Origin of the sequence: Gimesia chilikensis, from assembly GCF_007744075.1 — a bacterium.
In the GTDB taxonomy this organism is placed as follows: domain Bacteria; phylum Planctomycetota; class Planctomycetia; order Planctomycetales; family Planctomycetaceae; genus Gimesia; species Gimesia chilikensis_A.
The window spans coordinates 5,983,702-6,041,372 of sequence record NZ_CP036266.1; the positions used below are offsets into that span (position 1 = coordinate 5,983,702).

Here is a 57,671-nt window from a genome sequence, read left to right on the forward strand (position 1 = left end):
CCGCAGTCACCTGGAATTCGTCACCAACTACCCGGCGACAGCAGCTGAACTCAGGCAGGCCTTGATCGACACCTGGCAGGCAGACCAGGGAGAACCCGTGCTGCCCGTCGCACGTGTCCAACAGCTGGTCACGGAAAAATACGCGACGGAGAAATGGAATCTCCGCCGCTGAGATCATGTTCCGTTAAGTCAAAGCGCCCTGCATGGGCTGTTCGCTGTCTTCCGGGTTTGGCTCCGCAAAATGATCTTCGATCACTCGCATCTCTTTCCAGCGTCCCGCCTGGAACCGAATCAGGTAACCGATTCCCATGATCGAGATATAGGAAGTACAGGCCACCCAGCTGCCAAACAGCTTTTCGTCGGCGTCCGCATACATCCAGATCAGGAACGTGGGAATTACCATCACCGCCCAGCCGGTCAACAGCGAGAAGAACATACAGAAACGCGTATCGCCGGCACCACGGATGGCCGATCCAAAGACGACCACCAGGGCATCGAAGAACGAGAACAGAGCCGCAAAGCGCAGTAAAATCACCGCCGCCTGTTTGACCTTGAGAAAGTCTTCCGTGATGATATCCGGTTCATAGGGGCGTAGTAACAGATCAGGAAAGCCGATGTAAATCACTGCAAACAGCAGCATATACGCCGCTGAGGCCGCAAACGCTTTCCAGGTGGTTCTGACCGCCAGCTGCGGACGTCCTTCACCAATCCGCTTGCCCACCAGGGTCATCACCGCAGTCCCGACCCCCATCATAGGCACAAAGGCCAGCGAGTTCAGGTTAAAGGCAATCGTGGTTGCTGCCAGCTCGATCTTCCCAATCCGCCCCACCAGTACGATGAACAGCGTGAAGCCGATGATGTCGATGAAATACAGCAGCCCGTTGGGAAACCCGTAACGGATCAGACGCACAAACAGTTCCCGATTAAACTGCCAGTGATTGAACAGTCCATACAGACGGGCCTCATGCTTGGCCAGAATGATAAACAGATACAGCAACAGTGTCACCACATTCGCAGCTACCGTAGCAATCGCGGCACCGCGGATTCCCAGTGCCGGTATCGGTCCGACTCCGAAAATCAGCCAGTAATCCAAGAGCATATTTACGAGTACGCTCACCAGGTTGACCCACATGACCACCATGGTCTGACTGCGTCCCGTGTAGAAACAGGAGAGCACCGTCGACAACAGCGCGGGCCCCGATCCCAGACACAGAATCGAAAAGTACTCTGCTTCCAGGGTCTGAACTTCGGGCGTATGACCGATCCAGTGAAAGAAGGTTCCCGCGAAAGGAACGCCTAACAGCAGCAGACCGCCCCAGATCAGCGCCAGGTACACGCCCTGCCAGACCGATTCGGAAACACGCTGCCTCTGATTTGCTCCCTCGTACTGTGCCACGAATGTATTCACATACATGGCTTTGCCCATCGCGATCGACATGATCGTCCATTGGATCATGCCTGCAGGCAACGCCGCAGCCACCGCATCCGTCGACCACCAGGTCAGAAAGATCCGGTCCACCACATGCATGATCGACAGCGACCCGCAGCTCAGCACCAGGGGCACTGCCACATTGGTCAGTTCGCGCAGGCTCCCCGGCGTCACAGTGGAGGTGTGCTGGTTGAGGGCAGAATCTTCCATCCGGAACAATCCGATCACGATAAAGAGAGCGCTGACTTACAATCGAGAGGATTGTAGTGAAGAGAAACAGAATCGGCGAAGCCGGTCCATCAGCATATCACAAATTTCATAAACTGACCTCTCCACGACACGCTCGTTGCTGCAGAAGTTCGCAATTCAAAGGAAACACAGCGTCGCCTCCCGGGAAAAACCAGGCCGATTATGTGTTCATTTTCCCAGCATTTGCAATTTCATCTGGACCTGATTGGCGATTCCTAGTTTAATTCGCGATCTATACGGGCCAGTTCCGGATTTCAGCCGAGTGATTTATATCATTTCGACAGTCACCCACGAGCATAACCCATAGATATGAATAGACTTACAAACAACATACCGATCTCGAATTCCAGAGTATCTACCGTGAACAGCTTTACCAGAATTCTGCATTACGTCTGGCCTTTCCGCCGTCGACTGATTACCGCATTCTTTTTTGCCGTCCTGGTCGCCATTCTCTGGGGGGCGAATCTGTCCGTCACCTTCCTGGTGGTCAAGGTACTCCTGCAGGGTGAACGCATCGATCAGTACGTGCAGGCGCAAATCGTTGAGACCGAGGACACGATCAAGGACAAGGAACGGGTCCTCAAAGAAATCTCCGGTAAACTGCAGGCGTATCAGATCGATCACTCAGTTGAAGACCTCTCCACAGCCGAGGCCGATGCCACCAAGTTTGCCGATGCCCCGGTGAAACTGCTCAGCGAACATTCACGACAGCAGGAGGACATGAGCATCGCCTCCCGCAAACTGTTTGCGCTGAAGTGGATTGAATCCAACATCCTCCCCTGGGTCCCCGACGACCAGTTCGATACGTTTGCGCTGATCCTGGGACTGCTTCTGGTCACAACGTTTATTAAAGGCCTCTGTATCTTTACGCAGGATGTCATCGTGGGAGGCATCGTCGAACTGGCCACGATGTCGATTCGCAAGGAGTGTTTCCGCAAAGCATTGGACCTGGACTACCAGAGCCTCTCGGATGAAGGGACCGCCTCCCTGATGTCCCGCTTCACGTTTGATATGCAGCAACTCTCCCAGGGCCTGACACTCATGGGGGGGAAAATTATCCGTGAACCCCTCAAAGCGCTGGCCTGTGTCGTATTCGCTTTCATGGTCAACTGGCGTCTGACGCTCCTTTCATTCGTCTTCGCTCCGCTGATCGCCATCGTCTTCTATAAAATTGGTAAAACACTGAAGCATGCCAGCCAGCGAATGATGGAAAGCATGTCCCGCATCTACAAAACACTGGAAGAATCCTTCGAAAGCTCGAAGGTCATTATCGCCTTCAACGGTGCACGCAAACACCGCAGTCGCTTCCATCACGAAAATAAGGAGTACTTCAAAAAGGCACTCCGCATCGTCCGGATCGACTCTCTCACCAGCCCCACCACCGAAATGCTGGGGTTGATGGCGATCTTTATCGCCCTGATTCCCGGTTCCTATCTCGTCCTGCGGGGTAAAACGGAAATCTGGGGCATTCAACTTGCGTCTGCCCCGATGGACATCGCCACCCTGTCGATGATGTACGCCCTGCTGGCCGGCATCACCGACCCGGCACGAAAAATGTCTTCGGTCTATTCAAAACTGAAACGTACCGCTGCTGCCGCCGAACGCATCTTTACGGTCATGGATCGCGAATCGCTCGTTAAAGAAACGACCGATCCCGAGCCGTTCCCGCAGAAAGTGGAATCGGTTCGCTTCAATAAAATCGATTTCACTTATGCTCAGAGGAAAGAGTCCACCCGCAATAACGAACCGATCCTGGACGGCGTCAACCTGGAAGTGGCCGCAGGAGAAGTTGTGCTGGTAGTGGGTGAAAACGGTTCCGGTAAATCCACACTCGTGAACCTGCTCCCCCGGTTCTATGATCCGGATAAAGGTAATATCTTTATCAATGAAGTCGATATCCGCGACATGCGTCTGAGAGACCTGCGCAACCATATCGGCGTCGTCTCACAGGAAACCATGCTCTTCGACGATACGATTCTGGAAAACATCCGCTACGGACGCCCGTCCGCCAGCCGCCACGAAATTGAAGTCGTCGCCAAAAAAGCACACGTCTCCCAGTTTGCAGAACAGTTGCCTGATGGACTGCACTATGGCGTCGGCGAGAAAGGGCACGAGCTTTCCGGCGGACAGCGCCAGCGAATCGCCCTGGCACGAGCCTTCCTGCGTGATCCGAATATTCTGATCCTGGACGAAGCCACCTCGGCCATCGATTCGCAGAGTGAAATCCTGATCCATAAGGCACTCAAGGAATTTGCTCCCGGACGGACCGTATTCATCATCACGCACTCAGTCGGACAGAGCCTGCTCGAATTTGCGACCCGCGTCGTCGTTATGGATTCGGGGAAAGTCGTTGCCACCGGCCCCCACAGTACCCTGGTCGACACCTGTCCGCAGTACCAGAACCTGCTCAGCGCCCAGGTCAGACAGCGCACAGCCTGACAGGTTTCAGGCTGCAGAACGCAGGTTCCATGTGGTATTCCCCTCGAAGTCAGATTAAAAACTCGACGCATCAGGCGGGAATCGATATCATATCTACTTGAGTGAGTCGTTCCTGCCCGTCTATTTTTTCTTATCTGCTCAATCCGGGAATTAATATCATGAGATCAATGATCGTCACTGCACTGCTCGTCCTGCTGGCTGTCGTCCTCTTAGGTGCCGGCATCACACTGTCATCAGAGAAACCGGTCAGAGCAATGCGTCCCGGCATCGAAAGCGAAGCAGCAGATCCTGCAGAGCGAGATTTCTTCCTGGCTCAGTCCGATGAGAGAGAACGGGATCGACGTCCCGAACATCCGCCTCATCCGCGGGACCGTCATCCGCGAGAACATCATCCGGAACACGAGCGGCATCGGGCCCATGCGGAAGCAGAACATCGAAACATTGAACGGGAGATGGACGAACATCGTCACCGGATTCAAAACATGCACGTGGCAGCCGAGCACCTCGAACAGGCGGGTATGCACGATCTGGCTCATCGAATCCATCAGGAAGCCAGGGAAAACGAACAGCACCTCCGCGAACGCCTCGAACGACATCAGCATGCCGAACATCGGTCACCCCATGCCGGCCCTGAGGTGCATGAACTGCTCAAGCAGCTTCGCAATGAAGTCCACGAACTCAAACGCGAAGTCCGTGAGCTCCGAGAAACGGTCGCCAGTCAGGCCAAATAATACGTCAAACGGCTAATTTCCGGCTGAGAACATCTGAGAAACACGAATTGATTCGTGTACTGCCAGTCAGTAGAATAATGCAGACCTGTACCCATGCGTTCTGTCTACATTCTACTGATTGAAAGTCCGGATCTCTAAGATGGCCTCCCCTGCATCGATTTCCTGCCCCCATTGCGCAGCGAGTTTCAATATCAAGTCCCAGGCTGCTTTCGGGAAAAAAGTCAAATGCCCGAAATGCGAGACGCCATTTGTCATTGAAAAACCGGCCCGGAAATCGTCCAGTCCACGCAAGCAGCACAGTCGTCGCTTACCGCAGGCTGATGAGTTTGGTTTTGAAGATGAGTCAGACGAACCCCTGTTCCTGGAAGAGGATGAAACTGACTGGGAAGACGACCTGAGTGACGGTCCTGCTGTCAGACCTGCGAAACAACCCCGGCAGAAACCAAAACCGACCCGTAAAAAGTCGAAATCGCAGCAGAGCTTTCTGGGCGCGTTGCGCAAATATGGGTTCTCCCCGTTTGTCGTCTTTCCCCTGGCCATACTGCTCTGTCTGTACGGCTTCTTTTTTGTGACAGGTAATACTGTCAGTACAACGATTGTGATGTTCATCGTCGTTTTCTTCGCCATGGGGTGCACGGCCGTCGGCGGCATCGGACTGCTGATTCTGGCAGCGGAGGAGAGCTTTGGTGAATTTCTGCTCTGTTTCTTCGTGCCCCTGTATTCGCTCTTTTATGCCATCACCCGTTTTGAACGGACCAAAGGACCCTTTGCCGCAATCTTCAGCGGAGTAGTCGTCTACCTGGTTGTGGGACTGACCCTGATGATCGGGAAAGAAACGCAATCCGGTCCCTTCGCGAAAGATGGTCCGGGTGGACGCGCACAGAACAACGTCGCTCAGGTCGATCCGGATGCGGATGTTGACCTCGAGGACCTGAAGGAATTTCACATCCAGCTGCATACTCCCCTGCCTCTGGAATGGGCGGAACCCGGAAATACCTCGGCCAACGTTTTTCAGGAACGACCTTCTGCCTCCATCGGCAGGATGTTTGAAGTGACCAGTTCCCCTGATCCCGATCAGCCAGATGCGCCTGCCAGCCGGATGAAGTTTCGTGTTTTCCTCCCCCCGAAAGGACAAGGAGAGAAATTCCCCTGCGTGATTGTTCCCCCGGCCGGCTCTACCCTGCTGACAGGCATGGAAATCGACGATACCGTTAACACGCAGAACCCGGAACATGAACCTTACGTCAAAGCCGGCTTCGCTGTGATCACCTTTTCCATCGACGGCGACCTCGGTGAAGGAGATCAGACCAGCAACGCTGAGTTCATCAAGGCACATGAGGCCTTTCGTAGAAGTAAAGCCGGCATGTTGAACTATGCCCAGGCCCTCTCGCTGGCCAAGTCAACTATTCCGGAAATTGACACCAGCAACATCTTTCTGGCCGGCCACAGTTCAGCCGCCACCCTCTCGCTGCTGTTTGCGGAACACAGTCATCAGCACTTCTGGGACCCCGATACAATCAAAGGCTGCCTCGCCTATGCCCCCTCTGTCGATCCCCAGAAGTTTTTTGCAAACCATCTCGGTGAAATCAAACCGTTGATTCCCGATGTCGAAGAATTCATCCGCCTCAGTTCTCCCAAAGAACATGCTCAGACCATCCAGTGCCCCGTTTTTCTCTTCCATGCACGCGGAGATCAGGTGACCTCCTTCGTGGCGTCCCGACAGTTCGCAGAACAGTTGAAAGCACAGGGAGTCGATGTGAAGTTCGTGTCGAGTAACGGCAGCGACCATTACCAGACCATGGTCGATGAAGGAGTTCCCCAGGGAATCAAGTGGATTCAGGCTCAACTGAAAGCACAACCTTCACAACCCGCAGAGGACGGTTCTACCGGACTCGATCCACAACTGGCTGCGATGAAACAGGAGGCCCAGTCGCGGATGGAGAAGACCAGCCAGCTAAAACGAAACAACAACTCAAGCAGTTCGGCGTCCGCGCATCTGGAAAAGATGCGCGCGTCGCTGGAGAAGATGAGAGTCGCCCGAGATGGAGAAACTCGGAGATACCGGTTTCAAATCGCTGGTTTTACTCCCGAATTTGAACAAAAGCTGAAAAAACAAGCGCCCTTTTTTCTGAATTCGCTTGAGTCCTCATTCGACGTTGCCATCCTCGGGACGAAAGGCGACAACGTCATCATCAATTTTTACGAGATGACAATTACCTTCGATTATGCGGGTGAACTACCACAGGATCTCAGGGAAAAGATTGCCAACGAGAAATCGACTAAAGTGATGCTTTTATCTGACGCGCCCCTCAAAAACATACCAATCAATCATGAGTCAGCTGAAGACGATCAGAATATTGATCTCATGACTTTCCGTATTAAAAGAATCAGCAGCATACGTTTTCCTGGTAATACTTTTGATCCCATCGTGGCCCAGCGTCTGGCTGAAAGATCACTCAGAGGGATTAAAGAATATATCCACGACTCTCTGGTGATCAATTATGACGACAAGTGGGCGGCAATTAAATATAAAGCTAACGACGGTAAATTCGGGTTAGGCATGAAGCTGAATGGCAGTTTGCACAGTGCGGGCATCCATGTCGACGAAGAATGGATCAAACTGACAGAAGAGGATCTGGCGCTCATTCAAAATACAGGTAAATCTCCCACAGAATCAATGCCGTCTTCACCAGGCAAAACGCCCCCCGCTGCCACGGCAAAGCAGAAATATATCATCCACTACGGCGTTTACGGCGGTGACAACGTTACCGACTCAGCACGCCGCTTACTGAAAGGGTTTGTCTGGGTCGATCAGGAAACGGTGCACTTCAATCCCGATAAGAAAGAGATCACCTTCGAAAATCGCAGCGCTGTCGACCAGGGAGCGCTGGACCGTGCACTCAAACGGAATAAATTCTATCAGGTCATGCTTACCCGGGAAGCGATCCCCACTTCTCCCGCAGAGAATACCTCAGACAAGGCCGGTGCAGGGACCGAATAATCCGTCAAGCTGCGTCCTACGACGCACCTGTGATTTCACTGATATCAATCAGATGCAACTGACGCCCCTGGTCCTTATAAGGACTGTCGATACAGACATAACGGGAATTGGGGCTGTAACGGGGATGCGTGTCGACCCGCCACTCACCGGTGTAGAGTTTTGGTGAATGGAAGTGCCCCAGATCGATTCGCTTCCCGGAAGCGACATGATACAGGTGCGGCGTCTGCATCCGCTCTTTGCCTTTGGGATACGTATCATTCAGAATCCACTCATTCCCCGGCAGGTAAGTCAGATGTCCTCCATTGTCCAGCACGCCTTTACCCACTTCTTTGAGTTCGGCACCCGATTCATCTTTGACCAGGAAATCTCCCCATGACGGGCTGTCAGCAGTCGCCTTGGACTGGGCCAGGATGTGTTCGGGATCACGCCAGATGAAATGCGAGACGAACCCGTTATCGATCACCACCCGCACATCGCTGCCATCCGGACGGGCTGTGACCAGCCGAGAGAGGCGTTTGCCATTCGGATACTGCCAGCGATGCAGCGTGATGAACCGGGATCCGTCCGGGCTGAACAACAGGTGGTTAAAGTAATGCTTGATATCTTTCTGATTTTTGGGGATGGTGCCCGTCTGGGATATTTCCTCCAGTGATAGAATCAGCGTGGATTTACCGGTCTCCAGATCCACCCGGAAGATCCCGGAGTCCTTGGGAGCCAGATCCTTGAAATTGGGATCGGAAAAACCGGGATATCCATAGCCGGGTCGCACATCCTGAATCCGCCGGAAATCGGGCGTGACCGCAGTCTTCCCATCCGGACTGACCGAATAGATGGGAGAAGGAATGGTGCGTCCCTTTCCAGATTTAACATCCAGAATCCGACTGACGAACTGACCGTCCTGCCGATCGTTCCAGATGATTTCCGAAGCAGAACCAGGCAGCCACTGCAGCATACATCCCTGTTGCCAGTTCCAGGCGGATGATTCTCCCAGTTCGATCCAGCGATCGCCGTCTTCCAGGTCGACCATGCCGATTTTGATCACATCATCGGCCCGGGGCGAACGATGTTCGAAAGCCACTTCCATACCCAGCACGTAGCGGCTGGTGGGATCAAACTGCAGCTTGTCGTAATAGCCGAACCAGTGATGCCGGGGGCCTTTGGTAATCACCCGCATCGGAGGGAACTTCTGTTCTGCACCGGTCTTCTGTTCGGCTCCGAATGAGAGGCTCCCCAGAGCCGAAGCACCCACACCACACATGACCCGAGATACAAATTCACGACGACTGCAGGAATAGTTCGACATCGGTTTTCTCTCTGTTTTGAGTACCGCGGTTTGGGTAATTGACGCAGTAAAATGATCTTAATTTAATCATTCCAGACTAGAGGACTGATCGGAGAAAAGCAACTGCAAAGGCTTCCCTGAAAACAGCTTCGAATTAGTTGCACTTCAAACGGGGAGTAACTTCTTTTAAACTCGATACCACCCTATAATGTGGTGACACTTCACAGCACTTGAACCAGGCAGGCTCCCATCGCTCCACGAGGACAGGAGAACCACATCAGTAGAGTGTTCCTCGACCAACACGACCGGATTTTCGATATCCTGAATCTCAGAATTCACGACCTACAGGTTCTGTTAATTATATGAATAGCCCCGTCATCTATGACAACCCGGAAATTCTTCTGGATCAGAAATATACCGTCAGTGATCCCGAAGTCAGAGACATCCTGGCCAGCATCGGATTTAGCGATCAGGAACGTGCGCTGATTCGACTGCGGGAGCTGTGCACAACGCCCCAGATTCGTAAAGAATTAACACAGATTCTGCCAACCCTGCTCCAGGCACTGACCGATGCAGCCACTCCGGATGGCTCCCTGATCAACTTCGAACGGTTTATGAACAGCGTTTCGGAACCCGAAACGATGCTCGAGTTTCTCACACAGAATCCACGAGCCGTCGAAATCCTGGTCCGGCTCTTCGTCGGCAGTCAGTTCCTCACGGAAATTCTCCTCAAGAACCCCGACTACCTCGAACGGTTGACCCGCTATAACCGGATTGCCGAATTCAAAAGTCAGCAGCAGTTCTTCTCAGAAGCCATGGCCATCATGCGGCAGGAGACCGGCAGTGTCGCCGAAAAATTCGATGCCGTTCGTCGTTTCCAGCGCTGGGAACTGCTCCGCATCGGTGCCTGTGACACCTTCGGCCTGATGGACCTTAAAAACATCACTGTCCAGCTTTCGCTACTGGCTGACGGTCTGGTGCAATCCTGTTTGACCGTTCTCTCAGAAGACATGGATCTTCCCCTGGATGACTTCGCCGTCCTGGCCTTCGGTAAACTGGGTGGTGAAGAACTGAACTACAGTTCGGACATCGACCTCGTCTTCATCTCCGGACAGGACTCCACCAAGTACTGGCAGCTCGGCCAGAAACTCATCAAGTCACTGATGGAATCGACGGCTGAAGGCTTCCTGTACCGCGTTGATATGCGTCTCCGTCCCTGGGGACGCTCCGGGGCGCTGGTGACCACGGTCGACGCGTACGTCGATTACTTCGCCAAACATGGTCGCCTCTGGGAAAAGCAGGCGATGCTGAAAGCCCGCGTGATCGCCGGCAATCAGAAACTGGGCATGGAGTTCTTCCGCCGCATCGAACCGCAGATCTTCAACTGCGATTCAGAAGAAGTCCGCAAAAATGTGCTGGAGATGAAACAACGGATTGAAGAGACCCTGAAGAAAAAAGGCAAGGAATGGGGCGAAGTCAAATCCGGCAAAGGCTCTATCCGTGATGTGGAGTTCACGACTCAGTACCTGCAGATGGCCAACGGTGCGAAATACCCCTCGATCCGCAGCATCAATACGCTGGACGGGCTTGTGCGACTCGTCGATCACGGCCTCATCCAGGCTGATGAATACCGTCACCTGACCAGCGGCTATGTCTTCTTCCGAAAAATTGAACACGCGCTGCAGCTGATGCACTATAACCAGGAGCATCACATGCCCACCGATGAGCGGGAACTGGCTTACCTCGCCCGGCGGCTTGATTTCCAGGACGGCAAACAGCTGGTGCAGTATTATGAACAGCACCGCAAAGCGGTTCGCAGCATCTACAGAAAATACATCTACGATCCCGCTGAAAACAAAACAGGAAAGCACTCCACGCATTCCGAGCAGGACAGCAATCCCATCGGAATGATGGCGGCCTCTTATACCAAAGTCTTTAATGAAGAAGAGACCGAGCAGCACAGCCAGATGGCACGCAAGCTGAGTGAGACCAACATCGTCGAGCTCGAAACAGAAAAACGCCCAAACGATCAATTGCGACTGACCATGGTCGGCTTCGACCAGACCGGCGACCTGTCTCTGATTTGCGGTCTGCTCTTTGTTTACGGATTCGACATTGAGAAAGGGCACCTGTTTACCAACCAGAAGGTCAAACCGGCTCCCGCTTCCGGGCGGTCGACCAAACCGAGTGAGAAGTCTAAAAACACCCGCAAGTTTGTCATCGTGCTCGATGTTAAAGCCTCCGGCCCTGCCGTGGAACCGAATATCTGGACCGACTACCGCAACGACCTTTCCCAGTTGCTGCACAAGGTCGAATCGGGGAATCCCCAGGAAGCGGTGGGAGAACTTGCTAAACGCGTCGCCGCCGGCCTGCACGATCTCGCACAAGCCAGCCAGGTGCTGTACCCGGTTGAAATTGAAGTCGACAACGAGACCGACAGTCGGCACACCATTCTCCGCATCCAGTCTGAAGATACCACCGGCTTCCTGTATGAGTTGACCAACGCCCTCTCGATGAGCGGCATCGATATCGCCCGTATGGTGATCGATTCAGAAGGAACCCGCGTCAGTGATGTGCTGTATGTCACCGATGACAAAGGGGAAAAAATCAGTGCGGAAGCCCAACAACAGGGACTGCGTGCCGCGATCGTCTTGATTAAACACTTCACTCACCTGCTCCCCCGCTCTCCCAATCCGGAATCGGCACTGCTGCACTTCCGCGAGTTCCTGGAGCATCTTTTCAAGCAACCCAACTGGGTCGAAGAAATTTCCTCACTGGAGCGTACCAGCGTGCTCAGTGCCCTGGCCCGTCTGCTGGGTGTCAGTGACTTCCTCTGGGAAGACTTCCTCCGACTGCAGCATTCCAATCTGTTCCCCGTTGTTGCCAACGTGGAAGAATTGAAAAACCGGATTCACCTGGACGAACTCCAGGCTGAACTCGCCGAAGAGCTCGCTGAGGCATCGACTCCCGAAGAACAGCAGGAACGGCTCAACGCCTTCAAAGACCGGGCCATGCTGCGTACCGACATGCGGCATATCCTGGGGCACATCTCTGAGTTCGGTCAGTTCTCAGACGAATTAACCGATGTCGCAGAGGTCGTAGTGGAAGGCGCCTACGAAGTCTGTCATCAGCAGCTACAGGAACGCTACGGCGAGCCACAACTGGAATCGGGCGGCCCCTGTCATCTTTCGATCTGTGCACTCGGAAAATGTGGCGGACGCGAACTCGGCTTCGCCTCGGACATTGAGCTGATGTTTATTTACGAAGGTTCCGGCCAGACAGATGGCCCCGAAGTCATCACGAATAATGAATACTATCTGAAGCTGGTCGAAAAATTCACCAAGATGATCAAAACCCGCAGCGAAGGTATTTTTCAAATCGATCTGCGGTTGCGACCCTACGGGCAGGCGGGCAGCCTGGCTGTCTCAGCTGAAGCATTCCAGAGCTACTTCTCTTATGAGGGCGCTGCCTGGCCTTATGAACGCCAGGCGCTGGTCAAACTCCGTCCGATCTCTGGTGATGTGGAATTTGGCAACCAGATCGTCCGCGTCAGGGATCAAATTATCTACTCCGGCAAACCATTCGACGTCGCTGCCATGCTCGCCATGCGGGAAAAGCAGATTCAGCAGCTCGTCAAAGGGGGAACCATCAACGCCAAGCTCGGAGACGGTGGACTCGTCGATTGTGAATACCTGATCCAGGGGATGCAAATCACTTACGGACACCGCAACCCCGGACTGCGAACCACAAACACTCTCGAAGGCATTGAGTCCCTTAAAAAACTGGGGCTGATCAGTCCCGACGACTTCTACAAACTTCGCGACGCCTACATCTTTCTCCGCAGGCTCATTGATGCTCTGCGCATGGTGCGCGGCAACGCCAGGGACCTGACGGTTCCCCCTCAGGATCAGGAAGAGTTCGAATTCCTTGCCCGGCGGCTCGGCTATGGTTCGCATACCGATAAGCTCCAGGAAGAAATCTCTTCCACCATGGACTGCGTCCGCGATTTCAGTCGCCTGCTCGCCCCCATCAAAGCAATGACTATCCGCACCAACGGGTAAATTCAGGCGCAGATTTTCGATTCGCTGCTCAAGTTGACAGGCAGGATCTGCCGGTACGTTCCCATTTCTGGGGTCACTCTGAGGGCGCTTATATCATAATGATTACAGCCCGAAAATCGCCCCGACACGCCGAGATGCCCCTAAAGTCAGTTACAGAGGCCACTTACAACCCAATCGGTTTAATTGGCACAATCGATGCTTCTTAACATTTCTCAGACGCGGTCGCAAATTCAAAAACAACCGTAATCTCTTTTAAGGAATGGAAAGATGAAAAAGTTCATGATCGTTTGCGTTGCTTTGGCAGGTGGATTCGCAATGCTCGGGAGTGCCTCCACAGCGGAAGCGGGGGGAGTTAATTTCAGCCTGAATCTGGGTAACGGATACGGCTACAGTAATTACGGTGGATACAGCGGCCGATATCGCTCATACAACGCACGCCCCTATTATCACGGCCGACGTCACTCTTACTGGCATGATACCAGTCATTACGACTATCATCCCGGTGGATTCTACCGTCATCGAAATCATTACCACTACCAGCCCGGTCACTACGACTATCATCAGTCAGGACACTGGGATCATCACTAATCCCATATCTCCTGTTCTTTAAAAGTGGCGCGAGAAACCCGGGCAGATCGAACCCTCGATCTGCCCGGGTAATCGTTTGATGACATCGCTTATTTAGCGGGAACATTCCACCAGGCATTGGTCTGCTTCAACAGCTGTTGAACCAGTTCGGGATGCGCAGCCGCAGCATTGTGCTGCTCAAACGGATCCTGCGCCAGGTTATATAACTCGGGCTTTTCTTCACTCAGCCGGGGTCCGGGGAAGATCGCTTTCCATTCCCCTTCGATGCACCAGCGATATTTCAGACTCGTGACGGGATCATCAATGTCGACCATATCATGCTCGAAGATCTCGCCGAAAATCGCTTTGCGGTCAGTCTTGCCACCGTTCTGAATTACCTGCAGCAGATTGATCCCTTCCATGGCTTTGGTCGGTTTTAACCCGACGGCATCCAGAATTGTCGGTGCCAGATCGATGCTGCTCACCAGCGTATCATACTCTGCCGGCTTAATTTTCCCCGGCCAGCGAAGCAGAATGGGGGTCCGGAGACCGCCATCATAGGGACTCCGCTTCGATTTGGGAGCATAACGGAAACGACGTTTCATTTTCTTGCGTTCCGCTTCGGATTCAGGCACATACTGAATCCAGCCGTTGTCCGTCACGTAAACAACAATTGTGTTGTCCGACAGCTGTTTCTGATCCAGATAGTTCAGCAGTTGTCCACAGGTCTCGTCGAACCACTCCACCATCGCGTAATAATAGGACAGTTCTACTGGAGTTTCCGGATTAAGGTATTTCTTCAGGATCCGCTGAGGTGGATTGTGAGGAGTGTGGGGCAGGAAGGGCGCATACCACAGAAAGAAAGGCTCGTCTTTGCATTCATCAATGAACTCATAAACGGGTTTCATCCCTTCCCGACCGATCTTCAAGCCCAGGTCACCATGACGACCTCCCCGTTTGGGGTCGCCATGTGTCATCGCCGAAGTGAAACCGGCCAGGCTGGGATTGCCTTCCCACCATTTGCCACACTGATAGCTCTTGTATCCCAGTTTGTCCAGCATTTGAGGCAGGCAGTCTACAGCGCGAACATGTTTCAGCAGCTTCTGGCGATCCATGCCCTTGGGGGGATCATTCCCGGTAATCATATTCTGATGCGGGTACAGACCGGTAATCATCGTCATCAGACTGGGGCGACACAGGCTGGTCGGAACATAACCACGCTTGAAGACAGCGCTCTCCGCCGCCAGCTTATCCAGATTCGGGGTTTTAATCTTTTCATGCCCCATGAAACCATAATCGTTCCAGGCCTGATCATCGGAAATGATCATCACAATATTCGGACGGGACGCGGCTTCAGCCAGTACATTCCGTGGAGCAGCGTAAGCCCCCCAGACCACCAGTACCACCAGCAACAGGTTTTTACACAGCTTCACGATGAACTCCTTTTGATACGAGCGCGATCAATGGCCTCTATTCGAATGAACGCCGCCAGGGGGAAGAATCAGGCGGGAGAATTATTCGAAAAAAATTCTTTAAAATCCCCAACGCTGAATCTTATAATGACGTAAGGAACTGCAGAAGACATACACACAGATCCCAACCAAGTTCAACCCATCCTACCAACTACTTCACTAAGATCAACACCTAAAACAACTTACAACCTTACTCACTCCTGATCCCCGGTATCCCACTGAAGACCTGATTCATTCAGGATAAAAACGTTTTTGCCGGAGATCAAAAGATTGATAAATCAGAATTTTTCAAATGAGACATTCTTGATTCGATTTACTTGAGTGCGTTGACAGCGTGGAAAATGAGTATTCTAATGTAGTTACACAATTTGTTGTGATTTGAAAAACTCGAACTTCTTGTGATACGGGGCAACCACTGACCGAGGTTTCTGGCTGGCTCAAGTCGGGAGCTTCTTAAGTTAACTGTCACTTACTTTTTAGAAGAATATGAGGAATTTTATGCGGAAAATGATGAACGTAAAAGTAGCGTTGATGTTTGGCCTGGCGATCGCCGGACTGACTCTGATCTGTGGTGAAAAGCAGGTTGAAGCTCGTCCTAACTTCAAGAAAATCTGGGCAGAAACATACCCCAACTCCAAAATGCTGATCGACAAAAAATGCGGTATCTGTCACCCTGGCAAGACCAAGAAAGAAAAGAGTGCCTACGGTCAGGCCGTTGGTAAAGGTCTGTCAAAGCGGAAAGAAACCGACAAAGACAAGATCGTCAAAGCACTGAAAGATGCTGAAAAGATGCCCAGCCCCACCGAAGGTAAAACTTTTGGTGACTACATCGAAAAAGACGAACTGCCTCCCGTTGGAGATGTTAAAGAGTAATTGACTCCATGGAGTTGCTGACCTCAGTTTTTCCAACATTGAGTCGGGACTACTGAAGTTAAGATATCAAAAGCAGGGTAGTGACAATGGTCATTGCCCTGCTTTTTTTATCCATTCGCTGGCGTGCTCATTCAGATGAAAGTCAATCACCAGGGGCAGATGATCGGAAGCCTGGCGTGAAAGTTGAGACCGTGCCAGCCTGGCCTGCTTAACACCGATCTCACCGCGAATAAACGCTTTATCCAGCGTCCCCACAGGCATATACGCAGGAAACGACCGAAAGCGGGACGGCGGACTCGTTACTTCCTGATATTCAAATTCAGAGAACTTCCCGTTCGCCAAAGTATTTCGCCAGTCGTTCGTGTCACCCACGATCAGCGAAGGATGATCATTGCCTTCCCGGAATAACCGATGCGTCAGCAGATGATTGATCTGCCAGTGACGCTCTTTTTCAGCCAGTCCCAGGTGGAAGTTCACCAGTTGAAAGGGCCCCTCAGGAGAGTCGATCAACACAATCTGGGCACCGCGCGCTTTCCGCCACTTATTGGTCAGCGAAATCTGATGCTGTGACAGGAACGCCCAGCGGGAAAGGATCAGATTGCCGTAGCCCCCTGTCTTCAGCTTGACATTCAGCTGATACAGCGATTCCGGCATATTGAAGTAATCGGCGAAGATCTTCGGCTGGTTATTGAAGCGGGAACGTTTCACATTCCGGTCGACCTCGTGCAGGCAGATGATATCCGGATTTTCCTGCTCGATAACACCGATCACCCGTTCCAGTTGATACCGACGGTCACGTCCGCCGATCCCTTTATGAATGTTATAGCTCAACAGTCGCATGTTTGATTTGATTTTACTTGCCAGTGAGTAATGCGGGCGCAACCGGGATCACTCCCAGGTCTGTCGTACCGGGTTTAATTTTAAGCTTGAAGCGTCCCCGTTTCCAATCATCCCGGGCAGCCAGATATCCTGCTTTTTCATGCCAGAGCTGGAACTCCCATTCGCCCACAGGCAGATTCTGAATCTGGAATCGCCCCGAATCATCGGAAGTTGCAAAGTAAGGATGATCCAGAGCCACCAGCCAGCCTTCCTGCCAGGGATGAATGCTGCAGCTCATCCGTAGCGGGAGCTTCTCACCATGCTCAAACTGATGGTCGAGTTTTTCTCCGGGGGGCAAGAGTTGATTCAGGCTCATATTACGATAAGCCTTCACCTGAAAGCCGTGCGCACACAGATCTTTATTGACGGCCTGCAGCTTCTGGCGTTTTACCCACAGCCCCGCCACATGCGGCTGAAAAATGCAACCTTTGTTTTGAATGGTGACCGAGGCAGGCAGCTTGTCGTAGGATGAATGGATCTGTGCTTCCTGCATACGGGATTCCCGCAGGTAGATAAATACATTCGCCAGCCCTCCGTCTTTCCCGGTGACCAGACTCTGATCGACAATCAGCTCGTCGAATTTACCACAGATCTCCTGATCCCGGTTGATATCGAGTTTCGCAGGTGTCTGTCGCTCGCCGGTAAACTTGAACTGCCCGGTTAAGTTCCCCCATTCTGCTGCCTGCACCTGTTTCACAACGCTTGAGGCGAGACTCAACCCCAGCAGGCAGCCTGCAATGACCAGTTTCGTACGATTCAAGATCTACATCTCCTCTCAAGCGGATGGGTCTTACAGTACCCCGAACGCGGCACCGGCGTACAGGGAACTCACACTTCATATCTTACCGCCCTGCCCCCCTGGAGGAAAGATGCGCCGGCGGACTACTCCAGAAATAAAAAATGCCCCTCTGCAACAGTAATCTGCTGCAAAGGGGCATATCTCAAAGTTTCATTTCATTCCCAGAGGAACGATTTAAAACTGTTTTTTATAACAGAGGACCTTCCCAGTTGGTGAAGGCATCATCCATCATGTCCTCGTCCAGTTGAGCATCACCGACCAGATCCAGATCATCGTCAGCATGAGCGAAGACCAGTTCCCGATCATCGATGTCCTGGAATTCATTCTCGAAGTACTCTGAATCATACAGATCATCAACCAGACTGCCGTCCAGAGTCTTCCGATCTACCAGCAGGTCCTGATCGTAGAGTGAAGGCTGAATTGCATCGTAGGAGACGGTCTGCGAAAGACCACTCTCTTCGGTGCTTTCTTCCTTCACCGGAGCGATCACAACTGGTGCAGCCAGGCTGACGGTTGATTCCGCAGCGAAGGTCTGAGCAGCTTCCGGACTCTGAATCAGCATCGGTTCGACAGGCTCTGAAGTCGGTGTACCGTTAGTACCGAAGATCGGGCTGGAAGATCCGCTGCCGGAACCACCGGATGCATTTGCATACGATTCAAGCAGCATCTTGACGTCCAGATCAGAGATTGCTTTACGGACACCCGGATCGAGCGTGTCATTCATCAGATCATCACCAACGGCAGGATCTTCGATGTGCAGACCTGTTGGATCCAGTTCGACGGTGAAGTCAGAACCGACGAATGTCAGACCGCCCAGACCATCGTCATTGACCAGGTTATTGAATCCGCTGTAGTAGCGGGTGAACCCGAGAACATGTCCGATTTCGTGCAGCAGTACGGTAAACAGGTCGTAGCTGCCACCCGTGGGTGCATCGGTAACATCGACGTGCCAGCCTAAGCCGTTGGCATCGTTGTCAATCACGACCCGACCGGCAACCGGAACACCGTCAACGTTGTATTCAGTTGTCTGGCCAGAACCCAGCTGGGCAGTACCGAAGTCCTGAACGATGATCTGAACTTCCAGAGGCTCATCCAGTCCCAGTGCTGCTTCCCAGGTATTTACGGCTGCTTCCACAACTTCGTCGATGGTGTCATCACCACTGTTGACTTCCAGTTGGGTTCCGATCCACTTCTGACCGAAGTTGGTCGGGAAGATCACTTCCGAGTTTCCACCCTTCCGCTTGTTGTAGTTCGATGCCAGGTAAGTCAGGTCACGATAGTCGACCCGACCACTCTTATCGAAGTCCAACGCTGCGGCAAAGCTGGAAGAGGCGTTGATCACACTCTGGTTGTAAGCAGAGGTGAAGAAGACCAGGTCCTTGAAATCGATCGAACCACTGTTGTTGATATCATAGATTACCGGATACAGATCAGTTTCAGGCAGAGCCCCGACAGTCACAACAGCTTCACCAACTCCAGCAATGCTGATTTCGGTGTTCTGGATATCCAGTCCCAGTGACAGCGGCTCCAGAGTCAGATCGGTGGGATCTACTTCAACCTCGTCACCTGCCAGAGACTCGAACTTGATTCGAGCCAGCAGAGCGTAACCGGAACCACCAACGTTTGCCTGGTTTGTGCTACCGCCCAGGTTGCGAACAACGCCGGCTTCATCGTCAATAATCACAGTCCGGTTGAAGTTGAAGTTTGAACCGAATTCGACTGAAGTCGCTGAGAAGTAAGCAGTGTTATAAGCGATGTTCGTCAGCACATCGGAAATTCCGAAACCGCTGGCAGTATCGACCCAGACTTCAACCCAGAATGAATCCCATTCATCGAGCCAGTCAGCATTGCCCGGCAGGGCAAAGGTATGTCCATTACTGGAGACCGTAGTCCGGTCTTTGACAACCGAAATCTGAATGTTGGTCTGTTCGTCAACGACGCTTGAATCACCGCCTGAACCAAACAGCGGAGCTGCTGGTGGATCTTTCAGTTCGACGGCACCGATGTCGGTAATCGCGACAGAATCATTGTCGCCATCGACCGGACGGGGTTCGCCACGCTGATCGACCAGTGGGGCACCGTTATTCCGACCGGCGTCAATCGCCGCACTGCCGAACAGCAGTGTGTGAGTCCGGGTAGGACCACCATTATCCAGCAGGATTCCCAGCTTAGGATCAACGGGTGAAAGCAGTGAACCGATAATGTTTCCATTCACAGCATCGGTCAGTCCGGTGGCTCCTCCAATATCGCCGACCAGGTTATTGAAGCTGGTGGCAGAGTCGTAGACACCGCCCAGATCGGGATTCCCCTGTGCTCCACTGTTACCAGCGACGATTGTGTTGACCAGGGTCACAAAACCGCCGGCACTGCTGGAAATACCACCACCGGTCTGGTCAGCCGTATTATCGGTCAGCGTGTTGTTAACGACTGTCAGAGTTCCCTCGTTCAGGATCGCACCACCACGTGAACCGGAATGGTTGGCCGAGAAGGTCGTGTTGGTTGAAATAACAGTCCCTTCATTAAAGATCGCACCACCACGGCTGCCGGACTCGTTCAAGTAGAACAGAGACTGTGATACATCGAATGTGGCACCTGAGGCAACATAGACAGCCCCCGCACGAGCATCAGATGTGTTAGCTTCGAAGGTTGTGCGAGACACAGTTGCCGTATTCGTATACTGATAGATCGCACCACCCTGGAATCCAGCATGGTTGTTGATGAACAAGGCATCGGAGATATCCAGGCTGGAGGCACTCACGATTGCACCACCCAGGAAGTCCGAGTTGTTGTCACGGAAGATAATCTGATTCAGTGTGGTCGGCCCCTGAGCCAGGAGTGCACCACCATCATCGGCATCACCGTTTCGCAGTTCCATATTGGACAGGTTCAGAGTGACACCACCCGAAGTTTCGAAGATGCGATCCAGCTGATGGGCATCAATGATCGTGGTTCCCGATCCCTGACCGAAGATATTTACTGATTCAGAAATATCGAAGTCACCGGTGGCATTATTGTTTTCACCAGCCCCTGCGATTGAGATATCGTAAATTCCAGGCAGCAGGATAATGTTATCCACTCCCGGCGAGGCATTGGCAGTATTGATGGCTTCACGCAGTGAAGTCAGACCATCACCAGGATCGACGATATCGTCTGTCGTGTCGACTACGATCCCGTCATCAACAATGGTACCAACTCCAACTCCATCCAGAACATTCGCGTTCATCGGAGGATTGAAGGTATCATCGATTTCTACAGTAAAGTATTCATTGGGCTCGGTCAGAGCATCGTTATTCACAACGACGTCGAATGTCACTTCAGTCATCCCAGCTGGAATCACCAGTCCGTTGATGGCATTGGCCACATAGTCACTGCCAGCCAGAGCTGTACCATCGACAGTTGTAATATCGAAAGTAACATCTGCACTGGTCGCCTGCGATACTGTCACTGTAAATGTGAATGTGGTCGTTGGTCCTCCGTCGTAGTCTTCCGTCAGAGTAACATCACTGATCGACAGCAGGGCAAAGTCATCATTTTCGATGGTTCCGATACCGGTCGCATCGGCGATGGTAGCATTGCCGCTGGCATTCGACAGATTCACACTGAAGGTTTCATCTGATTCGATCGTGCTATCACCATTTACGACAACCGTCACCGTTACCTCGGTGTTATATGGACCAGAAACGTCGCTAGCATCAAAAGTGATTGTCTGTGGCAGGAGCTGGACATAGTCCGAATCGGCCAGAGTTGCAGAGATGTCAGCCGTCGACAGATCAACGGTCACAACTTCTGCGACAGGAGTTGTCAGTGAAACGGTAAAGGTAAAGTTGGTTGTCGTTCCGACAGGTCCTTCTTCCAAGGACACATCGTTGATGGAGATTTCAGCATCATCATTCAAAATGGTTCCCAAACCTTGATCTTTAGCGATCGCCGCCCCATCCGCATTAAACAGGTTGACGTAGAAACTTTCAAAGTCTTCTACATCCGTATCACCATTGACGATCACCCGGACTACCTGGGTAGTTTCTCCAGCAGAGAAGGTCACCCGACCGGTTGTGAAGGCATAGTCGATACCGGCGACTGCGGTGCCGTTGGACGTCTCGAAGTCGACAGTCACTTCGTCTACATTCGCATTCGACAGTGAGACCACAAATTCGAACTCAGTCGTACCGGCATTCGTTTCAATCTGGCTGACATCAGTGATGCTGATCGTCGGTGTGACGATTTCGAAAGCACCGATATCACTGGTTGTGTCTGTCGGACGCAGAGCCCCCCGCTGATCGATAGTCACACCGTCAGTGTTATCACCGGCATCAATGGCCAGGCTGCCTGGCAGCAGAGCGTGGGTAAAAGTGGGGCCGCCATTGTCCTGCAGCGGACTCAGGAACGGATCGATGTGTTGTGCGTTCGAACCGACAATATCATTGTTGAATCCGTTGATAAAGCCGACTGCAGTACCGCGGGTACCAATCAGGTTATGTCCCTCAGAGGTGAAGGAACCTTCAACGTCGTCTCCGCTCACCAGCGAATCGTTTCCGGCGATGATCGTGTTTTTGACTTCGACGGAAGCGGTTGCAGAAACAGAGTAGATACCACCGCCTGAACCTTCAGTCGTGTTGTTGTAGATAGTGGTATTGTTGATGGTTAGCTCACCAGTGTTGTGAATACCACCGCCTTCTTTACCGGCTTCGTTTCCGGAGATGGTCACGTTAGACAGTTCAATCGTATCTTCGTTCAGCAGACCACCACCACGGGTTCCGGCAAAGTTGTTGGAAATCGTGCTGTTGGAAATCGACACGCTACCGGCTGCTACTGACGGGGTCTGGCCAGTCACAGAAATCGTGTACTGCCCCAGGCTGCCGTAATCAGAATAACCAGTTCCCAGGACGTCACCTTCACCTGTACCTTCGATGGACAGGTAGTAAGTACCAGCTCCCAGTCCGGAGAAGGAGGCATTCAGAGCACCAATGGGGTTACTCGTTGCAATCTGAGTTCCGCTGGAATCGTACAGGATGGCAAGAATGTCCAGGTTCGGGCTCTCGAAGAATGGATCGATGGTAACATCGCCACCCGTGGTTGAGAACTCGAAGTAGTCCACATCGGTATTTCGCTCAATGATACCGGAAGCCGAACCATCTGTGATGGTCGATGCAAAGCCAATTGTGCTGGCATGATCATCGGCACGGTAACCAAATCCGTTCTGGGTTGTGATGATACTCAGATCGTCTTCGGTGTTGTTAGCATCGGTGTACTCACCCTGGCTCCACTGAACCAGATTCTGGTAATACCCAACGCCCATAATCGGAGCCCAGCCAGTTGTACCACTGCCGTGACCATCGTAGTACTCGAGCAGTGAAGTACCATCGTGGAATAAGCCCAGCGTGTGTCCGACTTCGTGGCTGACGGCTTCGGAAACACCGATCAGACCAGTATTGAATACATAAGTTGGTGTGTCGACGTTGTCGTTGAACGAACCAACATAGGCGACGCCTCCGGCATTGCTGTACCAGGTGTTCGCACCAATTACCACACGGATACCCCAGCGGGAGTCTGAAGCATCAGTTCTGATCAGGTCGCTGACAGGTGGCTCCGCAGTTGTAACATTGATGTTGAACGGAGCAAAGTCTTCGACAACCCGCAGCCAGGTTCGCTGAATCACTTCGATTTCAGCCAGGCTGAATGTACTGGTATCGCCATCAGTATCGTAAGCGGGTGTTACAACGGTACCGAAGTCGGTATTCCACTGTGTGCCCGTTGTCGTGTGGCCATTGAAATCGAGGTAAATCGTATGGTTGGCACCTGGCAGCGAACTCAGATTAAATGTATCGCTGACAGGGAATGGAGGAGCTTCGCTCAAGACAGCAATTTCTGAATCACCGTAATCGTACTTAGGAAGCACGTCGATGTCGTACCCGGAATTGTAAACCGGATAATCGTAGTCAGTGTCTGTGTCTTCTGCCACGTACTCATTTGAGACTGCAGGTACGACATTCGGTACGTTACCACCTTCACCATTCCCAACCGCAGCCTGATCTGAAACGAAGACACCACCACCGGCGACCGTTGCAGTATTACTGTCGATCGTCGTATCGGTGACTTCCAGGGTTCCCCCTGTAGAGTTGTAGATACCACCACCGTTTTCAGCATCGTTATAAGAAATCTCACTCAGAGCGATGCTTAAGACACCAGGATCATTGTTGAAGATGGCACCACCATCGGCGATGGCTGTGTTATTGTGGAAGAAGCTGTCCGTCATGATCACGGTACCGCTGTTGAACAGTGCACCACCGCGGTTCGCGAGGCTGTTCTTAATCTCCACATCTTCCAGAGTCAGATTACCGAAGTTCAGGATGGCACCACCGTCTTCGACGCGGGTGACATCACCATTCACGAGTGTGACCCCGCGAATCGAAACGTTGACACCTGCGAAGATCTCGAAGATTCGATCCAGGTAATCTGCATCAATCACAGTTTTACCGGAACCAGCACCAATGATGGTCAGGTCATCGGTAATATCAAGGTCACCCCAGTAGGCGTTGTCTTCACCCTGACCAAACAGCGAGAGTGTATAGACTCCGGTTCCCAACAGAATCGTGTCAGCACCAGCACGAGAGTTGGATTCAATAATGGCTGCCCGCAGAGTACTCTGTCCGTTGACATCGACGCTCACGCCATCACCGGGGTTCGCATCGACCGAGTCTCCGAAGCCGGTTACGATGTAACCAGACTCGAAAGCTCCGATATCCACAATGAGTGAACCATTGCCGTCCCCGTCAAACAGACGGGCGAAGCCCCGCTGGTCGTCGGTGGGAGCGTAGAAGTTATTACCTGCATCGCGGGCCAGACTTCCGCCGAGCAACTCGTGAGTGAAGGTGGCACCACCGTTATCCTGCAGTGCTCCCAGTCCCGGGCTGACCGGAGTCGCGAAGGTACCCACAATGTCACCGTTAACCCCATCGGTGAAGCCGGTTGAAATACCGCCGACACCAATCAGGTTGTTACCGCGTGAATCAAAGTCGCCGGTCACATCCGGACCAGGTGAAGTTGTCGAATTACCGGCAACGATGGTATTCGCCACAGTCACATAACCATCGAGGGCATTAAAGATACCACCACCGGCGATCGAGGAGTTATTGAAGATCGTCGCGTTGGTGACTTCGATACTACCTTCATCACTGTTGAAGATACCGCCACCATTGTTACCAGCTTCGTTGCCTGAAATCGTGGCATTCACGACGCTGGACGCTTCGAAAGAGTTGTTATACAGACCACCGCCATCACCGACAGCAATGTTGTTGGAGATGGTGCTGTCGAACAGATTCAGTTGGGCAACATCATCGTTAAAGATACCGGCCCCATTCAGAGCACGGTTTCCGTCAACAGTTGTCCGTTGAACGTTAATAATGGCACTGGAGGTATTATAGATACCACCACCGTCGCTGCTGGCAGTGTTCTGCAGGACATCTGACAGGTCCAGATTGATGACCCCCAGTTCCTGGTTGTAGATACCAGCACCGGAAACGGCGACGTTGTTGATGAAGGAGCTCTCGCTGATCGAAACAGTTCCTTCTTCCTGATCGTTATAGAGACCACCACCAAACTGCTGGGCTTCACTGTCACGAACGGTTGTACCGCTCAGGATCAGGGAGACACCAAAGTTGGCAATCGCACCACCATCACGATCGGCTGAGTTATCGTCAAAGAAACCGTTCGTGATTGTCACTTCGCCAGCGGTCGCATTGTACAGACCACCCCCGTCAAGGTGAGCCGTGTTCGTCAGGATAGAAACGTCCGTCAGAGTTGCGATCCCGCCGTCGTTATAGATACCGCCACCACCCAGAGTGGTCGTGTTTCCGGAAACGGTTGTCCGGGATACGGTCAGGGATGCTGCTTCTTCATTGAAGATACCACCACCCTGATTCGCGGTGTTGCTGTTTACCTTACTGTCAACAATCGTCAGGCTGGCCAGGTCGTTGTTATAGATACCACCACCGTCCAGTGTCGCCGTGTTACCGGAGATGTCACTGCGGGTAATACCGATTGTGGCCTGCAGGTCATTATAAAGACCGGCACCATCGCCACTGGCTGTGTTACCAGTTATTGCAGAATCGACAATCGTAACCTGCGACTGGTCGTTATTGTAGATACCACCACCGTCAACGGCGCTGTTACCCGAGACCTGACTGTTGGAGAGATTCAAAGTCCCCTGCTGTCCCAGTTCTCCGTTCAGGATACCACCACCGTTGAGTTCAGCGGTGTTACCTTCGACCGAAGTATTCACAAGCGAGACGGTACCGATGTTACGAATACCACCACCACTGGATCCGAGAGCATTACCGCCGGTCACAGTCAATCCCTGCAATGTCAGATCGGCACCGGTGAAGACATCGAATACACGATCGTCCAGCCCGGCAGCATCAATAATGGTCTGTCCGCTGCCAGCTCCCAGGATGGTCAATGAACCACTGGTATCGGTCACGTCCAGGTCACCAGTAAAGGCATTGTTTTCACCAGCACCTGTCAGCGTCAGAGCGTAGGTTCCTGATCCCAGAATGATCAGTGAGTCACCTGCCAGAGCGTTGGCTTCCATGATCGCGGCACGCAGGGTGATATTTCCGTCCGCATCCGCGGCGATACCATCGCCAAGGTTGGCATCAACAGTATCCAGGTCGCTGTTGACGAAGAAGGTTCCGAATTCAACAGCACCGATGTCAACCGCTGATCCCAGAACCCGCTGTGAACCGCGCTGTTCCAAGGCATCAACATCTGTATTGATACCTGCATTGATGGCAACACTTCCCAGCAACAGGGCGTGGGTCAGAGTCGGTCCACCGTTATCGGCCAGATTGGAATCCAGCACGAGCGTCGGATCAATGACACCCTGGATGTCCAAGGCTCCCAGTCCGGTCGCAGTTCCGACCACACCGACCAGGTTTCCACCCAGGCTGTTAAAGGCCCCCTGCAGGTCAGCATCACTGGCAGCGGTGTTGTCCAGAATCAGATCGTTCTGCAGAATTGTCGTTCCGGAGTTAGAGATCGCACCACCGAAGGTCCCCGCATCGTTCTGAGTCATCGTGTTATTCACGGCACTCAGAGTGGCAGTGTTACGAATCGCACCACCGCTACGGTCAGCCTGGTTGCCTGAGAATGTGCTGTTGGAGAGTTCGACATCACCACCAGCCGCATTGAAGAGGGCACCACCATCACGTTCTGTAGTATTTCCATATAGGGTGCTGCGAGAAATCTGCAGCGAACCAGTATTGCGGATACCACCACCGCTACCGCCGGCACTGTTATTTGAAATTGTACTGTCGACGATGATCATCACCCCGGTATTGTTGATACCACCGGCACTGTCTTCAGAGACGTTTCCGGTTACTTCAACATTTGACAGAGTTGTAGTACCACTGTTGCGGATACCCGCACCGTCGGCACTACCGGTCAATGCACCGTTCGTGATTGTCAGATTTTCCAGGTTCAGCGTGACGCCGGCAAACACCTGGAAGATACGATCCAGGGCTCCCGCATCGATCACGGTAACACCAACTCCCTGACCGCGAATGGTCAGGTTGTCCCGGATGTCAAGGTCACCTGTCGCAGACAGATCTTCGTCAAAACCAGCGATGCTCAGCACGTAAGTTCCTGCTGCCAGGTCGATGATATTCGAGCCAGCCAGGGCATTTGCTTCCTGAATCGCTGCACGCAGTGTCTGGGTACCTGTGGTACCATCACCCACGATCCCGTCACCAGCGACGGAATCAACACCATCCGTAAAGACGGGGGTTCCACCTGTCAGATCAATAGTATCGCTGGCAATCCACGATTCCGATGCGTTATCCAACATAGGATCGAGTGTAGTGAAGCTGCGGATATTGGAACCTTCAGCAACCAGGGTCAGTGTGTAATTACCATAAATTCCAGTCACCGAGCTGAGGTCAATCTGGTACTGGCTGCCGCTCAATGGAGTGACGGTCAGTCCGGCCAGTGAGACTTCCTGGCCATCCAGTTTGAGGCTGAAATCGGAGATGTCAACACCGGTAACTGCTTCATCGAAGGTGACTGTCACGACCCCGGCATTGGTAACCAGAATCGGCGGAAGATCTTCAATGGTTGCGACCGGGCCAATACCGCCGGTACGCCAGCTGTCGGAAGCAACAGCGGTAAATATATTTCCAGCCAGGTCTTCAATCGTACCATCGGCCAGCAGATTCAGAACATAATCTCCATCTTGCGTGGTCACGGTGCTTAGATCGATCTGGTAGGTCGACCCGTTAAGCGGTGTCACAGACAGAGAAGCTAATGAAATTGGAACCTGACCGTTTCCATCGTCGAGTAACAGTTCAAAGTCGCTGATATCAACGCCGGTTACATCTTCTGAGAAGTTGATTGTCACGACGCCTACCGCAGAGCCGGAAGGACGTGGATCCGGAGTAATGTCCTGGATACCAGCCGTCGGAGCGATGACTTCAACACCTTTCTGCCAGGTCTCGGAAGCAGGTCCGGAAGCTTCGTTACCGGCAATATCCTGAACGGCAGATCCTTCAGAGTGATACGTCAGGGTGTAGATACCGTTGTCATCAGCCAGCGATCCCAGCACGATATTGTACTGTGAAGCGGTCACGGGAACCAAAGTCGCTGAAGTGGTCGAGAGATCGATTACATTGCCATCGGGATCAGTCAGTGTGAAATCGGACAAGGCCAGTCCCGTTACATCTTCTGAGAAATTCAGAGTGACAGTAAAGCCAGGAGCAGGTCCGGAAGGAACCGGATCAGTGACGTTCACAAACTGAGCGATCGGAGACAGCGTATCGTTCACCCACATATCCACAGCATCAGCAGCCAGGGCGTTGCCAGCCATGTCGGTAATCGAAGATCCTGTAGCGTTCAACGTCAGCTCGTAATCACCAGACAGGCTGGTCACTTTGCTGATATCCAGAATGAACTGACTGCCTGTGACCTGAGTCAGTGTCGCAGGAGTAGAAGCCAGGTTAATCGGCGTTCCCCCGTCGATGGTGACTGTGAAATCGCTGAGATCAACACCCTGCACATCTTCGGAGAAGTTGATCACAACTTCACCAGCCGCTTCACTCCGCGGATCAGGCGAAACATCGACGATGTCAGCCGTTGGTGCAGTAGTGTCAACGGTGAAGCGTTCAACATCACCAAACTGCAGGAAGTTGGTGGGCGATGCACCAAACAGAGGTGAGAACGGATCGATGTATTTCGCATCGGAAATGGAGCCATTATTAACCAGCCGTAACTGATATTCCCCTTCAAGTCCGGTAACCGAGCTGAGGTCCAGTTCAAAAGTACGGGCATTGATCTGGGTGAGCATACCCGCATTCAAAGCGACAGCGATGTTATCTCGTAACAGCACAAAGTCAGAAATATCGACGCCATTGACATCTTCTGTAAACGAGATCGTCAAAGGATCGGTGATTGCACCAGTGGTCGGATCTGGCACAGCGACAGAGATATCCGCCGTCAGGAAGGTACTGGTAACAGGAGCCAGGAAGGTATTATCATCAGGTGTCCAGCTGTCCCAGCCAAAGCTCAGTTCCCCGAAGATGTTTGCTCCAGGGTAGAGCGCCTGGAATGTAAAATCATCACCCTGCTGGAAGCCGTTACCCACTCCATCATAGCCCTGGGCGATGCGGAATGTGCTGACGCCCATACCATCGTAGAGGAACGCTCCGGTATTGTTATTTGACCAGGTACCTCCGCTCAGGATCGCCCCTAACTCAGCGCCTTCGGTGCTTCTCAATGTGAAGTTCAACGAGTCAATCACATCGATCACAAACACGCCGTTCAAGGGGTTGAGGAATGTATAACCCACGCCAGCTTCAAAAGTGATCGCATCGGTAATTTCGACGGTCGCACCACTGGTCAGACCGTGAGGTAACGCAGTTGTTACCTGGATTGGACCACCGGGTGTCGAAACATAAGCATCAGCGACATTTCCGACTGCCGTTGGTGCTTCGTTGGGAGCACTGAATGGGGCAAGATTTGTACGTGATGCAACTCGCTGTGCATTACGCCGGCGGGTTGCGGAAGTAAAAGGACCATCCGGGTTAGGAGCCGGCGTTCCGTTACGAAGACGCGACTTGAACACCGATTCCGCATTGTCGTAATAAGCACCGTCATTAACAACATTTAGACCATTACCGGTATTGTCTTCGAACACCAGGTTCAAACGAGCCAGTGGGTCGCGACGGTAGGAGTTGAGAACACGGAAAGCAGGGTTGGCGTTGATATCCCAGTTATCGACGGTTGTCGGAGGATCGACTGTCGAGGTGAATGATTCAACGTAGAAATCTTCACCAAAGTTACCTTCAAATTCGTTGCTGGTGACCGAGACATTCGAACGACCGTTACCAAAATCGCTGCTACCTTCCGCCCCGACACTGGCAGTTGATCCGGGTGTCTGGCTGGTGTAGCTGGTGCTGGATGCCATGGTACCGATTCGCAGTACCAGACCAGTTGTGGTGAAGTTACTGTTAACACCGTTGTCCTGAATGTAGTTGCGATCGATCTGCAGCACCATGTCTGCATGCGAGTTGGTGACGCTTCCCGTCGCGTCCAGGGTTGCGGTACTGGCAGCATCCTGATCCTGCCCGCGTGAAGCGGTCGTAATCACATAGAAACCTTCCAGGGCATTTGAAACAACATAGTTCGCCCCGGCTTCCGTTCCATCACCAAAGATGAAGTCGGAATTCGCCATTTCTTCTGTCTGCAGGTCAACACCACGACCGCCGTTGTTATCGATGAAGTTACCGATGGCGGTAACACTGGTCGTGGCACCACCAATGCCCACACTGGTGGTGGAGTTCAGTTCGCTGAAGTTGATGACGTTCGCACTCAGAACTTCCAGACCGTCGGCCGTGTTTTCGGTGATGATATTGTTTCGGATGAAGACGACCTGATTATTCGAATTGATATCAATCCCTTTACCGTCGTTGAAGGCAATCAGGTTCTCATCGATTGAGGAAGACAGCCCTTCACCGGTGATTTCAATACCGCCGGTCGAGTTTGAAAGAATTGAGTTATTGGCAATCTTCACATTACCATCGATCCGGTCGAAGTGAGCCGCGATCTGAATACCGTCGTTACCGTTGTTCGCAATCATGTTACCGCGATCAGCGCCGGTTACAGGATCAACCCCGTCCAGACCGATGAACAACATGTTCCGATTACCAATTCGACCGGAAATACGCACACCATGCGAAGCGTTTTCACTGATAGTGTTCTGGATCCAGGTACCGGAAACATCACGGCGGTCAGTTCCGAAGTAGCTGGTGGTACGCGTGGTCGATTCAATACCGTTAATACCGTTCAGTGTTACCTGGTTGTTGATGATATCCGCAAAGATCGTCGCATCCGCCTCGGCGTGCAGACTGATCCCGTCCCGAGCGTTGGTATTGATTACGTTATCTTTGATCTCAAAATCGGTCGTCGTCAGGTTTCCGTTTTGAGCCAGGATATCGATACCGTCACTGTTTCCGGTGATAGTATTGCTGTAAATCATCACAGCCCGTTCTTCGCCCACGATCGGATCAATCACAGCACGACCGACGCGAGCATCGTCTTCTCGGTGGAAGTTGATACCATCGGTCGAGTTGTTGGCGATGACGTTATTGGAAATCTGAGTCCGATCAATGATCGTAGATTCTTCGATGTGAATACCAATACCATGACCAGCGTTGCCCAGTCCACCTGTTCCGGCAGCATTGGTACCCAGGTAGTTGCCGTCGATCACCAGATCACGCAACTGATTGAAGGCTTCGAAACTCACGTCGGTACCATACAGGTCGATATAGATGGCATCACCCGTGTAAGGCGTTGTCACATTCGTATCATTGCGGGTACCGGTAATTGTGTTATTGGTGATGCTGACATCGCCGGTTGCAGTATCTTCCATATTGACCGCGATCGCTGCACCACGGTTGTCGCCCATCGTATTGCCGTCAACAGACAGGCTGAAATCGACACTCTTCAGACTCGTAAAGTCAGAAGCAGTCAGGTTAATACCCTGGGTATTATTGGAGCTGATTGTATTTCCGACGATATCACCATAGAAGGATGTGTACATCGCCAGATCGATTTCAATACCGGCTCCCGAGTTACCTGTAATCAAGTTGCCACGAATACCGCGTTGATAACCGCCGACATTAGTCGTTTTGGTTGTAATCGCAGGTGAAGTTCCGCCAGTGAGTCCGCTGCCATCGGCCAGAATCAGTGGCACATTGACAGACGCCAGAATACCGACATATTCAATTTCAAAACCGGTCAAGGCATCGCCACGGACCATCACATCACCAGGGTTGATATTCCCCAGTGCTTCCAGTGCTGTGATAATCACATCAGCGGTCGCATTGTAAGCAATGGAACCAGTTGTCTCGCCGTCAAAGGTGAGGGTAAATGTTCCCCCCGTTGGTGCACCGCTGATCGATACTTCCTGAACCTCGTTGTCTGAAGTCCCTTCGGTAATGGTCGTCACAGTCGGAGCAACCAGCAGCAACCCGCTGGGATCGACAGTAATCAGGGAACCAGCAGGATTCGCACGGAGGTCACCTGTAAATTCAACGAAGAATCCGCTTGCGGAAACGGAACCGGTCACGATTACATTACCGACGCCAATGGTATCCAGGCTTTCCAGGGCCGCCTGAACTTCGGCTGCAGTGGCATCAAAATCTACCACGACCGGACCATTGGTGCTGGCACCGAAGTCAAGTTCAATGGTTCCGCCCCCGGGGACACTGGGGAAGGCAATATTCTGAATTTCGTTCACGCCAAAACCGTTAGTCACAGTAGAAGGCGTTACATTCACAAACGGTTCCAGAGGACCAGAGAGTACATCGCCCGCGATGATAAATGGGGCGGTGAGATCAAAAGTACCAACCTGAGTTGAAGGCTCGATGTCTTGTGTAAACACATTCGCGATCAGTAGCGGAACGTCAAGATTACCGAAGTCTCCAGTGAAGGTGATTAAGAACCCGCTGCTGTAGTTTCCGGTTACCGTGAAGTCGTTACCGGTCGTCGCTGAGGGCAGGCCTTCCAGAGCAGCATCGATGCTGGCTGCTGTGACTGCAGGATCGGAGTCAAATGAGATCGGTGCAGTGAGTTCACCCAGGAAGGAAAGCGTGAAGGCAGCTCCCAGAGGCGGATTCGTAATAAACACACCGGCATTCGGACCAATCGTTTCAAACGTAAAGGGGAATGAACCGGTCACGTCTTCAATTCGCAGGATCTGCTGCTCGTTATTACTAACTCCCCCTTGAGCAACCTGGCTGATTACAACTTCATACCGCAGTCCAGACGCATCCACAATAATCTGTGGGATGTCTACATCTGCCAGCAAGCCGGAATCCAGGAAGATGACATCAAAGCCACTTCCATTCACAACAACCTGAACGGCATTTGTTCCATATCCCTGGTTGTTGGCGATTGTGTTCAACGCGTTCTGAATGCTTGTGGCAGCTGCTGCTGTTGGCAGTGCCGATGTATAAGGCAGATTCACCTGCTGCCCCAGGAATGTCAGGTCAAAAGAACCGAAGGTAGGTGACGTGGGGAAATTCAATTCCAGGTGCTGAATTTCGTTGAAAGCAATTTCAAAGCCACTGGCAAAATCGCCTGTCACAATGAAAGTACCCTGGGCACCGGTACTGCTTGATGCGGAAGGCAGTGCTTCCAGTGCAGCGTCAATGTTGGCTGCCATCACCAGCGGATCTGCGTCAACGACAATGTCTCCAGTGGTCTCTCCCTGCAGAGTCAGGGTGAAAGTACTTCCTGGTGTGGGATTCTGAGGGTTACCAAAGACGTCAGTAAAGGTAATTGTCTGAGTGCTGGGCTTATTTGGGTTCAGCTCGGTCGGACCAAACACCACATTGACAAACAGACGTAAACCGGAAGAATCGATTGTAATCTGAGGAATGTTCAGATCGTGCAGAGAACCGGTATCCAGGAACTGGATATCGAAACCATTACCATTCACGACTACGTCGATCGGAGTTCCGGCAAAGCCAAGGTTATTGGCAACCAGATTCAAAGCTGCAGCAATGTTATCAGCAGCAGTAGGACTGGCTGGATCAGCATCACTGAATGGCAGGATAATCGGCTGTCCCAGGAAGTTGATCTGGTAGTAACCGAAGGAAGGAACACCAGTCACTTCAAAGTGCTGCAGTTCGTTTACATTGGAAAGTGTATCCTGAGTCACTGAAACCACGGGTGGGTTACTGGTGAAACCGGTGGTATCGACGGTCAGCGGATTGATGTTCTGACCACCAACCGCATTGACGAATTCGACTTCGTAGCCATCCTGGAAGTTACCGTTGACCAGGATGTCATCAAATTTGATGTCGGTGAAGGCAGCCACCATGGCAGCTTTGACCTGGGCTGCTGTTGCTGTGTGGAGGATTCCAGCCGTAGTTTCAGTCACACCATTTCCACCGGTATAGGAAATGGTGTAGCTTCCCCCTGATGGTTCGCCGACAAAGGTAATCAGCTGAACTTCGTTCCGTGCAGAAGAGAAGTCGATTCTGTCAGTCGATCCCGGAATGCCGTCATAGGCGGGTACACCAGGTGCTCCGTCGCCGGTTGGTACCGGGTTGGTGGTGGAGGGAGTAAAGAAGATCCCGTGTCCGGTGTTGTTGGAAATACTGTTTCCGGAAATATCACCAGTCAGGTCGCCGTCTGTCTGATCGAAGACAATCCCGTGTCCTGCGTTGGATGAGATGGTGTTACCGGTAATCGAGACAAACTGATCGACGTTATTCAGGTCCAGGCGAACCCCGTCACCTGCCGTATTGCCACTGATCTGGTTTGTCTTGATGTACAGTTCGGTCAGGAGTGCTGCACCACCGTCTTCGGTATCATCGACATTGATGTAGACCCCCTGAATGTTGTTGTTATTCGTCAACCGCAGTTCTTCAGCAACTGAATCCACAATGTTGACGCTCACACCGTCATTACCGGAGGTACCAGCGATCGTGTTGTCTGCCATGGTGGTGTGCCGCAGAACAGACCCGTCTGCCACATCGATAGAGACACCGTCGATGTTCGACCGACGCAGTGAAGTCTCTTCGATGGTCGAAGCACTCATCCCCACAGTCACCCCGGCACCGGCCTGGCTGGTAAGACCAGAATCGATAATGTTGAACTCGTTCAGGATGACGTTGGTCAGATCGAGGTTGAATGCGTTTCCAAATCCGGCGGTGATCGTCGAGCTGTCGATGGCGATGGTATCGGCCAGCAGATTGGACAGTTCGATATCGATCCCGACTCCGGCATCTGCGTTGATCGACACATTGTCAAACAGAACCTGGAACGGTTCGGCGAACGTCAGGTTGTCCAGGTCGATGGAGATCGCAGACCCTGTCGAAGCATCGATGTTCAGACCTTCGAACAGGATCGTGTCGTAGTTGGAGACACCGTCGGCATCGGGGTCCAGTACCGAGTTATTGAGAGTCACACCCAACCCCGGAGTGATCTGATTGATGATCAACGAGGTCAGAAGGGTCCGGTCTTCCAACTGCTCAATGGCAACCCGACGCTGAATCCGCTGACGCGCCATTGAAGGACCACTTCTCAGTTGAAGTCGACGACGAGGATTTAAGGTCGCCTTACGGCTTTTTTCGAAAGCAACTCGCATCGACTCAACCCAAGATGTCAGTAACATCTGCTGTCTCCCATAAACTCTAATTTACCAAGGCATTGTACTGTGAATGGTGTAAGAATGCTTCTCTATTCACTCGATTTCAGTACGACCTGTATGCCAGTCTGTTTTGTAATGTTTGGTAGCTACTTCTTTGACTCAGATTTCTGCAAAAACCGCCTGTTTTTCTTCCCAGGCCAACAATTTTCACTACTTTTACGTAATTACAGAAATCCAGACTTTGATGCTAAAAACTAGTCTGAACCGATGTCAAAGAAATTTGCACAAAATAGGTAAAATATAATTGGTGGATTCCACTTATAACAATCATGACAGCGTCCAAAATCGGGGTTTGAGGCAGGATTGAAGACCGCTTATTTGAAACAAACGGCACAACTGGCCTGCTGCCAGGACCTGGAATCTACACCATAGAGACGAGTGGCCTGAATAAAACTAACCAGTATTCACTTTGTCTCGCCACCATTTCTTAATTTTTTCTATTATCACAAACCGATTGATATAAAGGTTTTAGCCCCACAAGAATTTTGACAGCCTGGCAATTTGGGAACTTTATAACGACAGGCAAAGGTATACATTTGAAACTTTCTTCGCGAAAAATCGTACTGTTTTTTCAAGATATACCGTTTTTAATGGTCTTCGTGGCAATGCTGAGCCGATCAATTATGACAACGGGTTGTCTACATAGCCCCGGTTGCTGCTGTACTTACGCACAAAAATACTCTGAGATCACAATTTCGTGTTTTGTCGGAGCGGTTAGTTTTTAATTAGCATCTTTCAGTCAGCCTGAACCAGAACCATCAGGTCTGAACTGAAATGGAGAGATTAAGCTATGAGAACGAACGGATTCGTTGGCTTGATAATTGCGGGAATCTGCTGCATATCTTCACCATCCCTGTTTGCGCAGGCAGATTACCCGGTCGAACCATCTAATGAATCTGAAGGGGTCTTCAGAATATCCAATACTTCAGACTACCAGTATGAAGAATATGAGCCGGCCGCCGTCGATGCCGTGTCATTCGCCCCTTCCTCTCCACGGACCTCCGATCTGTCACCGATCGCCATGCCCGAAGGCGGTGCCATGGTTTCGAATGACTACTACGGGGGTGGCGAATACTACACCCCGACTGAAGGTGAATATTACGGCCCCGTAGAACAATACAGCCAGGGCGACTGGATCGAAGATCCTTACCTGGAAGAAGGTTCCTACGAACGTCTGGGCCTCGTCTTCGGTGCCGCTGCCGTCTTCCTGAAGCCAGGCTTTGATACAGACACAGCCTTCACCACTGAAGATCAGACCGGACCTGCTACCATTACAACATCCAACGACTTCGGATACAGCTACCAGACAGCTCCCCGTATCAATCTGGGACTGATTGACAACGAAGGCCTCAGTGCCCAGGTTCGCTGGTTCCAGCTGGAAGATAACTCTGGTGCCAGTGCCATTGCCGGCAACAACTTTACCTTCTTCAACGGTCAGCCGACCAAGACTGCCATCGGCGGTCTGCGTGCCGGTGGTCAGGCTGGTGACTTCGTGGTCGCTGCCAGCCAGATGAAACTGTACACAATCGATGTCGATCTGAGCCAGGAACTGAACTTCGAACGCTGGCAAACCACATTCGGTGGTGGTTACCGTCATGCATCGGTCAGCCAGGCTTATCAGGCTTACGGTACCGCCAGTGGTGCCGCAGTCGCTTCTGATGTCGGACATCGCTTCGACGGTAACGGTATCGTCGTCTTCGGTGAAGCACGTCGTCCCCTCGGATTATGGGATCGTCGTACCAAAGGAACTTCCAGCCTCTCGCTGATCTCCAGTGCCAAATACTCGGCTCTGTGGGGTAAGTCGAAATACTCCGCCGTGGACTCCAACCCCGGTCCGGTTAATGCCATTGCTCAGACTAGTGAAAACAAATCTCTGAGCATCGCTGAAATTCAGGTTGGTATGCAGGCTGACTTCGTCCTGCAGACCGGTGCTCTGGTCTGGGTGCGTGCCGCCTGGGATGGTATCTGGTGGAACGGTGCCGGTTCAGCAGCTTCTGAATCAGGCGACCTGAGCCTGCTCGGTGGTTCAATCAGCCTCGGGATGGACTGGTAAGCCACCCCCACTTTCGTAAGACAACAGTCAAACAGCCCCGCCAGATCAATCTGACGGGGCTGTTTTCGTTAACATTATCTGTTCTGTAAGGCGCTGCTACTTCTTCTCAGCAGGTGCTTCCAGAGTCTTGATAAACTTCAGCAGATCAGCCATCTGTTGCGGACTGATCTCTTTTTCCAGACCATTCGGCATCAGTGATACACCATTTGACAGCAGGGTATCGATATTGTTCCGCAGAATAATATCTTCCTTGCCTTCCGCACGACGAATCGTATAACTGGTGGCTGTTTCCGCAGCAATAATCCCTGTGAACAGTTTGCCCTGCTCGGTCACAATCGTGTAAGTATTGTAGTTCGATTGTGCTTCGCGGCTCGGATCCAGAATGGCGATCAACAGGTCGTGGTCGGACTTGTTCTTGGTCGTTGCCATGTTTGGTCCAACGTTGTGCCCCATGTCCCCTGCCTGATGGCAGCCGGCACAGTTCTTCTTATAGATCGCCAGACCACGCTCAGCATCCCCGTCCATTTCCAGGGCAGGTTCGTAGCTCTTCACGATTTTAGCACGATCGCTGTTCACTTCGCTGCCCAGTACTTTCTGAGCCTGCTTGCGAATCGTCTTATTGGGATGATTCATCAGCAGGTCCTTCTTGTCGCGGGCAATCTCGTTCAGCCTGACCTGCTTGTTCTGAATCGCCTTCAGCAGACTGTCGATCCGCCCCGTAGAACCCAGCAGAGCATCAATCACTTCGATCCGCACAGCCGGGCTGAAACCAGACCAGTTGGCCAGCAGGGCATCACTCACGTCTTCGTGCTCCATCCGTGACAAAGCCTCAACTGCTGCCAGCTGAATTTTGGGAGAAGACCGTGGATTCAGGACTTCGGAAAGCACTTCACCGCCGGCACTGAAATCAAAGAACCCCAGCAGTCGCACGGCAGCGACCCGATCGGCAACAGGCTTCTCTTCGTCTTCTGCGATCGCAACGGCATCTTCCACCATCTTGTCGAAGCGTGCTTTCACAGCCGGGTCGAGCTGCTTGTCTTTGATCAGGGTTGCCAGCGAAGCACCACGACGTCCCAGACCTTCACCCAGAGCTCCCAGCACCAGCTGTTTCTGAGCCAGAGGCACGGAATCATCGGAGACATATTCCAGCACTGCCACAGCATCTGCAGTCTCTTTTTTCGCTCCGGCAATTCGCAGCAACTCTTTTACCAGAGACTGCTTACTGCCAGAGGGACTGTTCTTGGCCGCTTTGAGGAAGTTGACCGCCAGAGGACCAGCAATGTCCGCGGAAGAGGTCAGAACGGCCACCTGCATATCACCATCGTAAACCGGTGAATTGACCAGTTTCGTCAGACCGGTAATCGCGGTCTGTTTGTCGAATTCTCCCAGTGAGAATGCCAGCTGTAGCTGCACCCGGTATTGCGGATCATCCACCAGCGCTAGTACGGCTTCCGCCAGTTGCGGGTTTTCCTGAGCCTGTTTTTCAGACAGACGAATTGCATGCTCACGAATGCCTGGCTCCGGATCTTTCAGTGCCGTCACCAACAGCTCAGCGTCCAGAGCGTTCAGCCCGTCCAGCGTCCACAATGCATGCAGACGTGCCAGTGGCTTGTCAGAAGTCTTGAACAGTTTCACCAGGTGCGGAACGGCTGCTTTATCCTGACGCTCCCAGATCAGCCGCTGAGCGGTTTCCCGGTTCCAGCTGTTGGGAGATTCCATCTGTAGCACCAGTTGATCGACGGGCAGCTTACCCAGTTTCTGAACGGGGAAGACCTTACCGTTGGGTCCCAGCAGACGATAAACGCGGCCGCGATCGTGTCCGCTTTCCAGGTCGAGGTGCCGTTTGATATCTTCAGGAATCGAGAACGGATGCTCGATGGTTTCGCGGTACATATCCAGCACCCACAGCGTTCCATCCGGAGCGTTGACAAAGTTCACAGGACGGAACCAGTTGTCCGGTGAGGTAATAAATTCCGTGTTTTCGTCCGCACGGGAAGCGACATAAGTGGCGCCTTTGGAGCCCATCGTCTTACGGTGAATCAGGTTTCCGCCCACATCACCGATGAACGCATTACCCTGATATTTTTCCGGATACGCGCCACCCCGGTAAATGGTTACCCCTGTCGCCGAGGTGAAAAAACCGGTTGCCACCAGTTCGGTCGGAGACAGACGTTTGCGGAAATTCGGATCTGCGGCCCGACGGGCGGTCCGCACAACACGATAGGGTTCCGGAGGGCTCTGACGATAAACGGGAGCAGCCGCCCCTTTGCGGGCAGCGGTACGCAGCACACCCGGGACAGCCAGATAGGCATTCCGCTTCAGGTAATGACTCGGATAGACGACGTGCTGAATGTGGTTGCTGTTACTGCAGACAAACCGGTTGCCCCAGTCGTCCATGGAGTGCCCGAACTGAGATCCCCCCGAGACCGGCTCCAGTTCCTGAGTTTTCGGATTGAGCTTCAGGTCGCGACGACCGGCGGGAATGACCTCTTTTCCATCTTTCAGGATCGAACCGCCATTGGTTCCCCCGGCGAAATAGATGTGGTTGTCCAGGCTCCATTTCATGTTGTTGGCCAGCCCCTGAACGTTGTTGGTCCGCAGGCCGGTGAAGACGGTCTTGCGGATATCCGCTTTGTTGTCGCCGTCGGTATCCTTGAAATAGTAGATATTCGGCGGTGCGATCACATACACGCCTCCGTCATAACAGCAGACAGAAGTCGGCCAAGTGATCTTGTCGGCGAAGACAAAGCTTTTGTCCATTTTGCCGTCACCAGTGGTATCTTTCAGCAGTCGAATTACGCCCGCTTCTTTTCTGACGGGGCGATCAAAATAATCGGGAACCTGATCTGGCAGATAAGGATATCCCCGCATTTCTGCAACGAACATCTGTCCGTTTTCATCAAAGCAGGCATCCACCGGGTCCATGACATCCGGTTCCGCAGCCACGAGATCCAGTTTGAAATCGTGCTCCAGCTTGAACCCGTTCAAACTGTCTTTAGGAGTGGTGGCGGGAATCCGCTTCAGGCGTTTGGAGAGATCTCCTTCGTCGGCCAAAGGCTTCTGTGCCGTCGCCGCGGAATAAAAGCCGCCCGCCGCCAGTACCAGACCGGAACAACAGACCGCTGCCAGATAGAACATGTTTCTCTTGGAAACCATAAATTCGACTTTCTCTGTCAGAAATGCGTTAAGTGGGACTCAGGCATTCCGAGGCGTGAACAGACCGGGAAACAGGCAGGGGTTCCCCGAACTTCAACAGGTTCAACACCAGTCAGACTGCCAGGCGCGATAAATTATAAAGAACATTAACGAATGTATTCTACCATACCCGGATTGACTGGGAAATCAAGTCCAGTTCGCGCGAAAAGTAGAAGGTGAGCGCTTGCAGCTTCGATTATTACGCCTGACTTAAACCTGCCGACAGAGAGAAATGGCAGGGAATCGGGAAATTATTCCCATTCAATTGTGCTGGGCGGCTTGGAGCTGATGTCATACACGACCCGGTTGATCCCCCGTACGTTGTTGGTGATCCGGGTCGACATCCGTTCCAGCACTTCGTGAGGCAGCGGAGACCAGTTCGCTGTCATGAAATCGTCCGTCTCGACGGCACGAATCGCAGCGACATCTTCATAGGTCCGTCCATCTCCCATCACACCCACAGAGCGAATCGGCAACAGCACGGCGAAGGCCTGCTTGGTCTTGCGATAGAGATTCGCCTTGTGCAGTTCTTCGATCACAATCACATCAGCTTCCCGCAGAACTTTGAGACGTTCTTCGGTCACTTCACCCAGGCAGCGAACTGCCAGTCCGGGACCGGGGAAGGGATGGCGGTAAATCAGTTCGTCAGGCAGGCCCAGTTCGTGCCCCATCTGACGGACTTCGTCCTTGAACAGTTCGCGTAGCGGCTCGATCAGTTCAAAACCCAGTTTTTCAGGCAGTCCGCCGACGTTATGGTGCAATTTGATAGTTGCAGCCTGACCGTCCTTATTGGCTCCAGACTCAATCACGTCAGGATACAACGTTCCCTGAGCCAGGAAGTGGGCGTTTTTGATCGACTTGGCTTCCTTCTGGAAGACTTCGATAAACAGGCGGCCGATGATCTTACGTTTTTCCTGGGGATCGACCACACCTTTGAGTTCCGAGAGGAACAGATCTTTCGCATCCACCACGTGCAGGTCGGTTTTGAAGTGCTCACCAAAGCGGTGCTCGACTTCATCTGCTTCCCCTTTTCGCAGCAGACCGTTATCGACGAAAATACAGGAGAGCTGCGAGCCGATGGCCTGGTACAGCAGTGCGGCTACAACGGAGGAATCAACGCCCCCGGACAGACCACAGATCACCTGCTTGTCTCCCACACGGGCCCGAATGTTTTCAACTTCCTGCTCGATCAGGTTCGAGATCTTCCAGGTCCCCTGACAGCCACACACTTTCTGTACGAAATTCGAAAGCAGCATCCCCCCGAATTCGGTATGTGTCACTTCCGGGTGGAACTGCAAACCGTATAAAGGTTTGTCGTGATGTTTGACTGCAGCGAATTGGCAGGTTTCGGTTGAAGCCAGTGAATCGAAGTGCTCACTCAGATTCTGTACCTGGTCGCCGTGGCTCATCCAGGCGATGAATTCGCTGGGTACGCCGGAAAAGAGATTCGTATGATCGCTGACCGTACAAGGCGTCCGACCAAATTCGCGGGACTCTCCGCCCCGTACTTCACACCCCTGCGAAGCACAGACCAGCTGCATCCCGTAGCAGATTCCCAGAATCGGAATCCCCAGATCAAAGATCGCCGGATCAGGCTGAGGAGCCCCTTCGCCATACACGCTGGCAGGACCGCCCGAAAGAATAATCCCCTTTGGATTCAGTTCTTTAATCCGTTCTGCAGACAGATCAGCTCGTGTCAGCAGACTGAAAACATTCTGTTCACGTACACGCCGCGTAATCAGCTGAGCGGTCTGGGATCCGAAATCCAGAACCAGAATCAACTCTTCCTGACGGGTATTCAGCAAACTCTGAGAGGGAGCATCCAGCTCGGAGACATGGGATTCAGTCATTACGTTCTCTGATAGGGCAATCGGTGATAGAAAGGGCATCAGCGGCCGGGGCGCTCAAGGCCTCTGCTGCGTTCCACTGTTCTCAGATTCAGTCCCCACGTCTCGAAAGAGAGGAGGGCTGAAAAGCAAGCCGCCATCTTAGCGATTCACCCCGCGAAATCCAATTCTGCACACGCCTTTCCAGTCAGGAAAGCAGGAATCTTTGCAGGCCAGTCAAAATACGAAAGATACAGAACATGTAGGTTTACCAGCCCCGGTTTTCAGCGATTTCCCGACTCTCAATTTGCGTATATATTTTCCACAAGAATCATGTGTAAATAGACTTACAGCAAAACCAACAGATCGGAACCCTTTGAATCATTTCTGTCGATCTGTCCGATAATTCCAGTAATCCGACTCCTGAGGGAAAATCCCGTTTGACGGAATGAGCCAGTGCACAGGGGTCCTGATCGATTTCTTCCAAGCCTCAGGGAATCGGAACCGTTTCCACTCCTTCAAACAAATATTGCCAGGAATAGATAATCATGCTTCTCCAATGGAATCGTTTTTTCACCAGACACTGTCTGGCTCTGGTCGCAGGGACCTCAATGCTCATGGCAGGAGCCGAATTACAGGCACAGGTCATCCCCGGCACAGGGACTCGTATCGATGGTTCCTGGGACGACTTCGAAGATGAATCCTGGGAATACGTGCCCAATCTGCCGAAAAGCAGTACCAACGTCGACAAACAGACCCGCTACCCATTGGGCCAGTCGACCAATGGAGTCTGGACCGAAAGTGCCAAACGCGGCCAGATGGATGTCATTCAACGCGTCCCTACTCCCGCCGGCGGTCTGCCCGGTAGCAAAGGGGCACTGCTGCTGAAAACTCTGCATACCGGCGTTCCCGGTCATGGCAGCCGGAGCAGCAATCAGGATGACCTGATCATGAACGGAACCATGGTTTCTGTCGGTTTGTCTCCGAGTGTGGTTACACGCGTTTATCTGCCCCCCTTCGAAGAATGGGAAGACAAAACCGGTACTTCATTTGGCTTCCGTGCTGCTGTGAAAGCCCCCATGAAATCCAGCACTCCCAGCCGTCGTCGCTTCTTCCGCACGATCGGTTCTTCAACCAAAATTGAAACCATTTACCTCGGGATGTTCATTCAGTTCAACAGCAAGACCGACTCTGCCAGCGGTGAAGATTCCGCTGTGTTCGTAGTTCGCGCTGACACCAGCGGCCAGGACTTCATCGGTCCCGAAATCAAACAGACCGGCTGGTGGACACTGGGTATGTCCTTCACGCCAGACGGACGGGTTCACTACTACGCCAGCCCGGGCGTCGATCCGCTGACACCGGCTGACCGTTTCGCTTCACATGCTCCCTACGGCACTCGGATCCAGTCCTTCCATACGGCGTTCTTCAACGTCTGTAATCAGGACAACGGCCGTACCTGGTCGACCGAGTGGATCATCGACGACCCCGCCATGTACTATCTGGCTCGCTGAGAACTTAGTCAGGTAATACGAAATAATAAATGATTTCAACGACGGCATACTCTCGTGAGGGTATGCCGTCGTCTGTTTTATACGTATTATGGGTGCTGGCGCTGACTTCTGTCAGTCGCGGTTTCGACCGTTGACCATCTATTGCAGGACCCTCTGAGATGTTTGAAAATAAGATCAAAACACTGCTTTCCCAGGGTGAAGTGGCACTGGGAGTCGGGATGCCCGATGCTTCGGAAATTCTCGCAAAGCTCTCCGTCGACACGGGAGTCGATTTCCTCTGGATCGATCTGGAGCACCGTCCCTACAGCGTCAACGAAGTCAAACACCTCCCGATCATCGCCCGCCGCGCCGGCTGTATGCCGATGATCCGTGTTCCCGGACTCGATCCGATCTACTTCAAGAAAGCGCTCGATATCGGCGCAAACACGATCATGGTCCCGCAGATCAACAATGCGGAAGAAGCCCGCCTGGCTGTCCAGTACGCCAAGTATCCGCCCGAAGGAACCCGGGGCGTCTCTCCCGACTGGACCATGTTCATGGACTTCTCCTTCGATGACTACCTGCCACACGCGAATGAAGAAACCGCCATCGTTGCGCAGATCGAATCTCCCGAGGGGATCGAAAACATTGAAGAAATCGCGGCCGTCGACGGCATCGATGTGATTTTCGCCGGCCCCATGGACCTCTCTGCTTCACTGGGTGTCATCGGTCAGATTCAACATCCCGACCTGCTCAAACTGCTTGCCGAAATTCCCGCGCGGGCCGCCAAGGCGAATAAACCCGCCGGCATCACCTTTGCCGACCTCGACCGTTGCCGCGAAGCGATCGACCAGGGGTATCGATTCGTCAATATCGGCTCCATCGCCAGCCTGGGTGGAATCGGCATCCGCGCCGTCCTGCCCGAACTTCGCGAGCGGGTTCGAAAATAATCTTCGGACTCCTCTGGAACACATAAACAGCATTTGATACAATCCGGTCCTTGCCCCGTTTCCGACTATGGCACTCCTGCCCTCACCACACCGGGAGAGACATCAAGATGCTGACACTGCTGGGAAAAGACCAGGCACGCGGTTCCTTTTGCGATCGTTTATCCAGGCGCAATTTTCTGCAGATCGGAAGCCTCGGGCTGTCCGGATTGACACTGCCTCGCCTGCTGCAGGCTGAATCCCAGTCTGAAAAACCGAAACGTCAGAAGTCGGTCATCATGATTTACCTGGTCGGCGGACCACCCCACCAGGATATGATCGACCTCAAACCAGAGGCCCCCAAAGAAATCGCCGGCCCCTGGCGGCCCATCGCCACCAATGTTCCCGGCATTGAAATCTGTGAAGCGTTTCCCCGCATGGCCCGGATGATGGATAAAATGGTCCTCGTCCGTTCCATCGTCGGCTCCCAGAGCGGACACGACGCCATCCAGTGCTTCAACGGACACAACCCACGCAAGCTGACTCCCCAGGGAGGCTGGCCCCAGTTCGGTTCGACTGTCGCTAAGATCCAGGGACCTTATGTTGAATCTGCGCCCCCCTTCATCAGTCTCTGCTATCCCTGCACCCACGGACCTTACAACGAACCCGGTCCCGGCTTCCTGGGACTGTCCGAGTCCCCATTCCGCCCCATGGGCCCGACGCGACACGACATGGTGCTCAACGGCATCTCTCTGGAACGTCTCGCTGATCGTAAACAACTGCTGCAGAGCATCGATAACTTCAAACGCGAAGCAGATGCCTCAGGCATGATGACCGGCCTCGACACCTTTACCGAACAGGCAATGGGCGTTCTTACCTCTTCCCAGTTGGCTGAAGCGCTGGACCTGTCACAGGAAGATCCGGAAACCGTCAAACGTTACGGCACGGGAGATCCCACCGTCTTTATCGACAGCAACGGTGCACCGCGTGTGCCACAAAGTATGCTGGTAGCCCGCCGCCTGATTGAAGCTGGTGCCCGCGTTGTCACACTCAATTACAGTAAATGGGACTGGCACGGCGGCAAGAACAACTCCATCTTCAAACGCGAAGCAGAAGACTTCCCGATCTTCGATCAATGCGTGAGTGCCCTGCTCGAAGACCTGCACCAGCGCGGGTTGTCTGATGACTGCACCGTTGCCATCTGGGGGGAATTCGGACGGACTCCCAAAATTAGCACGCAGGTCGGCCGCGATCACTGGCCCCGCGTCAATTCCGCTATCCTGTTCGGCGGCGGGATGCAGACCGGTCAGGTGATTGGCGCCACAGATCGCCTGGGAGGCGAAGCTGTCGACCGCCCGGTCACGTTCCCCGAGCTGTTTGCCACCCTGTATCACAATCTGAGTATCGACACAGAGCATACCACGCTCCTCGATTTCAGCGGCCGACCGCAGTACCTGGTCGAAGATCACGCCCGACCACTGCCCGAACTCATCTGAGGACTGGCCCGGGAAACCGGCTCTCTTTGCTCACGAGCCCGATTAAAACTTGAATCGCCGTATCAAAACGCGTTAATATAAGACGTAGCGGCGAATTCTGTCGCTCCCTCCTGAACTCGGTGCTGCGTAGGAATTTCGTGGCGCCCGCTGGCCTCAGCTGAATCAACACCAGAACTCCGACCAGGAACTCCGCGAGCATGAAGCAACTTTTTCGAATCACCTTTGCCTGCCTGCTGCTGGTCTGCCTCGCCTGTTTCTCGACTTCCGCAGAAGAACCAACCACCAACGCTACAAAGAAACCACAGTTCTCTCCCGAACAGCTGGAGTTCTTCGAAAAATCAATCCGCCCACTGCTCGCCGAACACTGCTATGCTTGCCACAGCGGACAGGCCAAACGCCTCGAAGGGGGACTGCGCCTCGATTCGCGTGCCCTGGTCATTAAAGGAGGCGATTCGGGCACTTCGATTCAGCTTAAAACTCCTCACGACAGCCTGCTGCTGGAAGCGGTGCGTTATGAATCCTTTGAAATGCCCCCCAACACTCGATTGAAACAGGCACAGATCGACGCACTGACCCGCTGGGTCGAAATGGGCCTCCCCTGGCCCGATGAGAAAGCCCCTGAAGATAACACACAGAACGAAGCTTTCGATCTCCAGCAGCGCCGCCAGGCACACTGGGCCTGGAAAGACCTGAAGCCAGTCCCTCTTCCTGCGGTTCGAAATCAGGGCTGGTCTGACCATCCCGTCGATCAGTTCATCCTCGCCGGCCTGGAAGCAAAGGAGCTCGCTCCCACCGTGGCCACTGACAGACGGACTCTACTCCGACGACTCTACTTCGACCTGATCGGCCTGCCCCCGACTCCCGCACAGATTGATGAATACCTGAATGACAAATCCCCCAATGCAACCGCGAAAGTAGTCGATCAGCTGCTTGCGTCCCCGCACTTTGGGGAACGCTGGGCCCGTCACTGGCTCGACCTGATGCGTTATGCTGAATCCCGTGGCCACGAGTTCGATAACGACGCCCCCAATGCCTGGCAGTACCGCGATTACGTGATCCGGGCTCTGAATTCCGATCTGCCCTACGATCAATTCGTCACGGAACACATCGCCGGCGACCTGTTACCCGAACCACGTCTGAACCCGGAGAGTGGTTTCAACGAATCGGTCCTTGCAACCGCCTTCTGGTTCCTGGGCGAATGGGTGCACTCTCCGGTCGATATCCGCAAAGACGAGACCGATCGCTTCGATAATGCCATCGATGTCATGACCAAATCTTTTCTGGGCATGACCGTGGCCTGTGCCCGCTGTCACGATCACAAGTTCGATGCCATCTCCACCCGCGACTATTACGCTCTCTACGGCTATCTGCAGAGCAGCAATTATCATCAGGTTCGCTTTGAATCGATGGAGCATAATCGTTCCATCGCCGCGAAGGCAGAACAGTTACATCAACGACAGCAGGCGCCGCTCAAAACGAAACTCAAAGCCGCATTCCAGGACGAAGTCCAGAAATTCTCCCGTTATTACCAGCGTGCATCAGAACTGGTCCGGCAGACACAGTCTTCCGAAAGCGAACAGCAGCTGCAGACAAAGGCTGCGAAACAGGGGCTCAATCCGGCGATCCTCAAACGCTGGGCCGCCTTCCTAATGAACAACAAGTCCGCGGAAGAGGAACTGAAGGCCGCCATCATGCTGGAGGCGGGCGTCCCCGCTTCACTGGCTCCCGCCAGTCCCTTTGGACCGGGCAAACCGGAATCGCCCGAGCGGACGATTGTCAATTATGACACCTGTTCCCCCGAAGACTTCATCGTCGACGGCTTCACCTTTGGACTGGCACCCCGTCCCCGGGGAACGCTGCTGCTCGATCCCGACAGCAAAGCACTGTCGCTCAAAGTTCAGACTGAAGGTGCCGCGATCCGCGATCCCCTCTGGAATGATCTGGAAGATGTGAAAACGCCACAGATGATCCAGAAAAACAGACTGCGTTCTTATCCCCGTGCCGGCCGGACACTCCGAACTCCCACGTTCGAAGTCAAAGGTTCCGTCGCGTACCGCGTCAAAGGTTCCTGCTGGGTCTATGCCTGCGTTGACTCACACCGCCTGCTCTTTGGTCCCCTGCACGGGTCCACTCTGAAAAAAGTTGACGCTGACAAAGCCGGTAAGCCTTTGTGGGTCTTTCATGATCTCTCCCGCTACAACGGACATCGCGTGCACCTCGAGTTCACGCCCATCGGCAAAGAGCCACTCGAAGTCTACCAGGTGAAATATGCAGCCAAGTTCCCCGAACCCGATCTGACCTCGGTCAGTCTCCAGACGCCACAGGTGCAACAGGCCTTCACAGACGCGTTTCAGGAATTCTGTGACACGACAGACAAACCTTCTTCGCAGACGACTGCATTGATCAACTGGATTCTCGCCCATCCCGACCTGTTCTCCGATCCGGAAGATTCCGACAGGAAAGCCCTGCAGCAGTCGATCCGCGATTATCAGTCCGAGCGCGATCAACTGCAGAAACAGATTCAAAACAAATCCCGCACCGCGATGGCCATCATGGATGGCAGTGCTGAGAACGACCACGTCCTGATTCGGGGCAGCCACCAGAATCAGGGCCCTGTCGTAGAACGTCGTTTCCTGGAAGCCCTCGAAGGAACCAGTCCCCAGGTTACCGGCAGCGGACGTCTGGAACTGGCCCGGGAAATCAACGATCCTGCCAATCCCCTGACACACCGCGTGATTGTCAACCGCATCTGGGCACATCTGTTTGGACGGGGAATCGTCCCCAGTGTCGATAACTTCGGCGTGCTGGGTGAGCGTCCTTCGCATCCGGAACTGCTCGACTTCCTGGCACTGAAATTCCTCGAACAGGACCGTTCGATCAAACAGATGATCAAGTACCTGGTCCTCTCGAAAACTTACCAGCAGGCCAGTCAGACATCCCTGGATGTCGCCGAGATCGATCCGGACAATGTCCTGCTTTACAAAATGCCGCTGAAGCGACTCGAAGGCGAAGCGATCCGCGATGCCCTGCTCAGCATTTCCGGAAGACTGCAGCCTGAGCTGTACGGCCCCTCGGTTCCCATCCACCTCACGAAGTTCATGGATGGACGCGGCAAGCCGCCGGTCAACGGCCCCCTGGATGGAGAGGGCAGACGTTCCGTCTATATCCAGGTCCGTCGCAATTTTCTCTCGCCGATGATGCTGGCTTATGATACTCCCAGCCCCTTCAGCACGATGGGCCGCCGCAACGTCTCCAACGTGCCCGCCCAGGCTCTGATCATGATGAACGATCCGTTCGTGATCCAGCAGGCTCGCCTCTGGGGAGAACACATCGCCGCGAATCCCAAATTAACGACAGATCAGGAACGCATCCGCTGGATGTATGAATCGGCCCTGGGGCGTCCACCGGCGCAGGCCGAGTTACAGGCTGCTGAGCAGTTCCTGCAGGCTCAGAGAACGACAAACCCGGCAGCACAACCCGCAGAAACCTGGGGTGAGCTGGGACATGTCATCTTTAATCTCAAAGAATTTATCTACGTCTTCTAATATCAGGAAAGTCGGCAGCATGCATTGTGGCCAATTTCGATACCAGTTCACTCGCCGTCAAATGCTCCAGCAGTGCGCGAACGGCTTCGGCGCCGCCGCCCTGACGGCCCTGCTGCAGGACCGCGCGTTCTCCGGAGTGACAGCGGAGAGAACCCACTTTCCAGCCAAAGCGAAAAACGTCATCTTCCTCTACATGGATGGCGGACCTTCGCAGGTCGATACCTTCGACCCCAAACCAATGCTTTCCAAATACAATGGCAAAAGCCCGGGCGATTTTTTCAAAGTCGAAGACACCCAGTTCGACAACGTCGGTAAAGTGCTCGAAAGTCCCTGGAAATTTAAAGCCTACGGCGAGAGCGGGATTCCCGTCAGCGATCTCTTCCCGCAGGTCGGTTCCTGTATCGATGACATCGCCGTCATTCGCTCAGTCGTCTCGAACTTTCCCGAACATACCTTTGCCAATTACTTCCTGCACACCGGCAGCGGTCTGCAGGGACGCCCCAGTATGGGTGCCTGGGTCAACTATGGTCTGGGCACTGAATGCCAGAACCTGCCCGGCTTTGTGGTCATCAACGGCGGACTGATTCCCCCCGGCGGTCTCGACTGCTTCAACAGTGGCTTTCTCCCCGCCAGCTTCCAGGGCTCAGTCTTCAAGCCGGGAGGCAGCGGTATTGCCAACGTGGAACGCCAGGAAAAGACCAGCCGCACCCAGGTGGAAAAACTGAAACTGATGCAGCAGCTGGACCGGTTCAAACAACAGGAGACCGGCAGGCACGACGAAATTGACTCCGCGATCTCCAATTATGAACTCGCCTACAAAATGCAGATGGCGATTCCCGATCTGATGTCGTTCGAAAGCGAAAGCAAGCCAACGCTCGAACTCTACGGATTCAATGAGGAATACGAGCCCACACGCACTTTCGCAGCCGAGTGTCTGCTCGCACGCCGGCTGGTCGAACGGGGCGTGCGGTTCGTCGAACTGACCTGTCCCAACGTGAAAGGAGACCGCTGGGATCAGCACAGCAATCTGAAACTCCATCACGCTAACAATGCCCGGGCGGTCGACCAGCCCATCGCGGGGCTGCTCAAAGATCTCAAACAGCGCGGGCTGCTCGATTCCACGCTGGTCATCTGGGGAGGCGAATTCGGCCGCACCCCCTTCGCCCAGGGAACCAACGGTCGCGATCATAATCCATTCGGTTTTACCATGTGGATGGCCGGCGGCGGTGTCAAAGGGGGCACCACTTACGGGACGACCGATGAATGGGGCTATAAAGTTGTCGAAAATCGCGTTGAGATCCACGACATTCATGCCACGATGCTGCACCTGCTGGGACTGGATCATACCAGATCCACGTTCCGCTTTGGTGGACGGGATATGCGTCTGACCGACGTCCATGGACACGTCGTGCACGATGTCATTGCCTGAGTGAGTTGAAACAATCTAATCTGTATCCGTTTCGAAAGGCACTCCGATGAAACAGTTCCTGCGCCCGTTCTGTTCGACCCTGGTTCTACTCTGTGTGGCTCTCTCCGTGGCATCTGCCGAGGACTGGCCCGCCTTTCGTGGTCCCCGGGGAAATGGCATCTCACAGGAAACGGGAGTCCCCCTCAAATGGAGTCAGACCGAGAACATCCTCTGGAAAGTGCCGCTGCCTGCAGCTGGTAACAGCAGCCCCATCGTCTCTAACGGACGCGTATTCATTACCTGTGCCGAGAATGAGGGTCGCCAGCGGAGCCTTTACTGTTTCGACCGCAAGAACGGCAAGCAGCTCTGGATGCGGACCGTCAACTTTGACAAGGTGAAGCCCACCCACAAAACCAATAATTACTGCGGTTCGACTCCCGTCGCGAATGGCAAACGCGTCGTCGTCTGGCACAGTTCAGCCGGTCTGTACTGTTACGACTTTGACGGCAACGAAGTCTGGCACCGCGATCTGGGTGAGTTCGATCACATGTGGGGCTACGGTGTTTCTCCAGTCCTGCATGAGGGAAAAATCATTCTGCACTGCGGTCCCGGGAAGCGGGTCTTCATGACCGCCATCGATCTGGAGAGTGGCAAAACGATCTGGGAAACCGATGAACCCGTCGAAAATAACGGCGAGCGAAATAACGATCGCAAATACATGGGTTCCTGGAGTACCCCCGTAATCGCCCGTATCAACGATCGCAGCCTGGTTATCTGCAGCATGTCCCTCCGCGTGAACGCCTATGACCCCGAAACGGGTGACATCGTCTGGAGCTGTTCCGGGCTCCGGGGACAGAAAGGGGACTTATGCTATACCTCTCCTGTGCTGGCAGATCAGATCTGCGTCGCCATGGGTGGCTTCAACGGACCCGCGATCGGCTTCCGCATGCAGGGGACGGGTGACATTACTGAGTCCGCCCGACTCTGGCGTAAGGAACCGAATCCGCAACGCATCTCCACCGGAGTGTTTACTGCAGACCACATCTTCACGGCCAACGCCGGACCGAATATTGTGCAATGCATCAATCCGCAAACCGGCGAGATTGTCTGGCAGGAACGTTCCGGTGGTGCCGCCTGCTGGGGATCTCTGATCCTGGCTGACGGCCACCTGTTCGTCACCGACCAACAGGGAACAACGCATGTCTTCAAGCCGAATGCGGAACGATTTGAAACGTTCGCTCAGAACAAACTGGGCGAACGCAGCAATTCCACACCCGCGTTCTCAGACGGGCAGATCTTCATCCGCACGTTCCAGCATCTGTACTGTATCGGCAACTGAAGCAGCAGCGAGCGGCTGATTACCAGAGCTCGATTTCCAGCTCGAGATCGACGCCGAACTTTTCAGAGACGGTATTCTGCGCGAGGTTGATCAGGTCGAGCACATTCTCCGTCGTCGCACTTTCATCATTGATGATAAAGTTCGCGTGACGGTCGCTGATTTCGGCTCCCCCGATGCGGGTCCCTTTGAGGCCCGCCTGTTCAATCAGAGCCCCGGCGTGCATCCCGCGCGGATTTTTGAAGATACAGCCCGCAGACTGGTGTGTGAGAGGCTGGTTCGCCTTCTTCATGATCCAGTTCTTTTTCATGCGTTCAGTCAGTTCATCTGCATCAGCCTGCTGCAATTCGAAGGTCGCCTCCAGAATCGCCAGCTCATTGATGCTGCTTTCCCGGTAGCTGAAACTGAGTTCATCTGCGGTCCGCACGAACTTTTCCCCCCGGGCGGTCAGCACAGATACGGATTTGGCGAACTGGCCAATGTCACCGTTGTGACCGCCGGCATTGCCATGCAGTGCACCACCAACCGTACCGGGAATCCCCACCAGCCCTTCCAGGCCGGCCAGTCCCTCTTTGACGGTCTGTGAAACCAGGTTCGAGAGCAGTGCCCCCGCTCCCGAGGTGACGGTTGTCCCCTCGATGCTGATCTGGGCGAATTCCTGATCATGAATACGGATGACGGCACCTTGTACGCCGGAATCCTTGATCAGAATATTGGATCCGCCCCCAAAGACGCGTACAGGAATTTCATTTTCTGCACAGCATTTGACGACCGCCTGCAGTTCATCCGCGTTCCGTGGCTCCAGAAAGAACTGGGCCGGACCGCCGATTTTGAACCACGAGTATTTCGCCAGGGGTTCGGAATGTTTAAGAATGTCTTTGAAGTCTTCGATTGAACTCATGATGGATCCGATTTATTTCGCCAGCACCCATAGTTATGATGATATCACCAGATTGAGCCTCAGTCTCTAAAGTTGAGACGATCTGGTCAAGGGAACTGCCGAATCTGACCGCAGCATTATGCAGAAGAATTCGCTGAACAAGCTCTTTTGACGTATCAACGGGCTCCGTTCCCAGCTTTTCCCGGGCTGCATACACCGGAGCAATCAGTACTTCGTCCGCCAGTCGAAAACTGCGGGAGTAAGAATCCATCATGGCCTGCGTCCGCGAGACCTGATGCGGTTCATAAACACACCAGACCTTGCGATCCGGATATTCCTGCCTCAACAGGTTGAGGGTCGCCTGAATCGCAGTCGGATGGTGTGCATAATCGTCGATCAGAGTGATGCCCTTGTAAGAGCCTCTCTGCTCGTAGCGACGACGAATCCCCGGAAACTGGTAGATTCCTTCGCGAATGTCTTCGGCAGGGACTCCCGCCGAGTGACAGAGAATCGCGGCGACCATCGCGTTACTCACATTGTGGCGGCCCCGTTTCTGCAGGGAAATCTCAGAAAAGTACTCACCCTTGTAGAACATTCGGAAACGCTGACCGTAGGTGGTCTGCTTGATGTCTGTGGCCCACCAGTCTGCTTCCTCTTCCAGTGAAAACGTTGCGATTTTTGCCAGACAGGCTGTGCGAATTTCCACGGCGCCGCGACAGGCTGCCGGCATGATCAATGTTCCGTCAGCCGGAATCCGGGCTACGAACTCGGCATACGCGGAGGTCATATCATCCTGATTCTTAAAGTAATCGAAATGATCGGGCTCAATGTTAGTAATGGCTGCATAATAGGGGTAGAGATTCAGAAAACTCCGCTGGTATTCACAGCTTTCCGCTACAAATAAAGGACCTGCTCCTGCCCAGCCATTCAGGTTCTGGTTACAGAGTTCGGCTCCAATTACGGCCGAAGGGGAAACGCCGGCATTCTCCAGTACAAATGCCGTCAGTGCGGTAGTGGTGCTTTTTCCGTGGGTTCCTGCGATACAGACGCCCTGCTTCTGCCGCATCAGGTTGCCCAGCATCTGTGTGTAGGAGAGCTGGGGAATTCCCATGCGCTGCGCGAAACGCCGTTCGGGGTTTGCCAGTCCGATCGCCGGGCTGTAGATCAGCACGTTGGTCCCTTCCGGAACGAAACGTTTGTCATGCCCCTGATGGACCCGGTAGCCGCCTGCCTGTAAGGCCTGATCCGTCGGCAGCGCAGGACTCATATCCGAGCCGGTCACGCGGCAACCGGCGCTGGCCAGGTATTCCGCGAGTGCTTTCATCCCGGATCCACAAATGCCGACCAGGTGCGCAGAGGCAGGTAATCCGGCAGAGTCGAGCCGAAAATCCTGATTCAAGATTCCCTGTTGATGCGTATTCGTTTTTGACAGGATCATAGTCGCCTTAATGTCTATCTGAGGCCCCGACAGGTTATTCCCGCTGGCATCAGTACCGGCGGGTTTTGATCTCGGTAGAATCACTCCGAAATCCCACGACTCTCTCTATCGGGAATCACTGCGTGCGGAATCCATTGGTTATGACATTTGTTTCGACTGGATAAACATTATCGAATAACAGGATCCTGTTGCATCAAGCCGGTCATCTGGAGAAACTTGAGAAGATAGACAGCTATAGCTGGGTTTTACTGAAATCCGTTTCATTTCCCTGATTTCTGCACAATTTTTCCAGGATCTTATAATTCTTTACCGGCTGCGATACAATGCATTATGCCTCGAAATGGATTCTGTCTGAAGAGCAATTTCCAGGTCCGCAGTCTCGATCGTCTGCTGTTCAACAGAATATCCCTGAAAGGAGTTACCAATGCAGAGCCCCGCTTTCGATCCACAGCACGCGCATCGCCACTTTGCGGCGACCTGTTTCAATAAGACCTGGGAATATCTGGATAAGACAGATCGCACCGCTGCTGAAAATCTGGCCATGATTTCTGCCTGCCACGCCTCGCACTGGCACTGGGCGCAATACGACGAACATACGCCGGAAAACATTTCGATCGCTTACTGGCAGCTGGCCCGGGTCTATGCGGTCACCAATCAACCCAGCAATGCGTTCAGCTACGCCATGCTCTGCCTGAAAGTTACGCAGGACAACCATCTTAAGCCGTTTTGCCTGGCCTATGCCTACGAAGCCCTGGCCCGAGCCGCTTCCGTCGCCAATAAGCCCGAAGAAGTGGAAACATACAAACAACAAGCAAAAAATATTGCGGAATCGGACCTCGAAGGAGATGAAAAACAGCAATTGCTGGATGATCTGAATACAATATAAGAGAGAAGCCCTCTCTCTCATGAGGATTTCAGCAGACACGTCCTATTGTTTTTCCATTCTTAGACAGCACTTATGCAAACGCTGAAACGAGCCCTGGAAGCCTATTTTGATATCCCCGCTGCCGGGCCGGGTCAGGGTTCTGCCTGGAATTTCCACTGGAATACTCCCTGGCCAGCCTGGATGCCCGACTGGATCGTTCTGCTGCTGGCCTCGGGCATTGTGCTCCTGCTGGTCTACGCCTACCTCAAAGATACAGCTCACCTCGATCTGAAAAAGAAAAGCCTGCTGATCGGCATTCGACTGATCGTATTCCTGATTGTCGTATTGTTCCTCACCCGCTTTACGCTGACGATTCATCGCACGGGTCTGCCTTTTGTGGCACTGTTGATTGATGATTCCGCCAGCATGGGACTCGAAGACAATTACACAGGCACCCCGGAGATGAGCCCCGCCAACCTGAAAGAGTTTGAAGGCAAACCGCGGCTCGCGCTCGCCCGAGACCTGCTGTTGAAAGACGACGCCCGCTTCCTCACCGAGCTGCAGCGGAAACATAAACTGCGTCTGTATCACTTTTCCGAAGACTGCCTCCCCCTGGGTGATCCGGATTTTTTCGACCAGACCAACCAGCAGTCCACACAGGAAACACTCAAACAACTGGTTCCTACCGGTAAAGAGACGCGGCCTTACCACGCGGTGCAGAAAGTTCTCAACGATTTTCGTGGCACACCGCCGACGGCGATCATTGTCCTGAGTGATGGCATCTCCAGTACGGGAGAACTGGATCGCCTGTCCCGCGCCGCTCCTCTGGCCAAGTCGAAGCTGGTTCCCATCTTTCCGGTCGGCATTGGCAGCGAGCAACCCGTGCGTGACCTGCAGTTATACGATCTGCTCGTGGACGATGTGGCCTTCGTGAACGATCCGGTCAATCTGTCTGCCAAAGTTAAAACATTCGGCATCAATTCCGGTACGCTCTCCCTGGTATTGAAGGATGCCAAGACCGGCAGTCCCCTGGCCACGCGTCAGATTCCGGTCAATTCCCGCAAAGAGTTTCAGAAAATTGAGCTCACCTTTACTCCCACGACACCCGGGCTGTTTGAATACGAATTCGAAGTCGAGCCGGTCGAAGGGGAAGTCAATCAGAAAAACAATCAGCAGAGCGGCCAGGTTTCGGTCCTGGATCAGAAGATCCGGGTGCTGCTCGTCGATTCGGTTCCACGTTATGAATATCGTTATCTGAAACATCTGCTCGAACGGGATAAGACCATCGAGCTCCGCAGCATCCTGCAGGAATCGGATCTGGAATACTCGTCGGAAGACACCACGGCACTCGATTACTTCCCGGTCAAAAAAGAAGACCTCTACCAGTATGATGTCGTGATTCTGGGAGATGCCGATCCGGCTTACTTCAGCCAGGCCGTCTTCGAAAACCTCGATCAGTTCGTCAGAGAAAAAGGGGGCGGACTGATCGTCGTAGCCGGCCCCCGGTTTTCCCCGCAGGCGTACTTCAACACCCCCTTGCAGGGTCTGCTGCCGGTCGAGATATCCAAGGCCGCTCCCAACGCAGAATATGCCCCCGTGATCGAAGGTTTTCAGCCAGAGTTGACCACCGAAGGGCAGTTCAGCACATCCATCTTCCGCTTTGCCGACAGTGCTGAAGAAAGCCAGCGTATCTGGAACAGGCTTCCGGAACTCTACTGGTTTTT

26 protein-coding genes (2 of these 26 only partly in view) are annotated in these 57,671 nt (G+C 53.2%); 16 read left to right on the forward strand and 10 right to left on the reverse strand.

Annotation, left to right across the window (positions count from 1 at the left end):
- A protein-coding gene (locus HG66A1_RS22550) for a biotin/lipoate A/B protein ligase family protein (RefSeq protein ID WP_197996751.1) crosses the window boundary here: on the forward strand, positions 1-172 show its end. It extends 566 nt beyond the left edge of the window; only the last 172 of its 738 coding nucleotides appear in the window; its start codon lies off the left edge, out of view; it ends in the stop codon at positions 170-172.
- Positions 173-184: 12 nt separating this feature from the next.
- On the opposite strand, the gene HG66A1_RS22555 is transcribed toward HG66A1_RS22550, so the two are convergent.
- The gene (locus tag HG66A1_RS22555; RefSeq protein ID WP_145189368.1) at positions 185-1,639 is read right to left on the reverse strand and encodes an MATE family efflux transporter; all 1,455 of its coding nucleotides are present in this window, start codon (positions 1,637-1,639) and stop codon (positions 185-187) included.
- Positions 1,640-2,038: 399 nt separating this feature from the next.
- On the opposite strand from HG66A1_RS22555, the gene HG66A1_RS22560 reads away from it, so the two are divergent.
- The 3 genes from HG66A1_RS22560 to HG66A1_RS22570 all read left to right on the forward strand — a co-directional run bounded on the left by HG66A1_RS22560 (position 2,039) and on the right by HG66A1_RS22570 (position 7,849).
- Complete coding sequence (locus HG66A1_RS22560) at positions 2,039-4,117, forward strand: ABC transporter ATP-binding protein (protein ID WP_197996752.1); 2,079 nt, start codon at positions 2,039-2,041, stop codon at positions 4,115-4,117.
- 158 nt (positions 4,118-4,275) lie between these two features.
- On the forward strand, positions 4,276-4,848 hold the full coding sequence (locus tag HG66A1_RS22565; RefSeq protein ID WP_145189373.1) for a hypothetical protein: 573 nt from the start codon (positions 4,276-4,278) through the stop codon (positions 4,846-4,848).
- Positions 4,849-4,987: 139 nt separating this feature from the next.
- A complete protein-coding gene (locus HG66A1_RS22570) occupies positions 4,988-7,849 on the forward strand; it encodes an MJ0042-type zinc finger domain-containing protein (protein WP_145193873.1) in 2,862 nt (953 codons plus the stop codon).
- 16 nt (positions 7,850-7,865) lie between these two features.
- On the opposite strand, the gene HG66A1_RS22575 is transcribed toward HG66A1_RS22570, so the two are convergent.
- Positions 7,866-9,152, reverse strand: a complete 1,287-nt coding sequence (locus HG66A1_RS22575; protein WP_145189376.1) for a hypothetical protein — start codon at positions 9,150-9,152, stop codon at positions 7,866-7,868.
- A gap of 341 nt (positions 9,153-9,493) precedes the next feature.
- Between HG66A1_RS22575 and HG66A1_RS22580 the strand changes: the two genes are divergently transcribed.
- Entirely contained in the window at positions 9,494-13,192 is a 3,699-nt protein-coding gene (locus HG66A1_RS22580) for a glutamine synthetase adenylyltransferase (RefSeq protein WP_232106647.1), read from the forward strand.
- A 267-nt stretch (positions 13,193-13,459) separates the two neighbouring features.
- A complete protein-coding gene (locus tag HG66A1_RS22585) occupies positions 13,460-13,780 on the forward strand; it encodes a hypothetical protein (protein WP_145189379.1) in 321 nt (106 codons plus the stop codon).
- An 89-nt stretch (positions 13,781-13,869) separates the two neighbouring features.
- Here HG66A1_RS22585 and HG66A1_RS22590 read toward each other — a convergent pair whose 3' ends face one another.
- Positions 13,870-15,192 carry a sulfatase gene (locus tag HG66A1_RS22590; protein ID WP_197996753.1) on the reverse strand — a complete coding sequence of 441 codons (1,323 nt, stop codon included), beginning with the start codon at positions 15,190-15,192 and terminating at the stop codon, positions 13,870-13,872.
- A 546-nt stretch (positions 15,193-15,738) separates the two neighbouring features.
- Here HG66A1_RS22590 and HG66A1_RS22595 point away from each other — a divergent pair.
- Entirely contained in the window at positions 15,739-16,104 is a 366-nt protein-coding gene (locus tag HG66A1_RS22595) for a hypothetical protein (protein WP_145189382.1), read from the forward strand.
- Positions 16,105-16,194: 90 nt separating this feature from the next.
- Here the strand turns inward: HG66A1_RS22595 and HG66A1_RS22600 are convergent, their stop codons facing one another.
- From HG66A1_RS22600 to HG66A1_RS22610, 3 genes are all read right to left on the reverse strand, one after another.
- The gene (locus HG66A1_RS22600) at positions 16,195-16,944 is read right to left on the reverse strand and encodes an endonuclease/exonuclease/phosphatase family protein (RefSeq protein WP_145189385.1); all 750 of its coding nucleotides are present in this window, start codon (positions 16,942-16,944) and stop codon (positions 16,195-16,197) included.
- Between the two features lie 13 nt (positions 16,945-16,957).
- Entirely contained in the window at positions 16,958-17,743 is a 786-nt protein-coding gene (locus HG66A1_RS22605) for a hypothetical protein (protein WP_145189388.1), read from the reverse strand.
- Between the two features lie 226 nt (positions 17,744-17,969).
- Positions 17,970-35,453, reverse strand: a complete 17,484-nt coding sequence (locus HG66A1_RS22610; RefSeq protein WP_145189391.1) for a choice-of-anchor Q domain-containing protein — start codon at positions 35,451-35,453, stop codon at positions 17,970-17,972.
- A gap of 826 nt (positions 35,454-36,279) precedes the next feature.
- Between HG66A1_RS22610 and HG66A1_RS22615 the strand changes: the two genes are divergently transcribed.
- The gene (locus HG66A1_RS22615) at positions 36,280-37,542 is read left to right on the forward strand and encodes a hypothetical protein (protein ID WP_145189394.1); all 1,263 of its coding nucleotides are present in this window, start codon (positions 36,280-36,282) and stop codon (positions 37,540-37,542) included.
- Positions 37,543-37,638: 96 nt separating this feature from the next.
- Here the strand turns inward: HG66A1_RS22615 and HG66A1_RS22620 are convergent, their stop codons facing one another.
- Together HG66A1_RS22620 and guaA are read right to left on the reverse strand one after the other, a co-directional pair.
- Positions 37,639-40,698 (reverse strand): PVC-type heme-binding CxxCH protein, encoded by a 3,060-nt coding sequence (locus HG66A1_RS22620; protein ID WP_145189397.1) that lies wholly within the window; start codon positions 40,696-40,698, stop codon positions 37,639-37,641.
- Positions 40,699-40,988: 290 nt separating this feature from the next.
- Positions 40,989-42,587: a glutamine-hydrolyzing GMP synthase gene (gene guaA, locus HG66A1_RS22625; RefSeq protein ID WP_197996754.1), complete on the reverse strand. Its 1,599-nt coding sequence runs from the start codon at positions 42,585-42,587 to the stop codon at positions 40,989-40,991.
- Between the two features lie 524 nt (positions 42,588-43,111).
- Here guaA and HG66A1_RS22630 point away from each other — a divergent pair.
- The 6 genes from HG66A1_RS22630 to HG66A1_RS22655 all read left to right on the forward strand — a co-directional run bounded on the left by HG66A1_RS22630 (position 43,112) and on the right by HG66A1_RS22655 (position 52,767).
- Positions 43,112-44,074: a hypothetical protein gene (locus HG66A1_RS22630; RefSeq protein WP_145189400.1), complete on the forward strand. Its 963-nt coding sequence runs from the start codon at positions 43,112-43,114 to the stop codon at positions 44,072-44,074.
- 158 nt (positions 44,075-44,232) lie between these two features.
- Positions 44,233-45,003 carry an HpcH/HpaI aldolase family protein gene (locus tag HG66A1_RS22635; RefSeq protein ID WP_145042615.1) on the forward strand — a complete coding sequence of 257 codons (771 nt, stop codon included), beginning with the start codon at positions 44,233-44,235 and terminating at the stop codon, positions 45,001-45,003.
- 107 nt (positions 45,004-45,110) lie between these two features.
- Positions 45,111-46,475, forward strand: a complete 1,365-nt coding sequence (locus HG66A1_RS22640) for a DUF1501 domain-containing protein (RefSeq protein ID WP_145189403.1) — start codon at positions 45,111-45,113, stop codon at positions 46,473-46,475.
- A 197-nt stretch (positions 46,476-46,672) separates the two neighbouring features.
- On the forward strand, positions 46,673-50,020 hold the full coding sequence (locus HG66A1_RS22645) for a PSD1 and planctomycete cytochrome C domain-containing protein (protein ID WP_145189406.1): 3,348 nt from the start codon (positions 46,673-46,675) through the stop codon (positions 50,018-50,020).
- 19 nt (positions 50,021-50,039) lie between these two features.
- Entirely contained in the window at positions 50,040-51,449 is a 1,410-nt protein-coding gene (locus tag HG66A1_RS22650) for a DUF1501 domain-containing protein (RefSeq protein ID WP_145189408.1), read from the forward strand.
- Positions 51,450-51,495: 46 nt separating this feature from the next.
- Positions 51,496-52,767 (forward strand): PQQ-like beta-propeller repeat protein, encoded by a 1,272-nt coding sequence (locus HG66A1_RS22655; RefSeq protein ID WP_145189411.1) that lies wholly within the window; start codon positions 51,496-51,498, stop codon positions 52,765-52,767.
- A gap of 19 nt (positions 52,768-52,786) precedes the next feature.
- Here the strand turns inward: HG66A1_RS22655 and murB are convergent, their stop codons facing one another.
- On the reverse strand, positions 52,787-53,665 hold the full coding sequence (murB, locus tag HG66A1_RS22660) for a UDP-N-acetylmuramate dehydrogenase (RefSeq protein WP_145189414.1): 879 nt from the start codon (positions 53,663-53,665) through the stop codon (positions 52,787-52,789).
- Positions 53,631-55,082, reverse strand: coding sequence for a UDP-N-acetylmuramate--L-alanine ligase (murC, locus tag HG66A1_RS22665; protein WP_145189417.1), 1,452 nt, complete (start codon positions 55,080-55,082; stop codon positions 53,631-53,633). Before murC ends, murB begins: the two co-directional genes overlap by 35 nt.
- Before the next feature lie 424 nt (positions 55,083-55,506).
- Between murC and HG66A1_RS22670 the strand changes: the two genes are divergently transcribed.
- Together HG66A1_RS22670 and HG66A1_RS22675 are read left to right on the forward strand one after the other, a co-directional pair.
- The gene (locus HG66A1_RS22670) at positions 55,507-55,968 is read left to right on the forward strand and encodes a hypothetical protein (RefSeq protein ID WP_145189420.1); all 462 of its coding nucleotides are present in this window, start codon (positions 55,507-55,509) and stop codon (positions 55,966-55,968) included.
- A 72-nt stretch (positions 55,969-56,040) separates the two neighbouring features.
- Positions 56,041-57,671, forward strand: the 5' portion of a protein-coding gene (locus HG66A1_RS22675; RefSeq protein ID WP_145189423.1) for a hypothetical protein. The gene runs 778 nt beyond the window's last position; 1,631 of the gene's 2,409 nt are visible here — the first part of the coding sequence; its start codon is at positions 56,041-56,043; its stop codon lies off the right edge, out of view.

What these genes read in the sequence shown, in the direction of transcription:
- HG66A1_RS22565 (WP_145189373.1), top strand. Translation starts at nt 4,276, where the DNA reads ATGAGATCAATGATCGTCACTGCACTGCTCGTCCTGCTGGCTGTCGTC.
- HG66A1_RS22585 (WP_145189379.1), top strand. Translation starts at nt 13,460, where the DNA reads ATGAAAAAGTTCATGATCGTTTGCGTTGCTTTGGCAGGTGGATTCGCA.
- HG66A1_RS22610 (WP_145189391.1), bottom strand. Translation starts at nt 35,453, where the DNA reads ATGTTACTGACATCTTGGGTTGAGTCGATGCGAGTTGCTTTCGAAAAA.
- HG66A1_RS22570 (WP_145193873.1), top strand. Translation starts at nt 4,988, where the DNA reads ATGGCCTCCCCTGCATCGATTTCCTGCCCCCATTGCGCAGCGAGTTTC.
- HG66A1_RS22620 (WP_145189397.1), bottom strand. Translation starts at nt 40,698, where the DNA reads ATGGTTTCCAAGAGAAACATGTTCTATCTGGCAGCGGTCTGTTGTTCC.
- HG66A1_RS22655 (WP_145189411.1), top strand. Translation starts at nt 51,496, where the DNA reads ATGAAACAGTTCCTGCGCCCGTTCTGTTCGACCCTGGTTCTACTCTGT.
- HG66A1_RS22595 (WP_145189382.1), top strand. Translation starts at nt 15,739, where the DNA reads ATGATGAACGTAAAAGTAGCGTTGATGTTTGGCCTGGCGATCGCCGGA.
- HG66A1_RS22670 (WP_145189420.1), top strand. Translation starts at nt 55,507, where the DNA reads ATGCAGAGCCCCGCTTTCGATCCACAGCACGCGCATCGCCACTTTGCG.
- guaA (WP_197996754.1), bottom strand. Translation starts at nt 42,587, where the DNA reads ATGACTGAATCCCATGTCTCCGAGCTGGATGCTCCCTCTCAGAGTTTG.
- HG66A1_RS22650 (WP_145189408.1), top strand. Translation starts at nt 50,040, where the DNA reads ATGCATTGTGGCCAATTTCGATACCAGTTCACTCGCCGTCAAATGCTC.
- murC (WP_145189417.1), bottom strand. Translation starts at nt 55,082, where the DNA reads ATGATCCTGTCAAAAACGAATACGCATCAACAGGGAATCTTGAATCAG.
- HG66A1_RS22555 (WP_145189368.1), bottom strand. Translation starts at nt 1,639, where the DNA reads ATGGAAGATTCTGCCCTCAACCAGCACACCTCCACTGTGACGCCGGGG.
- HG66A1_RS22580 (WP_232106647.1), top strand. Translation starts at nt 9,494, where the DNA reads ATGAATAGCCCCGTCATCTATGACAACCCGGAAATTCTTCTGGATCAG.
- murB (WP_145189414.1), bottom strand. Translation starts at nt 53,665, where the DNA reads ATGAGTTCAATCGAAGACTTCAAAGACATTCTTAAACATTCCGAACCC.
- HG66A1_RS22640 (WP_145189403.1), top strand. Translation starts at nt 45,111, where the DNA reads ATGCTGACACTGCTGGGAAAAGACCAGGCACGCGGTTCCTTTTGCGAT.
- HG66A1_RS22645 (WP_145189406.1), top strand. Translation starts at nt 46,673, where the DNA reads ATGAAGCAACTTTTTCGAATCACCTTTGCCTGCCTGCTGCTGGTCTGC.
- HG66A1_RS22575 (WP_145189376.1), bottom strand. Translation starts at nt 9,152, where the DNA reads ATGTCGAACTATTCCTGCAGTCGTCGTGAATTTGTATCTCGGGTCATG.
- HG66A1_RS22600 (WP_145189385.1), bottom strand. Translation starts at nt 16,944, where the DNA reads ATGCGACTGTTGAGCTATAACATTCATAAAGGGATCGGCGGACGTGAC.
- HG66A1_RS22635 (WP_145042615.1), top strand. Translation starts at nt 44,233, where the DNA reads ATGTTTGAAAATAAGATCAAAACACTGCTTTCCCAGGGTGAAGTGGCA.
- HG66A1_RS22615 (WP_145189394.1), top strand. Translation starts at nt 36,280, where the DNA reads ATGAGAACGAACGGATTCGTTGGCTTGATAATTGCGGGAATCTGCTGC.
- HG66A1_RS22630 (WP_145189400.1), top strand. Translation starts at nt 43,112, where the DNA reads ATGCTTCTCCAATGGAATCGTTTTTTCACCAGACACTGTCTGGCTCTG.